We start from the raw sequence: 55357 nt of genomic DNA on the forward strand, positions 1-55357 counted from the left end.
ACGCCTTCGAGGACCTCCTCCATGTTCGCGCGGACCTGGTCGTCGATGATCTCGTCGCCCCGGGTGAGTCCGCCGTACTCCGCGGTGTGTGAAACGGAGTCCCACATGGCGCCGAGCCCGCCCTCGTACATCAGGTCGACGATGAGCTTCATCTCGTTCATGCACTCGAAGTACGCCATCTCGGGGGAGTAGCCCGCCTCGACGAGCGTCTCGTACCCCTGCTTGATCAGCGAGGCGATGCCGCCGCAGAGGACGGCCTGCTCGCCGAACAGGTCGGTCTCGGTCTCCTCGCGGAAGCTCGTCTCGACGACGCCGGCGCGGGTGCAGCCGATCGCGGCCGCGTACGCGAGCGCCTCGTCGTGGGCCTCGCCCGTGGCGTCCTGATACACCGCCAGCAGCCCCGGCGTCCCCTGGTCGTTCTCGTAGTTCCGGCGGACGATGTGGCCCGGCGACTTCGGCGCGATCATCGTCACGTCGACGTCCTCGGGCGGCTGGATCTGGTTATAGTGGATGTTGAACCCGTGCGCGAACTGGAGCGTGTCGCCGGGCTCCAGGTTCGGCTCGATCGACTCCTCGTAGACGTCCGCCTGGACCGTGTCGGGCAGGAGGACGCTCACGATGTCGGCCGCCTCGGCGGCGGCGGCCGGCGTCGCGACCTCGAGCCCGTCGCTCTCGGCGGCCGCGCGCGAGGAGCTGTCCTCGCGGAGGCCGACGACCACGTCGATCCCGCTCTCGTGGAGGTTCTGGGCGTGCGCGTGCCCCTGCGAGCCGTAGCCGAGCACGGCCACGACCGTCTGGGCGATCGCTTCGCCGTCCGCGTCTTCGTCGTAGTATACGTTGGATTCGACCGTCTGCATGTCGTTGTCGCTCATTGTGTAATGTGTGAGTGTGTGTCTGCGTCAGCTGTCGTGCGTCGTCGGTTCGCCGGCCGTTCCGGGTTTCTCTCCGGGCGCCGTCGGGACGTCGCCGCGCGCGAGCGCGGTCTGGCCCGTTCGAGCGATCTCGATGATGCCGAACTGGCGGAACGCGTCGAGCGCGTCGTCGATCCGCGCCTCGTCCCCGGTGAGCTGGACGGTGATCGTCCGCGGCCCGGCGTCGAGCGTCCGACCGTCGTACATCTCGGTGACGGCGTGGACCGCGGCCGGGTCGTCCGCCTCGATCTTCAGCAGGACGAGCTCCGCCGTCACCGCGTTGCCGGACACCTCGCCGACGGATATCACGGGTTTCAGCTTCGCCATCTGCTTTTCGATCTGGTCGATGCCGGGGTCCGTCTCCTCGACGACCATCGTGATCCGCGAGTGTCCGTCGACGGTCGTCGGCCCGACCGTGAGGCTCTCGATGTTGAACTGGCGGCGGGAGACGAGCCCGGAGACGCGCGCGAGCACGCCCGTCTCGTCCTCCACGAGCGCCGAGATGACGGCGCGCCGCGACTCGTGTTCGGCCTCGACGACGGGGTCGATCCGGATCCCTTCGAGATTTCGGCGCCCCTCCGGGTGGTCCCGCTCCTCGGGGCCCGGCTGCTCGCCCGGCGCCGGCCGGGAGTCGGGCTCCGGGACGCCGCCGGACGCGGAGCCGCCGTCGGTCGCGGGTCGGGAGTCGGGCGAATCGCCGCTCATAGCTGGTCCTCCGCGGTGGCGAACTTCCCGTTTGCGCCGCCGCTCGGCACCATCGGCAGGACGTTCTCCTCGGGGTCGACGTGGAAGTCGATCACGGCGGGGCCGTCGTAGTCGAGGGCCTCCTCGACCGCCGGCGCGACCTCGTCGTAGTCGTCGACGCGGAGGCCGAGGGCGCCGAACGCCTCCGCGAGCTTGTCGAACTCGGGCATCCACGTGTAGTCGGAGGCCATGTGACGCCCCTCGTAGAAGGCGTCCTGCCACTGCCGCACCATGCCGATGTACTCGTTGTTGAGCACGGCGATGGTGACGTCGAGGTCCTCGCGGACGGCCACGGAGAGCTCCTGCATCGTCATCAGGAAGGAGCCGTCGCCGTCGAAACAGACCACGTCGCGGTCGGACTCGCCCATGGCGTCGGCGGCGACCCGCGCGCCGACCGCGGCGGGCACGCCGTAGCCCATCGTCCCCAGACCGTGCGAGGAGACCCACGTCCGGGGCTCCGTGTACGTCCAGAACTGGGAGGCCCACATCTGGTGTTGGCCGACGCCGGTCGTCACGATGGCGTCGTCGTCGGTCGCCTCGTCGAACGCCTCGACGACGAACTGCGGTTTCAGCGGCTCGTCCTCGGGCGTCGCGTACGTGAGCGGGTACGTCTCCTTCCACTCGGCGCACCGCTCGCGCCACGCCCCGGCGTCGGGCGCCTCGCGGACCGCCGCGGTGAGCTGGTCGAGGACGCGCTCCGCGTCGCCGATCAGCGGGTGGTCCGCGTGGACGTTCTTCGAGATCTCGGCCGGGTCGATGTCGACGTGGACGACCTCGGCCTCGGGCGCGAAGGTGTCGATACCGCCGGTGAGCCGGTCGTCGAACCGGGTGCCGACCGCGATCAGGCAGTCGGTGTGGGTGATCGCCATGTTCGCGTAGCCGGTGCCGTGCATCCCGGCCCACGAGAGGCAGAGATCGTCGTCCTCGGGGAACGAGCCGATCCCGGGCATCGTCGTCGTCACCGGGATCCCGTACGTCCGCGCGAACGTCCGCGCGGCGTCGCTCGCCTCGGCCTTGATCACGCCGCCGCCGAACAGACAGAGGGGCCGCTCGGCCTCCTCGATGGCCCGAGCCGCCGACTCGACCGCGTCGGTGTCGGCGTTCGGGTCGGGGTCGGTGCCGGCCGGGGGCGTCGCCGGCCCCGGCGTCTCGTCGGTCTCGCCCTGCGTGACGTCCTTCGGGAGGTCGACGAGCGTCGGCCCCGGGCGACCGGCCCGGGACAGCTCGAACGCCTCGCCGACGGTGTCGCCGACGGTGTCGGCGCCGCTCGCGAAGTAGTTGTGCTTCGTGATCGGACGGGTGACCCCGATCGTGTCGGTCTCCTGGAACGCGTCGTTGCCGACGAACTCGGTCGGCACCTGTCCGGTCAACGCGAGCATCGAGTCGGAGTCCATGTCGGCGTCGGCGATCCCGGTGACGAGGTTTGTCGCGCCCGGGCCCGAGGTCGCCAGGCAGACCCCCGGTTCCCCGGACACGACGCCGTACGCGTCGGCGGCGTGGACGGCGCCCTGCTCGTGGGCCATCGTGACGTGGTCGATCGAGGAGCTGTACAACGCGTCGTAGACGGGCATGATCGCGCCGCCCTGGACGCCGAAGGCCGTCTCCGCGCCGGCCGCCTCGAGGGCGGCGACGACCGACTCCGCGCCGGTCGCGACCGTCCCCGCGGCGGGCGTCTCGTCGGGATCGGCGCCGGGCGCCCCGTCGTCGGCTCCCGTCGCCGGCTCCTCGGAGCCCTCCGGATCGTCCTCTCGTGGGTGTGCTGCTGTGTCGCTCATTGTCGTGGTGGTGTTCGGTGTGGCATCTCTCGCGCGTCGAGGGTCGGTCCGACCGCCGCCGCGATCGGATCGCGGTCCGTCGGCCGGCGGTCGATAGTTCGTCGAGTCGGTGAGGAAGGGGTGATGTAGGGGATTATACCCCTACGATGATCGGCGCGACGGCTCCGGCGACGTCGGCTGTCGTCGGAAGTGCGGTGTGCCGTCGCATCTCGCCCTGACCAACGGAGTCCGGGTATAAATCCCTGTCGGGGCGCCGACACGGTCGGTCGGATCGCGGCGTCGAACCGGTCCGCCGTTCCGAACCGGTTCGGGGCACGCGGACTCCCCGGAGCCCCCGTCGACTCGCGCGGCGGTCGCTCGGCGGGCTCCCCGGTCAGGGGGGCGGCCATCAGACCCGGACCTCCTCCTCGCGGTCGATGCCCGCCTCCTCGGCGAACCGCTCGACGTCGCCGGCGGTCACCTGCCGCTTGCCGGCGCCGTACTCCTTGACGCGTTTGGTGATGCGCCGGACCTCGCCGTCGCTCGGGACGAAGCCGGCCTCCTCCAGGTGCTTGCGCACGCTGTGGGTGCCGGTGTGTTTCCCGAGCACGAACTCGCGCTCGGCCCCGACCATCTCCGGGGTCATCACGCCGGTCTCGAACGTGTCGCTGTTCTCGATGACGCCGGCGGCGTGGATGCCCGACTCGTGCGCGAACGCGTTCCGTCCGGTGACGGGCTTGTTCGCGGGCACGGGGATGTCGGACGCCTCCTCGACGATCCGCGCCAGCTTGGTGATCTGGGTCGTGTCGATGCCGGTGTCGACGCCGTACACCGACTCGACGGCCATCACGACCTCCTCGTATGCGGCGTTGCCGGCGCGTTCGCCGATCCCGTTGACCGACACCTGCGCCTGCTCGGCGCCGTTCTCGAAGCCCATGATCGCGTTCGCCGCGGCCATCCCGAAGTCGTCGTGCGTGTGCACGTCGACGCGGGCGTCGGTCGCGTCGACGACGGCCTCCACGGTCTTCCCGAAGCTCGTCGGCATCGCCACGCCGCACGTGTCCGGGATGTTGATCCAGTCCGTGCCGGCGTCGCTGACCGCCTCGACGATCTCCGTCAGGTACGTCGGGTCCGTCCGGGTGGCGTCCATCGGCGAGAACATGCACTCGACGCCGGCGTCTTTCACCTTCTCGACGGCGGCGACGGCGCGTTCCTTCGCCTCCGCGCGGGTCGCGTGCATCGAGTCCTCCAGCTGGACGTCGCTGGTGGAGACGAACACGTGGACCATCTCGACGCCGGAGTCGATCGCGGGGTCGATGTCGCCGTCGACGACCCGCGCCAGCCCGCAGACGGTGGTGTCCGTCGCGGCGGCGATGTCGCTGACGGCCTCGAACTCCGCGTCCGAGTTCACCGGGAACCCCGCCTCGATGACGTGGGTGTTCATGTCGTCCAGCGTCGCCGCTATGCGGCGTTTCTCGTCGTAGCTGAACGACGTCCGTGGTGACTGTTCTCCGTCTCGTAACGTCGTGTCGAAGATCCGTACAGGACCGATTTCGATGTTAGAAGCTATCGTGCCCTGGAAGAACTCGATCCGCCGGGGTGTCCGACGAAGCCTCCGTGATGTCTGTCATCGACTGTCGACAGGACGGTCGAGAACTTAACGCTTGTGCCAATAGCAAAAACGACGCCTCGCTGACAGTGGCTCTCGTGTCGGCGTCGTCGAAAAACCGCCTGACGTGAGCGTCGTACCCATTCTTTATACTCCTTATACGCTAACCGCGAACGGCCGGGTATGTGGTTTCGGAACCGCGTTGATAAGCCCGATCGACGTTCGTTTCGTTTCGGCCGCGCCCGGACACGCCGCCGCGGCGCCGCCGGCTCAGAGACCGAGCGCGTCGGTGATCTCGCGACGCGCCGCCAGCAGCGCCTCGTCCGTTCGGTCGCGGGGGCGAGCGGCGTCGACGTCGACCACCGTCTCGACCGTCCCGGGTTGGGCGCCGAGGACGGCGACGCGGTCGGCGAGGTACGCGGCCTCCTCGACGTCGTGCGTGACCATTGCGACCGTGGTCCCCCGCGCCGCCCACACGTCGAGCAGGTGGTCCTGCTGTTCGCGTTTCGTTAGCCGATCGAGCGCCGAGAACGGCTCGTCGAGCAGTAGCACCTCCGGCTCGTAGGCCAGCCCCCGCGCCAGCGAGACGCGCTGGGCCATCCCGCCCGAGAGCTCGCCGGGCGAGCTCTCCGCGAAGCCGCCGAGTCCGACCGTCTCGATCAGCTCGTCGACTCGGTCGCGCGCGGCGGGGTCGTCGCGGTCGACGTCGGCCGGGAGCCCGAGGGCGACGTTCTCACGCACGTCGGCCCACGCGAGGAGCCGCGGCTCCTGGAACACCATCCCGACGGCGTCGCTGCCGCCCTCGCGCACGTCGACCCCGCCGACCGCGGCGTCGCCCTCGAACCGGTCCTCCAATCCGGAGAGCACGCGCAACAGCGTCGACTTCCCGCAGCCGGACGGGCCGACCACCGCGAGGAACTCCCCGTCGCCGACCGCGAGGTCGACGCCGTCGAGTGCGACAGTCTCGCCGTAGCGCTTGGTGAGCCCGCTGACGGCGAGGGTCGGTGGGTCGGTCGGCGGATCGGTCGCCGGGTCCGTCGTCGGTTCGGAGTCTCGTTCCGTCTCGGTCGTCGCGTCGCCGTCGAGACGATGCTCGTCGTCGTCCGTCTCGACGTCGCTGTCAGCGAGCACGCCCCTACCGAACGACGACACGGTTCTTCACCTCCTTGACCGCCAGGTCCGAGAGGTTCCCGAGGAAGGCGAACAGCAGGATCGAGCCGACGATGATGTCCGGGCGCGCGAGCACGCGGCCGTCGCTCAGCAGGAATCCGATCCCCTCGCTGGCCGCGATCAGCTCCGCGGCCACGACGAACATCCACGCCAGACCGACGCCGCCCCGGATCCCGACGAGCAGGCTCGGCACCGCGGCCGGGAACACGACCCGCCGGAGCGACTCGATCCGGCCGAGGTCGTACACCTCGGCGACCTCCAGCAGGTCCTCGCTCACCTCGCCGATCCCCGTCGAGAGGTTGAGGTAGACGGGGAAGAAGGCGCCGACGGCGATCAGGAGCACCTTCGCGCCCTCGCCGATCCCGAACCAGAGCAGGAACAGCGGCACCCACGCCAGCGAGGGGATGTTCTTGAGGCTCTGGAGCAGGGGGTCGAGCAGGTCGGCGGCGAGTCCGGAGAGCCCGGTGAGCGTCCCGAGGACGACCCCGACGCTCGCGCCCAGGAGGACCCCGAGGAACACGCGCTGGACCGTGATCGCGACGTGGCCCCAGAGCTCGCCCGAGGCGCTCAGCCCGTAGAGGGTCTCGACCACTCGCAGCGGCGTCGGTAGCTGGTGGGCGGCGAAGACGCCGGTCGCGACCAGCAGGTGCCAGGCGACGACGATCGCCGCGGGCACGACGAGCCCGAGCAGCCACCGGAACCGGTCGGCGTCCGGGAGAAGTCCGGCGGCGGCCTCGGCTCCCGTCCGTCCCGTCTCGCGCGTCGTCGCCATCTCACTCTCCCCCGCTCCCGGCGTCGCCGACGCTCTCGGCCGCGAACTCCGCGTCGAGCAGGTCGTCGATGCTCCCCGCGGGGTCGGCGTCGTCGGCGACGAGCCCCTCCCGCTCCAAGATCGGCGCGAGGTCGGAGAGCAGCTCGCGGTGGGCCTCTCCCGGAAGCGGCTCGGAGAGGTCGGTGCGGCGCGTGAACACGCGCTCGGCCACCGATTGGGACATCTCCGACTCGCTCGCGAGGATGCCCGCGGTCTCCGCGGGGTTCTCGATCGCCCACTCGCGGCCGCGCTCGTACGCCTCGACGACCCGCCGGGCGTCACCCGGGTGATCCGCGAGGAACCCGTCGAGGAAGTTGAGGAAGCCGTAGGTGTTGTACGCGGGCTCGCGGAAGAACAGCTCCGCGCCGTCGTGTTCCAGCTCCAGCTCGGCCATGTGCGGGTCGAGCCCGGCCCACGCGTCCACGTCGCCTCCCACAAGCGCCGACTGCCCCTCGGGGTGTTGGAGGTGGACGACCTCGACGTCGTCCTCGCTCAGGCCGGCGTCGTCGAGCGCCTGCAGCAGGAAGAAGTACGGGTCGGTACCGCGGGTGGCGGCGACGCGCTTCCCCTCGAGGTCGGCGACCGACTCGATCCCCGTCTCCGCGAACGTGACGAGCGCGGTCCACTCCGGCTCGGAGTAGACGTACGGCGTCGTGATCGGGACGCCGTTCGACCGCGCCATCAGCGCCGCGATCCCGGCGGTCGAGGCGACCTCCGCCTCTCCGCCCTGCGAGTACTCGTTCGCCTGGTTGCTGCCGAGGCTCAGCACCCACTCGATCTCGACGTCCGTCTCCGCGAACGCCGCCGACAGCCAGCCCTTCTCGCGCAATACGAGGCTGACTGGGTTGTAGTAGGCGTAGTCGACCGTCACGGTTCGTCCGTCGCTCCCGGCGCAGCCGGCGAGCAGCGAGCCGCCGACCGCCGCGCCGGTGCCGCGCAGGAACTGTCTTCGTTCCATCGTACCACCTCGTACCGGTGCCACTGATAAGGGCGTATGCTTATAGAGAATAATTATCTGCACCTATGATGTCTAATAGTAATTTATTCTGTGGCATGAGAGACGAACACAGGGACTGATCCGCCGGCTCGGAGTCTCTGACGGCGGTCCGCGCGGCTGAGTCTGTCCGCGAGCCGCGAGCCGTCCGATGCCCGACGTGTGTGATACCGGAACCGATTGCCGTCACGCGTCACGCGACCCGCGTCGTCGAGGCGACGGTCGCGCTCCGCGAGGCGCTCGTCGAGGTCGCCGGCTACGCGTCGTCGAGACCGCGAACCGCGTCGAGGAGAGCGCCGTCGTCGGCCGCGGCGTCGCCCTCGACGACCCGGTCGGCGGCCGCGAGGACAGTCCCGTTCGGGTCGGGTCGGTCGCCCTCGATTCGATCGGTGTCGCCGCCGGCGCCGTCGACGACGACGGTCGCGTCGGCCTCGCGCGCCAACGCCGTCGCGGCCTCGCGGGCCTCCGGACCGACGGGCTCGAACGGGGGCGCGGCGACGAGCGCGGCGCCCGCGTCACGGGCGGTCTCGGCGGCGGCGTCGCCCTCGGGGACTACCCCGACCGAGAGGTCGTGTCCGGCGGCCGCGAGGCGGGCGACGACCCGCGAAGCCTCCCGTCCAGTCCCGACGACGTGGAGCCGGCGCTGGTCGGCGCCGTCGCGGGCCGCGTCGCCCCCGCCGGCCGCGTCGACCGTATCGAAGGCGGTGACCGCGGGCGTCCCGGTCGCGGGGTTCCGACCGACGAACGCCTCCGCGTCGAACGCGGTCCGGAGCGCGCCCGCGGTCAGCACCTCGTCCGGCGGCCCGGCCGCGTGGACGCCGCCGTTCGCGAGGACGACGATCCGATCGCAGTACCGGGCCGCGGCGTCGAGGTCGTGGATCGCCGCGAGCGCGCCGCGCCCGTCGTCGACGAGGTCGCGGACGAGTTCGAGGGTGCGCACGGCGTGGTTCGCGTCGAGGCTCGCCGTCGGCTCGTCGAGCAGCAGCGCCGGGGTCCCCTGCGCCAGCGCCCGCGCGAGCAGGACGCGCTGGCGCTCCCCGCCCGAGACCTCCCTGATCGAGCGGTCGGCGAAGCGCGCGACGCCCGCCGCGTCCATCGCCTCCCGCACCGCCCGGTCGTCGTCGGCGCCGTGGCCGTCGAACCGACCGAGGTGGGGGGTCCGGCCCATCTCCACCACGTGGCGGACCCGGAAGTCGAACGCGAGGCTCGTCTCCTGCGGGACGCTGGCGACGCGGCGGCCGGCCTCGCGCGCTGAGAGGTCGTCGGCGCGGGCGCCGTCGAGTCGCACCGTCCCCGAATCCGGCGCGAGCGTCCCCTTGATCGCCCGGATCACCGTCGTCTTCCCCGCGCCGTTCGGGCCGACGAGGCCGACGAGCTCGCCGCGGTCGAGCCGCAGATCGACCCCGGAGACGACCGGCACGTCGCCGAACGACGCCGTCAGGTCGCCGACCTCGACGAGCGGATCGGCGTCGGAGCTGGCGCCATTGGCGTCGGGACCGGCGGCATTGGCGTCGGTGGCCGGAGAGCCGCCGACCGCGTCGCCCCCGCTCTCGTCTCCGTCCGCGGCCGATTCCGCCCTCACAGCTCGTGCACCTCCCGGTTCGAGAGCAGGTAGACGAAGACCGGCGCGCCGACCGCGGCGGTGACGATACCGACCGGCAGCTCCGTGCTCCCCGCGCGGGCGACCGTGTCGGCGGCGACGAGGAACGATCCCCCCGCGAGCGCCGCGGTCGGCAGCAGGACCCGGTGGTCGGGGCCGACGACCAGTCGGAGGATGTGGGGGACGATCAGCCCGACGAAGCCGATGATCCCCGCGAAAGCGACGCCCGCGGCCGTGATCAGCGCGGAGGCGCCCAGCAGGATCCGCTTGGTGCGTTCGACCGCGATCCCGAGCCCCCGGGCCTCCTCCTCGCCCAGCAGGAGGACGTTGAGGTCGCGGGCGTACACGAGGAGGAGGACGAACAGCGGCGGCACCACGACCGCCGTCACGGCGACCTCGCTCCACGAGGCGCCGGAGAGGTGACCCATCAGCCACGCGACGACCCGGCGGAGCGACTCGCCGGCCTGCAGCTGGAGGTACGAGATGACCGCTCCGAGGAACGTCTGGACCGCGACGCCCGCGAGCAGGAGCGTCGCCACGGGGGTCCGCCCGTGTCGAGTCGCGATCGCGTACACGCCGAAAGCGGCCGCGAGCGCGCCTGCGAAGGCGAAGAGGCTGACGCCGGCGCCGTGCGAGAGCCCCAGGCCCACCGCGCCGATCAGCGGGAGCGTGACGGTCGCCGACAGCGCCGCGGGGAAGACGATGAAGGCGACGGCGCCGACGGCCGCGCCCGAGGAGACGCCGATGATCGACGGGTCGGCCATCGGGTTCCGGAAGAACCCCTGCATGACCGTCCCGGCCGCCGCGAGCGCGAAGCCGACCAGCGCGGCCATCAGGATGCGGGGGAGCCGGACGCCGACGACGATCTGCGCGTGGACGTCGTCGACCGGGAACGCGAACGGCGAGGCGTACGTGAGCCCGAGGCCGGGCAGCATCAGCGCCCCGGTCCCGTCCGAGCTCGCCTCGATCCCGGCCGGCACGGTAACCGCGTTCAGCACGGCCTTCACGACCTCCGCGGGCGGGATCCGGACGGGGCCGATCGCGGCGCTCACCACGGCCACGGCGACGAGCACGACCGCTAACCCCGCCGACCAGACCGACGCTCGCGTCCATGTACTCATTCGTTCTCCAACACAACTTGTAGTAGGTAAATACTTATTGGACGAGCCGCGTCGTCAATCCGATGCGAACCAGGTACGTCATCGCGATGGCCCTGCTCGTGACGACCGCCCTCGTGGGCGGCGTCGCGGGCGCGGCCGCGGGCGCACAGCCGACGACGACCGCGTCGCCGACCGACGAACCGGCGCTCGACGGTGTCGCTCACGGACCGATCGTCCACCAGACGGGCGACGCGTGCGGGTACCCGCTGGAGATCACGGACGCGACGGGGACGACGATCACGCTCGACGAGGCGCCCGAGCGGATCACGACCACCAACCCGTCGGCCGCCCAGACGCTCTGGGAGCTCGGCGAGCGGGACCGCGTCGTCGGCGTGACCCAGTACGCCGCGTACCTCGACGGGGCGAGCGAGCGGGAGAACGTCTCCGCGGAGGGGCTCGGCGTCAGCGTCGAGCGCGTCGTGGCGACCGAGCCGGACCTCGTGCTCGCGCCGAACGCGTCGGCGGGCCAGGTCGAGGCGCTCCGCGAGCAGGGCCTCACCGTCTACCACTTCTCCGAGGCGACCTCCATCGAGGACATCGCGGAGAAGACCGAGACCGTCGGCCGCCTCGTCGGGAACTGCGAGGCCGCCGCCGAGACGAACGCGGAGATGAACGCGGCCGTCGCGGACGCCGAGAATCGGACGGCCGACCTCGACCGGCCCGACGCGCTCTACCCGCTCGGCAGCGGCTTCGTCGCCGCGAACAACACCTTCATCAACTCGATCATGGAGGCCGGCGGCGTGAACAACGTCGCGGCCGCGGAGGGCGACGGCTACCCGCAGCTCTCGAACGAGGTGATCCTCCAGACCGACCCCGATCTGATCTTGGTGACCACCCCCGACGCGGCCATCTTGGAGGAGGAGCCGTACGCCAGCACCACCGCCGGTACCGAGGGCAACTACGTCGTGATGAACGTGAACTACCTCAATCAGCCGGCGCCGCGCAGCGTGATCGAGTCGACGACCACGCTCTCGACCGCCGTCGCGGAGCTCCAGACCGAGGACGGCGGCGCCACCGACGGCGAGGACGGGAGCGACGGTGAGGACGGGACCGACGACGACGCCACGGACGACGGCGAGAGCGGAACCGACGGCGACGGCGGATCGACCGAGGACGGCGGTGACGGCGGCGACGCGAGCACCGGCGACGAGGCGCCCGGCTTCGGCGTCGTCGCCGCGCTGGTCGCCGCGATCGCGGCGGCGCTGATCGCGCGGCGGCCGTAGACGGCCCCCGGGCGGCGACGCTACTGGTTCGCCGATCGGGCGTCCAGCGCGACGGGGATCGACCGGGCGGCGACGTCGCCCGCGAACGCCTCGCCGTCCGCCTCCAACTGCTCGAAGGTGTCGTAGTGGATCGGGACCACCAGGTCCGGGTCCATCCGCTCGGCCAGGTCCGCGCTCGCGTGTCGGTCCGAGACGATGCCGCCGCCGCCGATGTTCGCGAGGAATATCGAGACGTCGAGCTCGGCGAACGCGTCGAGCGCGTCCGAGTCCCCCGGCCAGAAGACGGTGCGGTCGCCGAGGCCGAGGAGGAAGCCGCAGCCGAATCCGGGCGGGTGCGTCACCGACCCGTCGGGGCCCGCGTTCGGTCCGTCGGGGTCGTTGCGGGCGGCGACGGACCACACGGTCGCCTCGCCGGCGGGCGTGTCGACGTCGACGCGCGCCTCGTCGTCGACGCGCACCACGTCGTAGTCCTCGGCGAGCGAGTCGACCGACTCCACGTCGCGGTCGATTCCCGCGGGGTCGACCGCGTCGTAGATCACGAGCGTCGCGTCCTCGCTCGCGACCGACCGGATCCCGTCGGTGTCGTAGTGGTGGTCGTGGGTGACGACGACGAGGTCGCCGTCGCGCGCCCAGTAGTCGTCGAGGACGCCGTACCGTCCCGGGTCGGTGTAGGCGACGGGGCCCTCGTCCGGCGCGAGCCGCGCCGTCGCGTAGCCGAGCCACTCCACCGCGAAGTCGTCGTAGCGAACTGTCATGGCTCCCGTTCCGGTCCCGGGCGCCTTCAGGGTGGCTATGACCGCTCGACCGCGTCGACGCGGATCAGGTCCCACGCGTCGTCGAGGTCGGTCGCGGCGGCTTCGGTATCCGAGTCCCGGTCGGGCGCGAACGCCGGACCGAGCACGTGTTCGGGGACGATCGGCATGGGGATCGGGACGTAGCCCGCGGCCCGCATCGGCGCGAAGCCGCTGGCGCTCTCGACGACCGCGCCGTCGGCGCCGCGCCGCACCCGGAACCGCTTGTCGTCGGGATGGCGGCTGTACGCGTACGGGAACGCCTGCGCCGGCGGCTCCCGGAGGCTCTCGACGCCCGCGAGCACCGCGACGACCCGCCCGTCGACCTCGCAGACCAGCCGCGGGACGACCGGGCGACCCGCGTCGTCGACGGCGGCGGGATCGATCCCCGGCCCCGCGGGCACCGGCCCGACGGGGGTGTCGGTCTCGCGCCACGCGAACGTCGGCTCCCCGAGCCCCTCGAACCGGACGCAGGCGTACCCCCCGCCGGCGACGGGGATCCGGTCCGGCCCGGCGTGGAACTCCCGGCGCCCGTCGCGCTCGGCGACGAGCAGCGGGGGGTCGGCGAGCAGCGACCGCACTCGCTCGGCGGTCGAGTCGTCGTCCACGACGAAGTAGGCGCGGCGGTCGCGAGAGAGCGCGTGCGCGAGCCGCGAGGCGATCACCGTCGCGGTCGCGTCGTCCGGCGTGAGCGGCTCGACCGCGAGGGCCGTCGCGTCGCCTCGGGTCGCCACCGCCGGGGGCTCGGCCCGCGTCTCCGGCTGCGCGACCTCGTACCCGTCGTCGGCGAGCCGGGTCGCGGCCGCCTCCGTCAGCCGCCGTCGCGTCGCGTCCCCGAGCGGGCCTGGCATACGAGGGGGTACGGGCCCGAGCGTGAAGGGGTTTCGCGTGGGCGTCGCGGTCGGTCCACCCGGTGGACGCCGGTCCCGACGCCTCACGCCTCGTCGCCCGCGAGCCGCGCGACCCGCTCCAGCGTGTCGGCGTCCGCCACCGACTTGTCCTCGCGGACGCCGACGAACCGGGGGAACCGAAGCGCGTAGCCGGACGAGTACGTCGGCGACGTCTGGATCTCCTCGTAGCCGACCTCCAGGACGACCGCGGGCCGGATCGAGAGCTCGGTCCCGTCCTCGCTCACGACGTGGGGCTCCAGCCGCTCGGTGAGGTCGGCGAGCGCCTCGTCGGTGAGCCCGGTCGCGACCTTGCCGACGGTCGCGAACTCGTCGCCCCCGCCCGTTCCCCCGTCCGCCGCGTCAGCTCCCGCCCGCACGCCGAGCAGGAACGTGCCGAACAGCTCCGCGCGTCGCCCCTCCCCCCACTCCGCACCGACGACGACCGCGTCGAGCGTCTCCACGTCGGGCTTGCGCTTCAGCCACTCCCGCCCGCGGTCGCCAGGGGTGTAGGGCGCGTCCGGGTCCTTCAGCATGACCCCCTCGTGGCCCGCGTCGAGCGCGGCCGCCTCCGCCGCCTCGACGGCCTCGACGTCGCTCGCCAGGTCGAGGGTCGCGGCCGCGTCCGGAGCGGCGTCGACGAGGCGGTCGTGGCGGACCCGGAGCGGCTCGTCGTGGAGGTCCGCGCCGTCGGCGTGGAGGCAGTCGAAGGCGTGGAGCCGGAGCGACACCTCCTCGCGCATGCGGTCGACGTCGTGTTTCCGGGGGAACCGCCGCAACACCTCCTGGAACGGGAGCGGGTCGCCGCCCTCGTCGACCGCGACGACCTCGCCGTCGAGGATGACCGGGACGTCGACGCGGTCCGCGACGCGCTCGGCGATCTCCGGGAGCGCGTCGGTCACGTCGTCCATGTTCCGGGAGTAGAGCCGCGGACCGAGCGCCTCGCGGTCGGTTCCGCCGTCCACTTCGGGGTCGTCGGCCTCGCTCTCGTCGTCGGCCTCGCCCCCGTCGCCGGGCACGTAGTGGACCTGCACGCGCGCCCCGTCGAACTTGGTCTCGACGGCGACCTCGCCGAACGCCTCGACCGCGTCGGTCGCGGTCCCGGCCTGCGCGAGCATCGCCTGCACGGGACGCCCCACGACGAGCCCCTCCGCGCGGAGGCCGGCGAGCCCCTCGTCGCGCGCGAGGGCCGCGACGCGGCCGTAGTCGTTCGTCACCTGCAGCGCCCGCTCGACGGCGGCGACCGCCTCGTCGCCGGCGCAGAGGGTCGGCTCCGCGTCGTCGCTCTCGGCGGGGCCCGCGTCCGGCTCCGACTCCTCGCCGTCGCCAGCGTCCCCGACCGACTCCGAGAGGAACGTCTCGGCGACCGCGTCGCGGACGGTCCCCTCGCCGACGCCGATCCGCATCTCGCCGAGCACCAGGCGCGCGAGGAACTTCGCCTCGGCCGGATCACACCGATTGAAGAGGCCGAACAGCGCGTCGAGCTTGCGCGACTCGCTGCCGTCGCCCGACGCGGCCGCCAGCTCGCGCAGCGCCCCGTCGACCTCGGCGACCGTGAGCGCGTCGCGGCCCTCTCCGAAGGCGGCGAGGCCGCGTTGGCCGCCGAAGTCGAAGCCGGCGGCGACCGCGCCGATCTCGCCCGCCTCCGCGAGCCGGTCCTCGACGTCGGCGGCCGTCACGTTCGGGCCCGCGGCGCGGGCGATCGCCTCCGGGCACAGCGCCGGGCCGATATCGAGGGTCCGCGTGTCGTGCGCCGGGAAGACGCGCCCGAGCAGGAAGCGGGTGACCGTCGGGAGGTCGTCGCCGGCGCGGAGGGCCGGCTCCGCGTCGTCGCTCGCGTCGGCCGCGTTCCCTCCTCCGCCGGCCGCCGCGAGCAGGTCGGCGACCGCGAGCGTCGTCCCGATGTCGCCCGGCTCGGCCGCCAGCCGCTCGGCGCGCGCGGCGAACGTGGCGAACTCCATAGGGTGGGTCGGAAATCGGCGGGCAAAAGCGCCCCGATACGTCCCACGTGCTCCCGCTCTCCGCCCCGACCCCACGTCGTGCCGACCGTCCCCACGCCGCCGATCGGCCGTAGCCCTTTTTACGAGGCCGACACGTCGACCGTCCCATGAGCACGGATTCCGCCCTCGCAGACGGCGTCCGCGAGGCGCTCGCCGTCGACCCGGACGAGTTCGCCGCGCGCGCCGAAGAGGAGGCGGAGATCGTCAAACAGGAGCTCCGCGACGGGTCCTTCGACAACCACCAGTCGATCGTCGGCTTCGAGTACGAGTTCTACGCGGTCGCCGACGGGCGCTGGAGCGAGGAGTCGCGGGCCGGCGAGTACGCCCTGATGCGCGTCCCGCGCCGGCTCCTGGAGCTGATGGGGTTCGAGAAGGAGCTCGGGCTCCACAACGCGGAGATGTCGACGAGCCCGCAGCCCCTCTCCGACCACGGGCTCCGGGCGCAGCTCGCGGAGGTTCGCGCGCGGCTGGAGGCCGCGGAGAACACCGCGGGCGTCGAGGGGATGCGGCTCGTCTCCGACGGGATCTGGACCATCCCCCCGACCGGCGAGACGGCCCGGGGGTACCTCACCGACTGCGTCGACGTCGACGGCGTCACCGTCGCGGTCAACATGAGCGACTCGGTCCGGTACCACGCGATGGCGAACGCGGGCGCGGACGACCGGTGGGGGACGGTCGTCGAGGCGCCGGGGGTGTCGCTCGCGGCGGACACCGTGATGCCGGAGAGCCTCATCACCTCGATCCAGCCGCACTACCAGGTCGCACACGCGGAGACGCTCCCGCGGCACTTCCGCTACGCGCTCCGGATCGCGGGGCCCCTCCTCGCGCTCGGCGTCAACTCGCCGTTCTTCCCGCCGGAGCTGTACGACGAGGGCTGGGACGGCCAGCGCGTCCTCGCCGAGGGCGCCGCCGAGAACCGGATCCACGTGTTCGAGTCGGTGCTCAACGAGCGCACCGAGGACGACAAGGTGCGGTTCCCGCGCGACGTCCACGACGTCGAGACCGCGGTCGACCGGATCGCCGGCGACGAGACGCTCGTCCCGATGCCGGAGCCCGAGGGGACCGACCGCTTCGACGACGCGTTCGCGACCTTCCGGACGAAGCACGGCAGCTACTGGCGGTGGGTCCGCCCGGTCTTCGAGGGGGCGAGCCGGTCGAGCGCGAACGCCCGGATCGAGTTCCGCCCGATCGCGGCCCAGCCCACCGTCCGCGACTCCATCGCCTTTCAGGCGGCGTTCGCCGGGCTGATGGAGGCGCTCCCGCAGCGCGAACACCCGGTCATCCGGCTCGACTGGGAGACCGCCCGCGACAACTTCTACGCCGCCGTCGCCGACGGGCTCGGCGCCGACGTCGAGTGGATCGGCCGCGACGGCGAGACCACGACGGACACCGACGCGATATACGAGGACCTCCTCGATCACGCCGAGGCCGGCCTGCGGACCGCCGGCTGTCCCGAGGAGGAGGCGGCCTCGTGGCTCGCGCCGCTCCGGTGGCGCGTCGCGAACCGGACCACGCCGGCGAGCTGGAAGCGCGACCGGGTCCGCGCGCGCCTCGACGCCGGCGACGACTTCGAGACCGCGGTCCACGACACCCAGCGGGAGTACATCGACCGACAGTCCGAGACGCTCGTCGAGGGCGGCTTCTCGGCCTGGAAAGACAGCGGTGACGCGGAGTAGCACTTATAAAAACGGACGGCCGAAGACCGCACCAACCGATCCGGCGCGCCCCGGCCAGCGGTCCGGAGGGCCGCGAACCGACGGCGCGAGGTCGCCGGCGCTCCGCGCCGGCTGCCAGAGAATCTTCGATTCTCGCTGGAGTCAGTCGCCCGGAGCGACGCGGAGGGCGACTGACAGGGCGAGAGCGAAGCTCTCGCTTGCAGCCGGACGTAGTCCGGCGACGAGGCTGGGGAGGCGTGAGGTTGCGGTGCTGTGCGGTCGGGTGGGACACAAAGGGGCAGCCACGAGGAGCGCGGAGGCGACGCAAGCAGCGTGGCGCTACGCGCCACGGGCAGCCGGCGGCGAAGCCGCCGGCGACACCGCAGGGAGCGAGTGGAACGAGCGACTGAGGAGCGCAGCGAGCGTGCGCGCTCCTCGTGGCTGGGGCTTTGGAGGTGTTCACCCCCGATCCCGAGTCAATCTCATTTAAACGAACGTCTGTGTCACCGATCGAGGATAGCCCACGCTCACGGAGCAAAAACGCGTATGAATGGCGGACAGGCGGGGTGGCCCGGCGTTCCGGCGCGGGGTATCCCGGTTGCCTTCTCCGCCCCGCGACCCGACGAGCGACGGGCGTTCGGCGATGGGCTGCTCGCTTCCGCGCCTGACCCGATATCGCCGACGAACCGCGACGGACCGCTCCTGCGAGCGGGCGCCACGGACCGCTGTCCCCGGCGGACGAGGCTTCCACGTTGGCTCTCGGGGCCCGCGCCGGTCTGACCGGACGCGCCCGCTGTTCGGTCCCCGCTAAAGACTACCTCACGGGTGACGAGCGGGGCCTAACCGCCCGACCTAGTCCGTTTGACGATACTCGGGTCCGGCATAAGGGCCTTTCGTTCGGCGGCGCCCTCCCTACGACAGCAGCGCTCGGGCGTACACCGCGGCGGAGACGGGGAGCGGGACCGACACGGCGACGACGGCGGGCGCGTGCCACTGCAGCCAGCGGTAGTCGCCGAACATCGTCGTCGGCTCGACGGCGAGCGCCCACGTCCCCGCGCTGAGCGTGGTCACGACGCCGAGGATCACCGCGACGCCCGCGAGCGTCCCCGGGTCGAGGTTCCCTTCCTCGACCGAGGCGACGACGACGGCGGTCAGCAGCGCGAACAGCGCGATCCCGCCGGCGCCGAGGGTGCCGGCGGCGTAGTAGCCGGCGAGCTGCGTCGCGTACCCCGACACGAGCGCGTACGGGGCCGCGAGCACGACCACGGTGACGACGCCGGCGGCGATCCCCGTCCGGCGAGAGACGTCGCGGAGATTCATGCCCGTCGGTCGGTCGGGGACCGCGGTAAAAGGACCGGATCGGCGCCGGCGGCACCGCCGACCGCCCGGCTCCACCGTCCATCTTCCGCCCCTCTCCCGTCCCGTCCGTCCCCGAGCCCCGTACCGTTTTGAGTCGCCGGCGCGGAGTGGGGGTATGAGCCTCGACGTCGACCCGCCGGAGCCGCCCGAGCTCGCCGCCGTGGACCCGAACGAGTACGAGGACGCGGAGGTCGCCGGCGGCGAGTACCGCCGCGACGACCTGGAGGCGCTCCTCCAAGAGGGGGCGTGGGAGGACGCCTTCGAGGAGTGGGCCGCCGGGAGCGACATGGACGAGGCGGACTGGGAGATCGCCGTCGACCTCGGGCTCGTCTCCCGCTTCGACTTCTTCTGGGACGACTTCGCCGACCGCGTCGGCTACCACGCCCCCGGGCTGCCCGAGGACTGGAAGGAGCGCGACCTCCACCCCGACCTCGACTCGTGGGGGACCGTTTCCGCGATCAACGCCGGGCTCACCGAGCTCGGCCAGATCGTCTGCGAGACGCTCAAAGAGGAGTACATCGACTGGGAGGCCGACTTCGAGGCGCCCGACGACCTGCCCGACTTCGAGGAGTAGCGCCCCGCTCGCCAGCGGCGCCCGCCGTCCCGCCCCGCTCGACTAGTGCCCCCAGAGCGCCCCGTCGGGGGCGTACCGCGCGTCCATGATCCGGTCCCACTGCGCGTCCGAGAGGGCGAGGTCGGTCGCGGCGACGTTCTCCGCGAGCTGGTCGGTCGTCCGCGCGCCGACGATGGGGACGCAGGTGAACTCGTCCCACTCGGTGAGCCACGCGAGCGCGACCTGCGCCGGGGTGGCGTCGAGCTCGGCGGCGACCTCGCGGACCGCGTCCAGCACCTTCCAGCCGCGCTCGGAGAGGTAGAACCGCTCGAACCGGTCGTCGAAGCTGGCGCGCGACCCGTCCGGCGCGATCACCTGCTCGGGGTCGTCCGGGTCGGCGCGCTCGTACTTGCCGGTGAGGAACCCGCCCGCCAGCGGGGAGTACGGGCAGACGGCGATGTCCTGGTCGATACAGACGTCGAGGTACTCGCTCACGTCCTCGTAGTAGCCGGCGTGGTGGAGCGGCTGGACCACGTCGAACCGGGCGTAGTCGTTGGCGTCGGCGGTCCACAGCGCCTTCGTCAGCTGCCACGCCGCCATCGTCGACGCGCCGAGGTAGTGCACTTTCCCCTCGGAGACGAGCTCGTCGAGGACGCGCATCGTCTCTTCGATGGGCGTCTCTTCGTCCCAGCGGTGGATGTAGTAGATATCGAGGTAGTCGGTGTCGAGCCGGTCGAGCGTCCCCTCGACCTGCGCGCGGATGTGCTTGCGCCCGAGCCCCGAGTCGTTGGGGCCGGGCTCGCCGCGCCCGTCGAACGGGAAGTACACCTTCGAGGCGATCACGTAGTCCTCGCGGTCGCGCTCCGCGAGCCACTCGCCGACGTACTCCTCGCTCGTGCCGTTCGGACTCCCGTAGACGTTCGCGGTGTCGATGAAGTTGATACCGTGCTCTTCGACCGCGTCGAGCAGTTCGTGGGCCTCCTCGCGCCCCGTCTCGACCACGCCGTTCGTCTCCCGCCCGAAGCGCCACGTCCCGAAGCAGAGCTCCGAGACGCTCAGTCCGGTGTCGCCGAGCCGTCGGTAGTCCATATCCCGCTCCACTCGCCGTCGAGTCATAAAGCGTGGCGACGGCGGCAGCCCCGGGGGCGGGCGCGAGGCTCGCGCCGCGGTCAGTCGAACGGGTACCGCGCCGTCGACCCGCACTCGCGGCAGCGCACGACGACGCGGCCGGGGCGGAGCCGGACGCGCCCCGTCTTGCCGGGGCGGAGGTACACGTCGCAGTCGTCGCAAGTCCGTCGGGAGAAGCCGGCCGGGAGCCCGCAGCGGTTCCGCTCCGCGATCCGTCGCGCTCGCCTCGGCGCACCGGACCCGCACGCTTTTTTATCGGTCCACGCGAACTGCGTGGTATGAAGGAATCACTGATGGATGTCGTCTGCTGCCCGCTCGACAAGGCCGACCTCGAACTCGACGTCGACGACCGGGACGACGAGGAGATCCTCGCCGGCACGCTCACCTGCACCGAGTGCGGCGAGACGTACCCCATCGAGGACGGGATCCCGAACCTCCTGCCGCCGGACATGCGCGAGGAGGCGGCCGCATAGTCCGCAATCGTACTACATCTTTTTTTAGTGCGAGTTCGTCGACTCGTCCGTGCCGACACTCGCCGTCGAACTGAACGGGGACGCCGTCCACTCGATCCGGGCACCGGACCGGTTCGCGACGACCGGTCACTTCTCGATCGCCCTCGAGAATCTCGGCCGATCGACGCACGTCCACCTGCATTTCGACGACGAACTCGACCGAGCGCTCTCGATCGGCGAGACGAACCACTACGTCGACGACGAGGCGACCAGACGGGTCCACGTCACCGCCGACGAGGTCGACGAGCCGACCGTCGGGAAGCTGAAGATCGTCACCGGCTACGGCTCGAACACCCGGTACGTCGACGTCAGACTCGACCCGCCGCCGGACTCCGGGCCGGACGAGATCGTCATCGACGAGACGCTCACGAAGCCGCCGGAGCGGCCGCCGGACCCCCCGCCCCGGCAGCGCGCCGCGAACGCGGTCGTCGGCCTCGTGAAGCGCGGCGGCGTGCCGGGGGCCGTCCTCGGCCTCCTCGCCGTCGCCGCCGGCGTCGCGATCGCGATCGCGGTCGACAGCGCGATCGTCTCGGTCGCGGTCGGCGTCGTCCTGACGGTGTCCATCGCGGCCGTGCTGCTCGCGGTCGCGTGACCGTCGGCGGTGCGACGCGCGGATCCGGTCCGTCGCCCCGACCCGGGGACGGTCCGCCGCTCCGGATCCGCGCGCTTTTAAGCGTCCCACCGGAACGAACGCGCATGAGCTTCGAGAAGGAAGACGAGGTCGTGCTCCACGACAAACACAGCGAGTACGACGGCGAGACGGGCACGATCACGCAGGTGATGGAGACGATGTTCGGCGACGCGACCTACACGGTCAGCTTCGAGGACGGCCAGGAGACGGGCGTCCCCGAGGACGCGCTCGACGCCGTCGAGAGCGAGGAGTAACCGACCCCTTTTCCGACCCGCAATGCCCAAAGTCCCCTTCCACTACGTCGACCTCCGGGCGTTCTCGTACGCCACCGAAGACGAGAAGCGGGTCGAAGACGCCCTCCGCAGGTTCCTCCCGGAGGACGCCGAGCTCGACCGCGTCGAGAACGTCGGCCACCACGGCGACCGGATCGTCGTGCTCTCGGCCCGGATCGAGAACGCGGACGGGATGCGCCACGTGCTCGACGCGCTCGCCGACCTCGACGACGTCGACCGCGTGATCGACGAGCTCGACCAGCGCGTCGACGACAACTGCGCGCTGTTCCTCCGCGTCGACAAGCAGGCCGCGTTCCGCGGCGAGGTCCGGCTCGGCCCCGGAATCACCGTTCGCGCGAAGGTGGAGGCGTACCCGGCGAAGAAGGAGGCCGCGGTCGAGAACGCCCGCGAGACCCTGTCGCGGCTGGCAGACGACGACGCCTAGGTAACGGCTGTCGCGATTGTCGCGTCTCACCGTCGACGCCCGGGCGGCCGTCCCGTGATCGGGCGCCCGGTCCGCACCCGCGGAGTGCCTTTTTATACGGTCCCGCCGTCGTCGAATTCATGAGCGATCCCTTCGTCGTGGTCGGCGCCGACGCGGCCGGGCTGAGCGCGGCCAGCAAGTTCCGCCGCGAGGCGCCCGACCGCGAAGTCGTCGTCTTCGAGAAAGGCCGATGGATCTCGTACGCCTACTGCGGGACGCCGTACTTCATCGAGGGCCGCATCGAGCGCATGTCGGACCTCCTCTCGCTGTCCCCGAGCGAGGTCGACGAGCGCGGGATCGACCTCCGACGCGGCCACGAGGTCGTCGCGGTGGACCCGGCCGGGAAGACCGTCACCGTCGAACCCGCTGACGGCGACGCCTTCGAGCAGTCGTACGGCGACCTCCTCGTCGCGACCGGCGGGCGCGCGTCGACCGGGCCGTTCGACGTGCGCGGGGTCGACGGCGCCTTTACCCTCCACAACATGGACGCCGCGGCCGCGATCGACGCGTACATCGCTGAGCCCGACGCGTACGACCCAGACCGCGCCGACGTGAGCGCGGTCGACCGCGAGCGCGTCGAGCGCAACGCCGCGATGCCGGCCCCCGAGACGGCGGCGATCGTCGGGGGCGGCTACGTCGGCGTCGAGATGGCCGAGGCGCTCTCCGGCCGCGATCTCGACGTCCACGTCTTCCAGCGCTCCGACCACCTGATCCCGCCGTTCGGGGAGGCGGTCGGCGAGCGCGTCGAGGCGGAGCTGGTCGACGAGGGCGTGACCGTCCACACGGGGAGCCCGGTCAAGGGCCTCGTCGGCGACGACCGGATCGAGGCCGTGGCGTTCGACGGGGAGACGTTCCCCGTCGACATGGCGGTCGTCGGCGTCGGGATCCGGCCGAACACGGAGCTGTTGGAGGGGACCGGCGTCGAGCTCGGCGAGGGCGGCGCGATCTCGACCGACGAGCACGGCCGGACGAGCCTCCCCGACGTGTACGCCGCCGGCGACTGCGCGACCGCGAGGCACGCCGTGACGGGCGAGCCGGCGTGGATCCCGCTCGGCCTCACCGCGAACCGCGCCGGGCGGGCGATCGGCGCCACCGTCGCGGGCGACCCCTCGCCGGTGGGCGACGTCGCGGGCACCGCGGTCGTGAAGGCGTTCGACATGGAGGCCGGTCGCGTCGGCCTCGTCGAGGCGGAAGCGGCCCGCGAGGCCGGCTTCGATCCGGTCCGCGAGACAGTCACCGCCGGCTCGCGGTCGGGCTACTACCCGGGCGCGGCGCCGACCGACGTGACCCTCGTCGCCGACCGCGACACCGGGCGGCTGATCGGCGGGAGCATCGTCGGCCCCGACCGCGCCGCGATCCGGATCGACACGCTCGCGACCGCGCTGGAGGCCGACATGACCGTCCCCGAGGTCGAGCGGCTCGACCTGGCGTACGCGCCCCCGTTCAGCCCGGTGTGGGACCCGGTCCTCGTCGCGGCGAAGGTGCTCAACGGGAAGCTCGACGGGGAGTAAGGTCCGACTCGGTCGCCTGCGCCCGCGTTCGCGTCAGTCGCTCGCGCCCGCTTCCCCGTCTCCGTTCGCGGCGGCGGCGGACCCGTCCGTGCCGGCCGACTCGTCCGTTTCCCCGTCGGTGCCGCCGATACCGGCGACGACCCGGCCGATCGCGTAGCCGGCGAGGCCGACTGCAACCGCGGCCGCGAGGGCGACCCCGAGCGGCTCGGCGATGGCGACAGCGAAGGGGAGCGGGTCGGCGAGGGGGATCGCGTACGGCGTCGGTCCGATCGTCCGCAGGAGGGCGGCCGCGAGGGGGCCGTACGCGAGCAGGACCGCGGGGAGCGCGCCGGCGCCGACCGCGGCGTACGCGGTCGTTCCGACGGCGGTCAGCGCCGCGAGGACCGCCGCGACCGGCGCGACGACGCCGGCGGGAGTCAGGCCCCCGACCTCGCCGGCGAGCGCGACCGCGTCGAAGGCGACGTACGAGACCGCGAAGCCGACCGCGCTCCAGACGGCCGCGCGCTCGAATCCGGTCTCTCCGACCGCGACGCGGGCGAGCCGTCCGGGGTCGTCGTCGGCCGTCATTCCGGCCGGGTCGCGCCGCGACCCTCGCGGTCGGGCGTCAGGTTGCCGTGCTCGTCTATCTCGCCCGCGACGATCCGCGTCGACGAGATCCGCTCGCCGTCCTCGGCCGGGACGTGGTCGACGACGACCAGTTCGAGCGGGTCGTGCCCGTGCTCGCGGCGGATCTCGTTGATCCGCTCGCCGCCCGCCCTCGTCTCGGGGGAGACGATGAGGGCGTCGAACTCCGGCTCGACGGCGATACCGGTCGGCTCGGTGAGCTCGCGGACCGCGAACTCGCGGTCGTACTCCTCGGCCCGGGGCGCCAGCTCGGCCTCTGGGTCGCGCTTGCGGCGGTCGTACGGGCGGACGTAGCGCTCGACGTGTCGGGTCTTCGGCGCGAGCTCGTCGGACGTGAGGCCGACGGTGACGTCCCCCAGCTCGAACGCCCGTTCGAACAGCTTCCGGTGGCCGTCGTGAACGGGGTCGAACGTGCCACCAAGCGCGACGTTCATGCCCGTCGGTTGCGCGGGCGGAACTTAAAGTGTCCCGAACTCGGAACCGTCGCGGCGTCCTCTTCGCCGTTCGGTGCCCGCCGCGTCGTCGCTATCGGCTCGCGGCGTCGTCCTCGTCGTTCGCCGCGGTGTCGTCCGCCTCGTGTCCCCCGGCGTCCCCGTCCGCGTCGTGTCCCTCCCCGCTCTCGTCGCCACCGACGGAGATCTGTACGGGCTCCAGGTCGCCGTCCGGCGACTCGCCGCCGAGGCGTCGGTCGAGGTTGAAGACGGCGTTCAGCTCGCGCTGGACGTCGCCGACGACGCCCCGGACCAGCTCGCTGGGCGCGATCGCCTCGTACTCGTAGGGGTTGTTGCCGGCGCCGCTGGCCTCGCGCTTGTCTCGCTCGACCTTCTCCTCGTCGTGGAGCTCCGCGAGCGCCTCGCGGACCGTGCTCGGGTAGAGGCCGGTGCCGTCGGCGACCTCGTCGCTCGTGCTCCGCGGGTTGTCCCGCAGGTAGACGTAGATCCGAGCCCGGGTCTCGGTGTCGAGCAGCCACGCCAGCAGGTCGACGACGTTGTCGTCGAACCCCTTGACCGCCTTGTCGGCCCCCTCGCCGAGCCGCTCTCTCGTCTTGCGGAGCTCCTCGCGGGTCCGCTCTGTCGGCGACTCGTCTCCTCCCTCTCCCGCCCCGAGGGCGGCGCCGCCGTCGGGATCCGCGGCGGGGTCGTCGTCGAACTCGTCACTCGTCATACTTGTGAGTGGTGTCCGCGCGCCCAAAAGGGTTTCTCGTCGCTTTCGTTCCGACGGAAGTCGCGGCGATCGACGATCCGGCACCGTCGCCGCCCGGCCCGCCTCACGTCGACAGGACCAGGTCCTCGCACAGCGCGTCGAGCCCGGACTCCTCGCGGAGCCGCCGCTGGCGCTCGGTGCCGCTCTCGGCGTCGTACACACCGCGGATCCCGTCGATCCCGAGCCGGTCGCACTCACTGTCGACGACCTCGCCGAGGGAGACCGTCTCCTCGCCGCTCCGGGCCACGAACGAGGCGTCGTGCCCGCGGCGGATCGCGCGCCACTTGTTCTCGTCTAACAGCTCGCGGCGGAGCGCCGGCGCGGGCTCGCCGTCGTCGTAGCGCTCCGCGTAGTCGACGACGAGCGCGTGCACGTACTCGACCAGCGCGAGGGTGACATCTGGGTCGCGCTGGGCGTCGGGCGCGCGCACCTCGACGGTGCCGTGGCCGGTGTGCGGGCGCACGTCGAACCAGAGCTCGCCGCGGTCGGCGATCGAGTCCGTCTCGACCATCCGGCGCTCGTAGCGCTGGAAGGCGTCGAAGTCGTCGAACGCGGAGGGGATCCCGGTGTTCGGGAGGTTCTCGAAGATCTTCGCGCGGGCCGACGCGAGCCCCGTGTCGAAGCCGTTCCAGAACGGGGAGTTCGCCGACAACGCGAGCAGCACGGGGCAGTGCCAGCGGAGGCGGTTGGCGATCCACACCGCCTTGTCCGCGTCGTCGACGCCGACGTGGACGTGGAGGCCGGCCGTGGTGTTGCGGTGTTGGGGGTACCGTATCCGGTCGAGCTGCGCCTTGTAGCGCGGCTTCTCGACGTGGTCCAGCTCGCGCCACTTCGCCGCCGGGTGGAGCCCCGCGGCGGCGATCCGGTAGCCGTCGGCCGCGGCGTGGTCGACGAGCGCCTCCCGGACCGCCGACAGGGCGTCCTCGGCGTCCGCGGGGTCCTCGATCAGCTGGGTCTGCGCCTCGATGGTGCATTTAAACAGTTCGTGGTCGAACCCGTCGGGCACCGCGCTCGGCGGGTCGCGGCCGTACACGAGGTCGTCGGTTCCGGACGTCGGGCGACCGTCGGCATCCGCGATGTAGAACTCCTCCTCGATGCCGAGCGTCCCCATCCGAGCGAACGCGTCCCGCGAACCGAGATCCATTACCGCTCCGTTTCGCCCCCGCGCTCTTATATCGAATGGAACCCGAAACGGAGCGCCGGTGTCGGGGCCGAGTCCGTGCGATGACACGGTCGCCGGCGTCGACGCTCGGCGACGAAGCGGCCGGAGAACCGAACGGTCTGAAGACGAGTCGGCGGTTCGCGGCTACCCGACCGACGCGCTAGGCGTCGCCCTCGTTCACCCGAGGACGTAGCGGAGCGCCGGGAACTTCTCCGTCAGCGCCTCGCCGCCGACCTCGATCCGCTCGATGTAGGCGTCCAGCCCGAGGACGCGACCCGCGCCGAAGGCGGCGACCGTGAGGAACACGACCGCGTACACCAGCGTCGAGTCGAACAGCGCGAGGGCGTCGCCGCTCCACCCGCCGAGGTAGAACAGCGCCATCTGCATCGCGCCGCCGAGCGCGGCCAGCCGGACGAACGCGCCTAGGATGAGCGCCGTCCCGATGAGCAGCTGCGCCGCCGGGACGAACACGTTCGCGAACTCGACGAACCACGGCGTCGAGCCCATCGCGGCGTACAGGCCGCTGACCGGACTCGCCGCGTCGGGCGCGTGAACGAGGTAGCCGCTGGCGTCGAACGGCTCGCCGGTCGCTTTCCCGAGCCCGGCGAACAGGATCATCCCGCCGATCGTCGCTCGGAGCATCACGATGAACAGCGCCGACAGCGAGTGCGCCTTCCCCAGTAGCGTGACGCCGCCGATCTCCCCGCCGAACTCGTTTGTGGTTTTGGTTGACATAGCGTCTCTCCTCACTTGCGAGTACGCCGGTATGGAAGATAAACTACGAAGCGAGTTCCCTCTCGCGTGGAGGCATTCGGGGAGACCCCCCGTTCGAAGGGGTGTTTAAATACGCGTGCGACGCTCGCTCATCGCTCCCGTCGGTCGCGCGGACCCGTTACCACGCCTCTCCGCTCGCGAGGTCGACCTCGGCGTCGCCCTTCTCGGACGGGCAGACGTCCGCGAGCACGCAGTCGGCGCAGTCCGGGTTGATCGCGGTGCAGGTGGCGCGCCCGTGGTCGATCATGAGGTGCGTGAACTGCTGCCAGTCGCTCTCGGGGACGACGTCGAGGAGGTCCCGCTCGATCGCCTCGGGGCGCTCCTCCTCGGTGATACCGAGCCGCCGGGTGAGCCGCTGGACGTGGGTGTCGACCACGATCCCCTCGACGACGTCGTGGCCGTGCTGGAGGACGACGTTGGCGGTCTTCCGTCCCACCCCGGCCAGGTCGGTCAGCTCGGACATCGTGTCGGGCACCTCGCCGTCGTGCTTCTCGGCGATGTCCGCGCACGCCGAGCGGATGTACTTCGCCTTGTTGTTGTAGTAGGTGATCGAGTTGATCGCCTCGGCCATCTCCTCCTGCGGCGCGTTCGCGTACTCCTCGGGCGTCTCGTACGTCTCGAAGAGGTCGGCGCACACAGCGTTCACGCGCTCGTCGGTGCACTGCGCGGAGAGGATCACGGCGATGAGCAGCTCCAGCCGGTTCGAGTAGTTCAGCGAGATGGTCGAGTCCGGGTACTCCTCGTACAGCCGGTCGAGGACCTCCTCGACCTGCTCCGCCCGCGGCTCCAGTGGCGTGCCCATGGGGATCCCTCCGGCCGGCCGACATTGAACGATCCGGAAGCGGCGCGGGCGGCCTCGGCGGCGCGGGCGGGCTCGGCGGCGCGACCGCGGCGGAGCGACCCCACCGGCCAACCGCGGCGAACCGGCAGATTCACGTCGTCGCCTCGACACCTCGAACCGTGTCCCGGTCCCGCGATCGACGGCGACGTCGCCCGGCGTACAGCCGCCGGCCGCAGGAGTTCTACTGGCTGTGGATCGCGGCGACCGCGACGTACGGCGTCGGCGACGTCGTCTCGACGATCGCCTTCCTGGAGTACGTCCCGACGATCGACGAGGCGAACCCGGTCGTCGTCTTCGCGCTCGACTCCTTCGGGCTCTCCGGACTCGTGGCCCTGAAGATCGCCGTCTACCTCGTGATGCTGTGGATCAGCGTCTCGGGCGCCCGCGACGGCGACGCGCTCCTCTACTACTTCCCGCCCGTCCTCCTGACGCTCGTCGGCACGTACCTCACCGCGAGCAACGTCCGGCTCCTGTGGCTGGCCTGAGCCGTCCCGCTGCTTCGACCGACCCGTGCCGTCCCGGTCGCGGACCGCACCCGTCCCGCCCCGACCACCGCCGGTGCGGCCCGAACGTGTTCGCGACACCGCACATAGGGGTCGCGGGGAATCCAACGCGTATGACCGAACTCGACGTGCGAGACCTCCCGCCGAGCGAGCGACACGGCCGGATACACGGCGCCTTCGAGGAGCTGGCACCGGGTGAGACGCTGACGGTCGTCAACGACCACGATCCGAAACCGCTGTACCACGAGATGGCGGTCGAGAGGCCCGCGTTCGACGCCGACGGCTACGAGTCGGAGCGGGAGGGCCCCTCTCGGTTCGTCGCCGAGTTCCCGAAGGCGGCCGACCGGGACGCTCCCGGGGCCGACCGGGCTCGCATCGCCGACCTCGACGGCGAGCCGCACGCGGACGCGTTCCCCGGGCGGGAGCCGAAGACGATCCGGCTGTCGCTGGAGGCGGGCGAGCGCGTGCCTGGACACGAGCATCCCGACCGGACCGTGCTGTTCCACGTGCTGGAGGGCGCCGTCGACGTCGCCCTCGACGGCGACCTCCACCGAGTCGAGGCCGGGGAGATCCTCCGGTTCGGGGGGGAGTCCACGGTCGAACCGACCGCGCGCGAGGAGAGCGTCGCGCTGGTGGCGTTGGCGCCGCGGCCCGCGGAGTGAGGGTCGGGCGAGCAGTTTCCCGCCGCCGTTTTATTCACCGCCCGCGAACGGCCGGCATGGAGACGACCCGTCAGCGCATCGCCGAGACGCTCCGCGAAGGCCCGGCGACCGCGAGCGACCTCGGCGAGTCGCTGTCGCTGCCGACGCCGGTCGTGTACGAGCACCTCGACCACGTCTCGCGGTCGGTCGACGACGACGACGCCGACGAGCGGTTCCTCGTCGCGCCGCCCGAGTGCCGCGACTGCGGCTTCGACGGCTTCGACGACCCGGTCAACGAGCCGTCGCGGTGCCCGGAGTGCAAGAGCGAACGGATCGGAGAGCCGGCGTTCGTGATTCGGTAGCCCGACCGGGAACCGGCGGTCCCGCGGTCGACCCCCGTGGGAGGGCCGAAGCGCACGACGACGGAAGGGACCGGTCCCGGCGCGAACCCGGCCGCCAACGAAACGGCGAGCGCTCAACGGGCGACCGCGGTCCCGAACCTATCCGCCGTTTCCGCCGCCGTTCCCGTTTCCGTTGCCGTTCCCGTTTCCGCCGCCGTTCCCGTTTCCGTTGCCGTTCCCGTTTCCGCCGCCGTTCCCGTTTCCGTTGCCGTTCCCGTTTCCGCCGCCGTTCCCACCGCTGTTCCCGTTCCCGTTTCCGCCGCCGTTCCCGTTGCCCGGCGGATCGCCACCGGGTGGCCCGCGCCGTTCGGTTTCCTCGGGCTCGTAGACGTACATCGCGTCGTTCGGGTAGCTTCGGTTCCCGCCCCGCCAGCCGTCCTCACAGAGGAGGACGCGGCCGTCGCGCATCGCGTAGACGTTGTCGACGTTGCGCAGCGAATCGTCGACGTCTTTCATCGCCTCCTCGCTGGTGAAGTCGGGCCCGACGACGACCGGTTCGAGCGTCGAGACGTCGTATCGCGGCCCGAGCTCGGCGCGGTAGACGACGCCGCCGTCGACGCGGTCGAGCGCGATGTCGCCGCCGTCGTTGGTCGGACCGGCCAGGTCGTCGTTGAACTCGGAGATGCCGAAGTAGACGTAGTCGGCCGGCTCGGCGTCGTCGACGCTGTCGACGCCCTCCGCCTTGTTGAACTCGATGGAGGCGCCCATCTCCTTGGCCGCGGCCCGCGTCTCGATGAACGGCACCCGCCTGAGCTCCTCGTTGACGCCGTCCGGACCCCGTTCCGCGTACTGCTCGGCCCACTCCACGATCTGCTCGTCCGAGACGTAATCTTCGTTGCCGTTCGCGATGACTTCGAGATCCGCCTGCTTGAGGACCGCCTCGGTGACCTCGTCGCCCTCGCTCCAATCGGCGTGGCTCTCGAGGTAGTCGACTTGGGTGACGCCGTCGTACTCGGCGATCCACGACTCGACCTCCCGGTTCGAGGCGTGTCCCATCGGCAGCCACTCGACGTCGAGGGGGACTTCGGCCGGCGACTTCCCGGACGCGGCCTCGTCGTTGGTGATCTTCGGCGCGTAGAGCGTCCCGGCGACGTCCATCGGATCGCAGTAACTCGAGATCGGTCGGTCGGCGACGAACTTGTAGATGCCCTTGCTGTCGCCGTCGGAGCAGCCGTAGACCGTCCGCTCGTCTGGGAGGAAATCGGGGGCCTCCCACGCGGCCCGACCCATCACGTAGTACTTGACGGGTTCGAGCTCTCCCGGGGCGGCCGTCGGGTTCCGGACGTCGACGTGATAGCCGTAGCGGTACGGGTTGGGGTAGACGTCCCCGATCGGTTCGATCGGGTTCCCGTCGCCGGACTCGACCGGCTCGGCGCCGAGGTGGTAGGCGAGGTGTTCGACGCCGGTCATGTTCCAGTAGCCCTGGACGTACCAGCCGTCGACCTCGTCGTAGTCGTTGACCGCCGGCTGGATCTCCGAGGGGTTCGGCCGGTTCCAGAAGTAGGCCGCCCCGCGCAGTCCTTCGCCGTCGCCGGCCTCGACGATATCGCCGATCGTTCCCGTGAGGTTCGCTCGGGGGTGGGCGTAGTTCTCCTCGGAGGACAGCGGCGTGTTCCACGGGCTGAGGTCGCCGTAGCAGTTGATACGGGTCCCGCCGATCTCTCGGAACGCGTCCGTGTTGACCGCGTTGATCGCGTTCTCGGCGTCGGCCTCCCACTCGCCGTCCTCGGTCTGTGACAGCGGGGTCCGCATGACGTTCCCGGGACTGTTCTCGTCGTTCGTGAAGAGGAATCCCTCCGTCCCGTCGTCGTCCGTCGCGACGAAGTGGTTGGCGTCCGGGTTGTACCCCGAGTCGCCGTAGGTCGTGCCCGCGAAGTTCTCGGTCGTGACGTCCCGTCCGTCGGGGGTCTGGGTGATCCCCCAGCGCTCGGTGCCGCCGTTGATCGCGTCCCCCTCTCGGATCAGGTACTCGAAGTCGCCGGCGGCGGCGAAGACGCCGTCCTGCTGTTCCTCGACCGGGGCCGGGGACTCGCTGAAGTCGTCGTTCTCCCCATCGAACGAGAACTGGAACCCCTCGTAGTAGCCGACTCCGGCCCTGTCGTACGGTGCCGGGTTGTCGCGGCTCGGGTGCTGGACGCTGATCAGCAGCGAGCCGTCCTCGAAGACGAACGGTCCGGTCATCTCCGCGCCGAAGGCCGTCGTCGAGAACCGCTTGAGGTCACCGACGACGCTCGGTGCGCCCGAGGTCTGCGTGTCCTCGTCGTCCGTCGAGTCAGCGGGGCTGTACCCCCGGTAGCTATCCTCCGCTCCGCTCGCGGCGCCCGAGACCCCCGCGCCGACCAGGGCGGCGACGGAGGCTTTCATCAGACGCCGTTTGGATTGGTTAACCATCCACATGGGGGCGCGCATCCCAGCGTAAAACCCGTTTATAATAGGTTAACACCCCTGATTAGAGCGGTTACCGTCGCTATATAGCCGACGGAAGCGGAACGGACCGATCCACCGCGGTCGTGACCCGTCGGGTCCGCTCGCGTCGGCCGCCGTACCGCTACCCGTTCAGCCGAGAGGAAACAACCGCGGCGCTGGCCCCGCCTCCCGACGGTCCGTACGTCCCGCCGAAAACGAACTGCGTTCGTCCCGCTCAGAGATCGGTCTCCGCGTCCTCCATCTCCGAGACGTTCCGCCGGATGTTGTCCGCCCGCTTCCGGACTCGCGATGCGTATCGCTCTATCTTTCCGGGCTGGACGCCCATGAACGAGCCGACCCACTGACGGTCCGCGTACGGCTGGGTGAGGAGGTACGCCGCGAGCGTGTCTCGGCCGGCTTGGATGATGATCGGCGGGACGCCCCGATCGCCGGTACCGGCCTCCTCGAACCCGTTGACGTCGAAGTAGATGTCGGCGTAGAGTTCGGCGGTCTCGGCGTCGCCGAACTCGATCCCGTCGTGACGCGGCGCTTCGAACCGGTAGCGTCCGCCGTCCAGTTCGACGACGCGGACGTCCATGACGTACTCCCGGTACGTCCCGATCGACGTCTCGCCGATCCGCTCTGTCGAGGCCATGCCCGCCACTCGTCGCGGCCGATCATAAACCTCGGTAATAGCGGTCTATAGCCGTCTATAGCCGTAACGAGGCCTGCGGACGGACACGGAGCCGTCCGAAACGCGGGCGATTCGCGCGCGACGGGGTTACAGCTCGTCCAGCAGCGTCGCCGCCGCGGCCGCCGAGGAGCCCGGGCCGCGGGCGGTGATCAGGTCGCCGTCGACCGTGACGCTGGTGTCGGCGTCCAGCTCGGCGTCCCAGTCGGCGCCGGCGAGGACGACCTCGTCTTCGACCCAGTACGGGAGCTTCCGGCCGTCCGGCATCACGTCGTGGTCGTCCACGATGCCGTCCTCCCAGTCGTTCGGGAAGCCGGTGACGGAGCGGCCCTCCACGAGCGGCGTCCCGTCGGCCTCGCGGGTGAACGCCAGGATCCCGACCGCGTGACAGACGACGAGCGCGACGCCATCGTCGCCGCCGACCGCGTCCAGCAGCAGCTGGCGCGCGTGCCGGTCCTGGTTCACGTCCCAGACGGTGCCGTGGCCGCCCGGGAAGACGACCGCGTCGTATCCCGCGGCCTCGACCGTCGCGATCGGCTCCGGATCGTTGAGCCCCGGATGCTCCTCGTCGACCTCGCGGAGCTCCGCGACCCGCTCCTCCCCGCCCGCCGCCTCCGGATCGAGCGACCGCTCGTCGACGACCGGCGGCGACCCCGACGGCGTCGCGACCGTCACGTCGACGCCCTCCGCTTCGAGGGTCGTCAGCGGTTCGATGCACTCCTCGGCCCAGTACCCTTCCTCGCTCACGACGAACAGCGCGCTACTCATGTGTACTCCTCATTCACGACCGCGACATAAAAGGCGCCCGCGCCCGGCAGCGACGACGGGCGGACGCGGGGTTTATCAGTTGCCTCGTCAGGACTGTGGCGCACGTCTCCGAGCAGGCCGTCGGATCGGCGCCCGTTCGTCGACGAGACGGCTCTGTCGAAATCCGTCGCTAATGACAGGTGTCAGCGGCTGTGCTGCGTACAGAGCGCGTGTCTCGTATGAAGAGGGGGCAGATTGCGAACAGCCAATCGGTCGATAAAGGCGAAGAGTGGACCGTTGACTATAGACAAACCCTGTCAATAAAACACTAGGACTATGTATTCAACCAGTAGAACGCTACTGTGACCAATCTCAGATTAGCCTTTGCTGCAGGAATTCTTACAGCTCTTAGTGTGGGAGCCACGTTATTTATACACATCCCGTTTGTGGAATCTGAAGTCGCACGCGTAGTCCTAAACGGTCTTTTCGTAGGAGGTACCGTCTATATCGGTCTCAAAATTCTCGAACGAACTATGGATGCACAGTAATTCACACGTCCAATTCCTATTTGCGGAAGGGATTCACCTATCTGATTATATACACGTTCTGGATGGCGGTTCGGTCAGGTAGAGTATGAACTTCATCAAGTAGTCGTGCTGAACTCACTCTCTGAATCTCGCACGCCGATTCTATCAGTTCTTAAGTATTTCAACAGAGCCAATCTTATCATTATGAGGGTCGACTCTCATCACACCACCTCTTAGCGAATCGTGTTCGTTACCTGGAAATCCTACAATAGATAGCTGTATTCAGCCTGTAGCAGTTCTATTCTCGGCTGAGGAGGGTATTTTGTAGTCGAATAAGGGATTCGCGTGCAGGCCGCTACGCAGGTAGTCCGCAGCTAGGCGAGTGAGTACGCGATAAGTGTGTGATACGGTATCTTTTTGGTTGCTAAAGCGGGACTCTACGTTGCTGGCATTCCATATTCGTACACATACGAGCGGGGGGAGTGTGCGGAAACTGGAATGAGACACCACGGAATGCCAGCACTTTCAGAAGCGGCTCTGTTGAAATCCTCTGTATGCAGCAGGTCCGTCGTGTCCGTTGATAGAGAGTTCGACGGGGCTCGACTGACGGAGTGATTAAAACCGAACAGCTCCCTAGTCGTCGCCCTGCGCGTCGACGATCACGACCTCGCCGTCCTCGACGGTGACGTTGATCAGCGTCTTCACGTTGTAGTCGGTGTCGTCGAGCTCGTTGTCGCCGGCCTTCTTGATCACGGCGACGACGTCGACGACGTCCGCGCCGACCTCGTTCGTCAGCGCGTCGAGGATCGCCTTCATCGTGCCGCCCGTCGAGAGCACGTCGTCGAGCACGAGCACGCGGTCGCCCTCCTCCACGTCGTTGATATACATCTCCGACTCGGAGTAGCCCGTCTCCTGGAACAGCGGGACCTCGCCGTCGAGCCCGTACTGGCGCTTGCGGATGACGACCAGCGGGATGTCGGTCATCAGCGAGAGCGCGGTGGAGATGTGGATCCCCATCGCCGCGGGGGTGACGATCTTGTCGACGTTCTCCAGCTCCGCCTTCCGGATGATCCGGATGACGATCTCCCGGAGCAGCTCCGGTTCGAGCATTGGGACGCCGTCGCTGATCGGGTGGACGAAGTACTGGTACTCGCCTTTCTCGATGATCGGCGCGTCGAGGAGCGACTGCCGCAACTGGTCCATGTCGCCGGTACTCGGGCGGATTAATAAAGCGTGGCGATCCCCCGGTTCCGTGGACCTCGGTGTCACGGGTCGCAGCGGTGTCGACCGCGTCGACCCCGACCGTCTCCTCGGCGTTCTCGGCCGGCAGTTACTCGAACTCCGGCTCGCGCTTCTCGAGGAACGCGCGCATGCCCTCGCGCTGGTCGTGCGTGCCGAACAGCCCGGCCCACGCCCGACGTTCGAGGGCGAGCCCGCCCTTCTGGGTCCCGTCGTGGACCGCGTTGAGCGCCTCCTTCGCGGCGCGGGTCGCGAACGCGGGCTTCGCGGCCAGCTCACCCGCCAGCTCGTCGATCCGGTCGTCGAACGCGTCGTCCGCGACGACCTCGCCGACGAAGCCGACCTCGGCCGCCTCCGCGGCGTCGATCCGCTCGCCCAGGAAGACGAGCCGCTTGGCCGTCTCGTCGCCGACGAGCCGCGAGAGCCGCTGGGTGCCGCCCCACCCCGGAATGATGCCGAGGTCGATCTCGGTCTGACCGAGCACGGCGCTCTCGGCGGCGACCCGGAGGTCGCAGGCGAGCGCCAGCTCGCAGCCGCCGCCGAACGCGTAGCCGTCGATCGCCGCGACCGTCGGCGCCGGGAACGACTCGATCGCGTCGGCGACGCCGTGGCCGAGTTCGGCGTACGCCTGCGCCTCCGGCGTCGACAGCTCGACCATGTAGGAGATGTCCGCGCCCGCGACGAACGCCTCGTCGCCCGCGCCGGCCAGCACCAGCGCGCGAGCGCCGTCCGCCTCGGCCTCGTCGAGCGCCTCCCCGATCGCTTCGAGCGTGTCGACGGTGAGGGCGTTGAGCTGGTCCGGGCGGTCGACGGTGAGCGTCGCGACGCCGTCCGCGTCGACGTCGAGCGTGATGGTGTCCCACGTCATACCGGTCACTCAGGGGCCGGCGTGAAAGTCGTTCGGCAGACGCGCTCTCGACGGCAGAGGGGACGCCGCCGCGTCAGATCTGCTCGCGGCTGTCGATCTCGCTGTAGATGAACCACGCGGCCGTGTACGCGCCGATGAACAGCAGGTAGCCGACCACGAGACCGACGAGCTGGCGCGAGCCGAGCCCGCCGGGCAGCGTCCGCGAGAGGATCCCCAGCGCCACGGCGAACACGACCAGCGAGAACAGGCCCGAGAGGGCGTACACGCCGAGGTCGGAGGTGAGACGTTCGCGCACGCTCCCATCAACGGCGTCGCCTTATATACTCCCGTCGGTCGCGGCGAGGCGTCGACCGCGCGGCGCCCGTCCCGGCCGCGGCCGACCGGCCGCCCGTCGTGTTGCGCGGATTGCAACCCCTATATGCCCCCGGCCACACGTGCGAGTATGAACGGGAACCGGTTCGGTCGGCTCTTCCAGGTGACGACGTACGGCGAGAGCCACGGCGACGCGATGGGCGTGACGGTCTCGGGCGTCCCCGCGGGGGTCGAGCTCGACGAGGAGGCGATCCAGGCGCAGCTCGACCGGCGCAAGCCGGGCCAGTCGATGATCACGACCTCCCGGGGCGAGCCCGACGAGGTCGTCGTCAACTCCGGCGTCCAGGACGGCTACACCACCGGGACGCCCATCGGCATGGTGATCCAGAACAAGGACGCGCGCTCCGGGAAGTACGAGCCGTACGTCACGGCGCCGCGCCCCTCGCACGGCGACTACACCTACTCCGCGAAGTTCGGCACGCGCAACTGGGGCGGCGGCGGGCGCTCCTCCGCGCGCGAGACGGTGAACTGGGTCGCCGCGGGCGCGGTCGCGGAGCAGGTGCTCGACGCCTCCGAACACGACGTCGAGATCAAAGCGCACGTCAACCAGATCGGCGACGTCGAGGCCGAGCCCGTGAGCTTCGAGCAGTTGCTCGAGCACAGCGAGGAGAACGACGTGCGCTGCGCCGACCCCGAGGCCGCCGCCGAGATGCAGGAGCTGATCGAGGGGTATCAAGAGCGCGGCGACTCCATCGGCGGCTCTATCTACTTCGAGTGCCGCGGCGTCCCCGGCGGACTCGGCGCCCCGCGGTTCGACAGCTTCCCCGCCCGGCTCGGGCAGGCGATGTTCTCCATCCCGGCGACGACCGGCGTCGAGTACGGCCTCGGGACGGACGCGACCCTCGTCTCCGGCAGCGACCGCAACGAGGACTGGACGTTCGACGACGGCGAGTCGTTCGACCACGTCGAGAGCGAGGAGGGCGACCCCGTCCCCGTCGGCAACGACCACGGCGGGCTCCAGGGGGGGATCACGACCGGCGAGCCGATCTACGGCGAGGCGACGTGGCACGCGCCCACCTCGATCCCGAAGAAGCAGCGCTCGGCCGACTGGGAGACGGGCGAGGAGAAAGAGGTGCAGGTCGTGGGGCGTCACGACCCCGTCCTCCCGCCGCGGGCCGTCCCCGTCGTCGAGGCGATGCTGTACTGCACCGTCCTCGACTTCATGCTGCTCGCCGGCCGGATCAACCCCGACCGCGTCGACGGCAACCCGGGGCAGTACGACACCGACTACCACCCGAGCAGTCCGGACAACGAGTAGCGAGCGAGCGTCCGCCGGTCCGCCGCGTCACTCACCCGGCGACCACTCGCAGGCGTTCCCCGCGGTGAGGTCCTCCTCGTCGATGTGCGCCGAGAGGCAGGCGTAGTTGCAGAAATAGGCGGGCGACCCGCAGTCGTCGTCGCAGTCGCGCACGCAGATCGGGTCGTGCTCGAAGATGCGCGAGCCGCAGTAGGCGCACGTCTCGTCGGCCGTCGGCGTCGACACGGTGGCGGACATGGTCGGGTCCTGCCACTCGCGGCTCGAAAAGCTGTCGCGGGTCGGCGCGGCTCACACCACGACGACCGCGTCGACGACGACGAGGAGCACGAACCCGACGAGAAACGCCCCGGTGGCGGCGTCGGCGTGGCCGTGACCGTGCGAGGAGGGGATCAGCTCCCGGAAGACGACCGCGAGCATCGCGCCCGCGGCGAAGCCGGCGGAGACCGGGAAGAGACCGGCCGCGAGCCCGACGAGCGAGAAGCCGAACACCGAGGCGACGACCTGCGGGACCACCCCCGAGAGGGTGGTGTACCAGAGCACCCGCGGGCTCGACATCCCGGTGTCCGCCATCGGCACCGCGAACGCGAACCCGTCGGGGACGTTCTGGAGGCCGATCACGACCGCGAGCAGCAGCGCGACCTCCTCTAACCCGGAGGCGAAGGCGACGCCGATCGCCAACCCCTCGGGGGCGTTGTGGAGGGTGATCGCTCCCCCGATCAGCACGGCTTTCCGGAGCGTCACCTCGCGCGCGGCGGCGACCGCAGACGGAGAGCCGTCGGCGTCGACCTCGACGCCCGGCTCGTCCGCCGTCGGGCCGTCACCCGTCTGGATGGCGGCGTCGTCGCCGGTCGCGCCGCCCTCGGGGAGCCACTCGCGGTACTGCGCGTGGAGGTGCGGGATCGCGTAGTTCCCGCCGAGCAGCACGCCCCCGCCGAGCAGGACCCCCGACATCACCGCCCGGAGCGTCCCCTCCTCCATGCCGGGGACGATCAGTCCGAAGACGCTGGCGGCGACCATCAGCCCGGCGGCGAGGCCGAGCGCGGCGTCGTACACCCGGTGGGTCACCCCCGCCCGGAAGAACACCGGCAGCGCGCCGAGCCCCGTCGCCAGCCCCGCGATCCCGGTGACGGCCACGACGTTCGGCAGCGTCGTCATGGCGCGTGCTTCCGCGGCCGCCTATATAAACGCCGTCGATGTGGGAGCGGCCGTCGACCGCCTCACCGCGTGACGACTCCGCGGAGGTCGCCGCCGTACGCGACGACGGCGACCGCGAGCGTCGCGACCGCGCCGACCGGGAGCACGGTGAAGACGCTCGACGTGGTCCCGACGCCGAACCGCGTCGCGAGCCCGACGGAGACCCACAGGCTCGCGGTCGCCGCTAAGACGAGCAGGCCGCCGGTGACGCGTCGGTCCTCCCGCCCGAGCGCCACGCCGGCCACGGCGCTCGCCGCCGACAGCAGGTGGAACCCGATCGCGAGCGGCCACGCGCGGATCGACGCCGGGAGCGCCGCGAACGGCCGCGACTGGTCGAGGAAGTACGCCCACACGGGGTACCCGCCGACCCCGGAGCCGGACGCCGCCGCGTTGAGGAACCCCCACAGGCTCACTACCGTGAGATCGCCGCCGGCCGAGATGACGGCCATCGGGACCGCGAGCAGCGCGAGGACGAGGGCCCAGCCGATTCGCGCGACGGGACCGCGCTCGCTCGCGACGGCCCCGCCCGACCGCTCGCCGTCGGCTCGCTCGGCGCCGGCCCCGTGCGGCGGTCGCTCTACCATGCCGATCGCTCGGAGGCGGACCCGTAAGAATCGACCGGGATCGGCTCCCCCGGGCCGGACGGGCCCGCGCGACGCGCAACGCTCTTTGTGTCGGGGGTCGCTCGTTTCGGCATGCGAGTCACCGTCGTCGGCAGCGGTTACGTCGGTACCACCCTCGCGGCCTGCCTTGCAGACGCGGGTCACGACGTCACGGCGATCGATATCGACCCGGACGTCGTCGACGCCCTGAACGACGGCCGCGCGGCGATCCACGAACCGGGGCTCGACGACCTCCTGGCCGAGCACGCGGGCGACCGGCTCCGGGCGACGACCGAGTACGACGGCGTCCCCGACGCCGACGTGACGTTCCTCGCGATCGGTACCCCCTCGCGCGAGGACGGTAGCATCGACCTCGGTCCCCTCACCGCGGCCGCGGGGATGACCGGCGAGGCGCTGGCGGACGTAGGAGGAGACTCCGCCGCGGCGGGCGACCCCGAGGACCGCCACCTCGTCGTCGTCAAGAGCACGATCACGCCGCCGGGCGTCCGCGAGGTCCGCGAGGCGCTCCTGGCGGGCGCCGGCGACGCGGCCGGCCGCGTCGAGCTCGCGACCAACCCCGAGTTCCTCCGCGAGGGGTCCGCAGTCGACGACTTCCAACACCCGGACAAGCTCGTCTTCGGCGCCGACTCCGACTGGGCGACCGATCGGCTGGAGGCCCTCTACGAGCCCCTGCTCGACGCGACCGACGGCGACGTGCCGGTGATCCGGACCGACCCCGAGACCGCCGTGATGATCAAGTACGCCAACAACGCCTTTTTAGCGTCGAAAATCTCGCTGGCGAACGACCTGGGGAACGTCTGCAAGCGGTTCGGGATCGACGCCTACGAGGTGATGGACGCGGTCGGGCTCGACGACCGCATCGGGGCGCGGTTCCTGCGCTCGGGGGTGGGCTGGGGCGGAAGTTGTTTTCCCAAAGATGTTGATGCAATTAGGGCAGCAGCCCGCGAAGCCGGCTACGAGCCGCCGATGCTCGACGCCGCGGTCGCGGTGAACGACGGCCAGCCGGAGCGCATGCTCGAACTGCTGGACTCGCACGTCGACGTCGCGGGCGAGCGCGTCGCCGTGCTCGGGCTCGCATTTAAACCGGGCACCGACGACACCCGGAACTCCCGGGCGATCCCGATCGTCGAGGGGCTGCGGGCGCGCGGCGCCGAGGTCGTCGGCTACGACCCGGTCGCGACCGACGCCATGCGCGAGCGCTTCCCCGACCTCGCGTACGCCGACTCCGCGGTCGCCGCGCTGGAGGGGGCGAGCGCCGCGCTCGTCGTCACCGACTGGGACGAGTTCGCGGCGCTCGACGACGCCTTCGACGCCATGGCCGAGCCCGTCGTGATCGACGGGCGGCGGATAATCGAGCGGTGCGACGGCCTGACGTACGAGGGGCTCACCTGGTAGCGGCGGCGACTACCGCGTTCGATAACCCGAGGGACGCCGGTCGTCCGGACGTCGTTGCGCTCGGGACCGTCAGTCGGCACTGACATGTAATTCGATAAATAACTGTGTGACTAGAATATAAACGATACTACATTATTAATAGTGTTGAATGCCAACCGGCGATCTGGGATGAGCACCGACGAACCCAGCCACGACGCGGAACAGCACGGTCACGAGCACCACGAGGTCGAGGGGCCGGGGTATCCGACGCCGGCCGCGATGCGGACCGAGAGCAGTCGGGAAAAGACGGCGTACGTGATGGCGCCACGGGTGGGTATGGAGAACGAGGGGCCGGACATGATCGGCGTCGTCGACCTCGACCCCGCGTCGGACACCTACAGCGAGCTGATCGACGCGGTCGAGATGCCAAACAAGGGCGACGAGCTCCACCACTTCGGCTGGAACGCCTGCTCCTCGTCGTGTCACGCCGAGGGGCTCTCTCGGCAGTACCTGGTCGTTCCGGGCCAGCGCTCCTCGCGCATTCACGTCATCGACGCCGAGGACCCGCGCAACCCCGAGATGGTGAGGGTCATCGAACCGGAGGAGGTGTTCGAACACGACCTGTCCGCCCCGCACACGGTCCACTGCGTCCCCGGCGGGAAGGTCGTCATCAGCATGCTCGGCGACGCGAACGGCGAGCTCCCCGGCGGGTTCCTCCAGCTGGACCAGGAGGACTTCAGCATCGACGGCCGCTGGGAGGCCGACCTCGGCGAGATGGAGATGAACTACGACTACTGGTATCAGCCCCGCCACGACGTCATGATCTCCAGCGAGTGGGCCGCGCCGAACACCTACTACCCGGGGTTCGACCTCGAGGACGTCGAGGCGGGCGACTACGGCGACAGCATCCACATCTGGTCGTGGGAGGACCGCGAGCACGTACAGACGCTCGAGTTCGGCGAGCAGGGGCGGATTCCGCTCGAAGTCCGGATGAGCCACAACCCGGAGGAGACGCAGGGGTACGTCGGCGCGGCGCTCTCCTCGAACATCATCCGCTTCTACGAGACGACCGACGGCACGTGGGACTGGGACGTCGTCATCGACGAGGAGCCGCGCGAACACGAGGACTGGGACATGCCGGTGCCGCCGCTCATCACGGACATCCTGCTGTCGCTGGACGACCAGTACCTGTTCTTCTCGAACTGGCTCCACGGCGACGTCCGGATGTACGACGTGAGCGACGCCGGCAACCCGCGACTGGTCGATCGGGTGTGGGCCGGCGGTCTCTTCGGCGACCGGCAGACGGTGCAGGCCGAGGAGATCCGCGGCGCGCCGCAGATGCTCCAGCTCTCCCGGGACGGCGAGCGGCTCTACTGGACGACGTCGCTGTTCTCGTCGTGGGACAACCAGTTCTTCCCGGACATCGCCGAGGAGGGGTCGCTCATGCTCAAGGCGGACGTCTATCCCGACGAGGGACGGCTGGAACTGGACGAGGAGTTCCTCGTCGACTTCGGCGACGCGCCCGGCGGCCCGGCGCGCGCCCACGAGATCCGCTGGCCGGGCGGCGACTGCACGAGCGACGTCTGGCAGTGATCGGTCGTGACTGACGCGACGACCCACGCCGTCGAACTCGTCCGCCCGGACGGGGGGACGGAGACGATCCGCGTCGCGGAGGGCGAGACGATCGTCGACGCGGCGGAGCGGGTCGACGTGGGCCTCCCGTACGGCTGCCTGTACGGCGCGTGCGGCACCTGCACGGCGGAGCTGCTCGACGGCGAGGTGCGTCACGGACGGTCGCCGCGAGCGCTGAAGCCGTCCGCCCTCGACGCCGGCTACGTCCTCCCCTGCGTCGCCGCGCCCGAGTCCGACTGTCGACTCCGCGTCGGCCACGAGATCCAGGCCGAGGTCGTCGGGACGCCCTGGAAGTGAGGCCCGCTCCGGCGACGGACGCGGACGGTCAATTTATATACGCCGACCGAAACGTGAGGCCATGGCGGCCCTCCACGCCCTCCGTCCGGCAGTCGGTGGTATCGTTCGCAACCCGGTCCTCCTGCTCGTCACGGCGCTGTACGGGCTCGCGCAGGCCCCGAACCTCCTCGTTCCGCCGACGCGACCGATCCTGTCGGCGGGCGTCTCGCTCGCGACCTTCGCCGCGTTCGTTCTCGTGCTCCCGTTCGTCCAGGGCGGGCTGCTCGGCGTGGCGAGCGAGGCCGTCGCGGGACGGACCGGCCTCGGGACGCTGGTCGCCGAGGGGAAGGCGAACTACGTGTCGCTGCTGCTCGGCTACTTCGTCCTGCTCGCGATCAACCTCGTCTTCGGGTTCGTCGCGTTCGTGGGCGGACTGATCGCCGTGATCGGCGGCCACGCGTCGATGCCCGCGGACGCGCCGGGCGTCGGCGTCGACCCGACGCTGCTCGCGCTCCTCGCGGTCGTCGGAGGCGGGTTCCTCCTCGCGTACCTCCTCGTCACCTTCGCCGTCCAGTTCTACGCCCACGCGGTCGTCCTCGACGACGCGGAGCTCGTCGACGGGTTCCGGCGCAGCGTGGGGCTCGTCCGGTCGAACCTCCTGAGCGTCGCCGGCTACACGCTGATTCTCCTCGTCGGGAGCGTCGATCTCGGGACGCTGGCCGCGGCGGCCTCGGTCGTCCTCGGTCCCCAGTCCGCGGGGATGCCCGGCACGCCGTTCGCCGACTTGGCGGGGGTCGAGCCGACCCTGCCCGTGATCGCCGCGGCCGGCGTCGGCTACCTCCTGCTGACGAGCGCGTTCGCCGCGTTCTACGCGACCTACTCGGTCGCGTTCTACGAGGCGGTCAGCCCCGGCGCCGCGCCGGCGTGAGTCCGACCCCGCCGCGCGGCGGCTCGACGACCGCCAGCGATAATCCCGTGGCGCACGTGGGATCGGTATGAACACGCAGGACGGCGGCCACCACGACGCGGCGGTGGACGCGCTCGCGGTCCGCGAGTACGAGCGCGCCGGCGACCGATACACGCGCGGCGGGCGGCGCGTGCTCGCCGACCCGCGCGAGGACCTCGACCCGTTCGCGCCGGACGAGAAGGGGTGGATCGGCCAGGGGCTCCAACAGCTGCTCGCCGCGACCGTCGCGTACCGGGTCGCGGGCGTCGACGGCCGCGCCACCCAGCGAGCGGTCGAGGGGATCGCCGCGACGCGCGACTTCCAGCGCGTCCTCGACGCGCCCGGGCAGACGGCCTGCCTCGGGGAGTTCGTCGCCGACTTCCGCGTCGCCGGCGGACTCGACGGCGCCGCGGAGGCCTACGACGACGCCGCGGAGCGGTACGCGACCGCCGGCGACGCGATCGACTCGCCGCAGGCGCTCGCGACGACCCCGCTGTTCGGCGCCGCGGCGGCGACGATCAAGCAGGTCGCCCGCGGGCAGGCGAACGGCGAGATCGCGATCCAGTGGGAGGACCTCCACGGGTCGGACCCCGCCAGGGCGGGCGACTTCCTCGCGCACCGCGCCCGGATCAAAAAGCAGCGCTTCGCCGGCCTCGTCGAGAAGGCGGTCGCGGACGGCCACCTCGCGGCGCCGCGGGGCACGACCGAGTACGGCAACGAGACGCACCGGTGTCCGAGCTGCGGATCGAACGACGTCAACTGGGCCGGCACCGACGTGCTCTGTATGCGGTGTTCGACGCCGACCGAGCAGATTTAAGCCGGCGGCAGTCTTACGCGGCCGTCGCATACGATGTCGCCCTCCATCGCCGACCTCCTCCGTCCCCTCCGCGCGCTCGCCCCGTCGAACCGGCTCGACCGAGACCAGCGGCTCCGCCTCCGGATGGCGATCGCGACCGGACTGGTGATCGCGCTCCCGTTCGCGTTCGTCTACGCGTTCGTCTTCCTGATCAACGCGGTCGGGCTCCCCCTGTTGGAGTGGGCGAACGAGCGCCCGTACACGGGCGAGTTCTACGTCGACCCCGTCCTCCTGACGGTCGTCGTCCTCGTCGGACTCGCGGTCCAGTACCGGTACGGCCCGCGGACCGTCCTCCGCTCCGTCGGCGGGCGGCGGGTGTCGCCCGACGAGTACCCGGAGCTCCACGCCGCCGTCACGCGGCTGGCCGCGCAGGCGGACGTCCCGAAGCCGGACGTGGCGGTCGCGCGGACCGAGCTGCCGAACGCCTTCGCGGTCGGGACGCCCGGGAACGGCACTGTCGTCGTCACGACCGCGCTGTTGGAGGCGCTCGACGACGACGAGCGCGACGCCGTGGTGGCCCACGAGCTCGCGCACCTCGCGAACCGCGACGCCAGTCTGATGACCGTCGCGTGGGTGCTCCCGACCGTCACCTACTACCTCGCCGTGCTCGCCTTCTACGTCCTCTACGGCCTGTTCCGATTCCTCAGCGTCGGCGGCGGCGGGTCGGGCGGGAACCGCGACGGCCGGGCGCTCGCGGTCGGGATCGTCGTGATCACGGTGAGCGCGGTCCTCACGCTCACCGTCTCGGCGATGTTCTGGTTCGGGAGCGTCCTCATTCACCGGGTGCTCTCGCGGTACCGCGAGTACGCGGCCGACGGCGCGGCCGCCGAGATCACGGGGTCGCCGGCGGCGCTCGCGAGCGCGCTGGAGACGCTCGACGAATCGATGCCGGCGGTGCCCGAACGCGACCTCCGCGAGTTCGACGGCGGCGCCGAGTCGCTGTACGTCGCGCCGCTGGAGAGCCGCGCGTTCGGCGACGAGGAGCTGGTGAGCACCGACGTGTTCCCGGAGACCCATCCCCCGACCCGCGAGCGGGTCCGGCGGCTCCGCGAGCGCGCGGGTGAGGCCGCGTGACGGGGCGTGGCTCCCCCGGACACCCCTCACGGCGCCGGTTCCTCGCGACCGCCGGCGTCGGTCTCGCGGGCGCGCTCGCCGGCTGCGGCTACCGCCCCGGCGGCGGCGACCTCGCGTGGGAGTCGTCGCTCGGGGGCGGCGGGATGTTCGGCGCCGGCGACCGGTGGTTCCGCCCCGCGGGCGACCGGCTGTTCGTCGTCCGGAACCAGTCGGGACGGACGTTCGACTTCGAGGAGGACGCGTGGCGCGACTACGAGAACGCCGAGGTGACCGGCCTCGACCCGGCCGGCGACGCCCGGCTCGAGGCGGAGACCGACCGACAGGCGACGGGCGTCCCGGCCGTCACCGAGACGTCGGTGTTCGTCCCCGTCGAGGGCGGCCGCGTCACCGCGATCGACCGCGAGCGCGCCGCGCTCGACCTCGACGACCCGACGGTCGACACCGCCGACAGCGGCGGCGACGAGGCCGACGAGCCAGACCCCGTCCGCTGGCGGACCGACGCGATCGCCGAGAGCGCCGACGGCGGGACCGGCGACGACGACGGTGCGACCGATGACGACGACGGTGCGACCGATGACGACGACGGTGCGACCGGCGACGCGCCCGCGGTGACCGTCGACGCCGTCCGCGCGGGCGGGCGTCTCGCGGTCGCCGTCACGCGTGACGACGCGGTGGTCCTCGACGCCGGCTCCGGCGATCGCGCCTTCGCGGTGGCAGAGGCGTGGCCCGACGCGGGCGACGGGTCGCCGCGCTCGCTCTCCCCCGACCGCGTCGCGGTCGACGGGGACGCCGTTTGGGTCGCCCTCGACGAGGGCGACTCGGAGGGCGCCCGGATCGCCCGGTTCGACGCGGCCGGCGAGCGGTCGGCGACCCGGTCGCTCGAGGCCGGCGTCGACTGGCTCACCGTCGTCGACGACGCCGTCGTGGTCGCCGCCGACGGCGGGCCGTCGGTGCGCGGGTTCGACCGCGACCTCGACCCGCGGTTCGCGTTGGACGTGCCGGCGCCGAACGAGCGCCCGCCCGTCGGCGGGGCGAGCGGGGACGACGGCGAAACGAGCGGGGACGACGGCGCCGGGCGGCGCGTGTACCTCCACCGCGGCGAGGTCGTCCGGGCGCTCGACGTCGCTGCCGGCGAGGTCGCGTGGGAGCACGCCGGCCTCCCGGCCTCCCGCCCGACGGCCGTCGACGATCGCGGAATCTACGGCGTCGGCGAGGAATCGGGCGGAGACGGGGTCGAGTCGAGACCCGCGATCGTCGCGGTCGGCGCCGACGGGGACGGTCGCTGGTCAGCCCCCCTCCCCGAGGGCGTCCGCGTTGAGGAGCTGTTCGCGGTCGGGGGGCGGTTGATCGTCGTCGACGACGCGGATCTGTACGGGTTCCGGGCCGCACCGGGCGAGCGCTGGTCGCTGCTCGGGTGAGGTGGGCGGCGAAACCGGAACCGAGCCCGGCGGCGGCCCCGTCGGCGCGCCCGCGAGGGTGACGGTCTACTCCGCGATGAGGCTCTCGCCGTCGAAGTCGGCGTCGGCGTCGACGTCCATCAGGTCCAGAATCGTCGGCGCGACGTCGAAGAGGTTCGAGCCCGCGACGTCGACGTCGGGGTCAGTCGTGTACAGAAGCGAGTTCTCGAACTTGTGCATCCCGTTGCGCGGCCCCTCGGTGAAGACGGCCTCTTTCCCGCCGAAGCCGGACTTCAGGTCGAAGCCGTCCGCCGGGATGACGACGAGGTCCGGCGCGATCTCGTCGTGGGCGCCGTCGAAGGCGTCCTCGCCGTTCACGATCCGCTTGCACACCTGCCGGCCGTCGGGGCCGGTGAGCCCCTCCAGGTCGGCGCGGAGCTCATCGCGGACCGCCTCGTACTCCGACTCGGGGACGACGCCCTCGGGTTCGCGGCCCTCGAGATTGAGGTAGAAGCGCCCGGGGATGAGCGAGTACGCGCGCGCCTCGTCGTCGATGTCTTCGAGCGAGTCGTGGTCGTCATCGTCGTACGAGAGCCACCCCTCGCCGGCGAGGAACTCGTTGCAGTTCACCTCCCACTCCAGCTCGGTGAAGCCGTGGTCGGAGGCGACGATCAGCGTCGTGTCGTCGTCGAGCGAGTCGCGGATCTCGCCGATGTAGCCGTCGAGCGTGCGGTAGAAGTCGAGGAAGTCGTCGCCGTACGTCCCGTCGTTCGCGTAGTCGCCGAACAGGAAGTGATTGACCCGGTCGGTGCTCATGAACACGCCGAAAAACAGGTCCCAGTCGTCCTGATCGAGGTAGTGGGTGAACACGTCCTGTCGAGCGTCGAGGGTGGCGTGAGCGTTCTCGATGAACTCGCTCTTGTCCTCGTCGTGGCCGAGCTTCGCGTTCACGTCGATGCGGTAGTCCCGGTCTCCGAGCACCCGCTCGACCGCGTCGTCGCTCGCCGCCGCGTCGAGCCCGGGCGAGAGGAAGCCGGAGACCTGTCGCTGGATCCGCGTCGACGGCGGGAAGGTGACCGGGACGTTGAGCACGGTCGCGTCCCGGCCCGCGTCGGTGACGCGGTCCCACAGCCGCGTCGCCTTCACGTGTCGCCCCATCGGGACGTACGTCTCGTAGGAGTCGACCTCGCGGTCTTGGAAGCCGTACACGCCCGTCTCGCCGGGGTTCACGCCGGTCGTGAGGCTCGGCCAGCACGCGCTCGACTCGGGCGGTACGATGCTCTCCAAGCGCCCGGCCGATCCCGTCTCGGCGATGTCGGTCAGGTTCTCGAACACGTCGGGGTGCTCCTGAACGAGGTCGTACGGTACGCCGTCGATGCCGAGGAAGACGACGCGCTCGTCGTCGTCGCCGCGCAGCCGGTCGAACAGTCCCATGACCCGGTAGTCCGGTTCCGCCGACATATCCCTTGTGCTACGCCGAGCGGGACCCGATCGCCGGGAGCGACGGCGCGGTTCGGATTCAGAAGGCCTATTTCGCTTCGCACTGACACTCAGCCCGTATGAGCGATGACTTCCCGGCGAGCGTCGACGTCGATTACACCGACGGCGAGGGCGAGGATCCGGCGGACTACCCGTCGTTGCAACACAAGTTGGAGAAGGCGATCGAGGTCACGCGGCGGGGGCTCGAGCAGTACGAGAACCCGGCGGTGATGTGGACCGGCGGGAAGGACTCGACGCTGACGCTGTACTTCATCAATCAGGTGGCCGAGGAGTACGGCTACGAGAAGCCGACCGCCGTCTTCATCGACCACTTCCAGCATTTCGACTCGATCACCGACTTCGTCGAGCGCTGGGCCGACGAGTGGGAGATCGACCTAGTGTACGCCCGCAACGAGGACGTCGGCGCCTACGTTGACGACCACGGGCTCGAACCCGGCGACGACATCCCCGTCGACGCCCTCTCCGAGCACAACCAGCACCACATCCGCGAGATCCTCGAGTACGAGGAGGAGTCGTTCCCGTTCCTGTTGGACACGTACGTGGGTAACCACCTGCTGAAGACGGTCGCGCTCAACGACGCGCTCGAGGAGTACGACATCGACGGCGTCATCTCGGGCGTGCGGTGGGACGAACAGGAGGCGCGCGCGGACGAGACGTTCTTCTCGCCGCGCCACGACCCGGAGCTGTTCCCGCCGCACGACCGCATCCAACCCATCCTCCAGTTCGCCGAGGCTGACGTCTGGGAGGCGTTCTGGAACTACGTCGTCCCCGACACGGTCGAGGCGTTCCCCGACGAGGGGTACGTCCCCGACTCGGCCGAGGACCTCCCCGAGGGCGTCACCCAGGAAGACGTCCCCATCTCGCCGAAGTACTTCGCGGGCTTCCGCTCGCTCGGCAGCGAAGTGTCCACGGACAAGACGACCGAGGAACCGGCGTGGCTCCAAGACCTCGAGGGGACGACCGAGCGCGCCGGCCGCGCTCAGGACAAAGAGGACCTGATGGAGCGGCTCCGCGACCTCGGCTACATGTAACGCTCGGCGGGACCTCTCGTTCCGACGCCGACGGTCGAATCGTTCGACGAACCCGCCCGTTTCCGGCCGGCGACCCACGCGGCCGCCGTCGGCGACGCGAACCACACCGCTTTTGCTTTAGGCCTGCCTAAATACGCCGACGGTCACTGATACCCACTCCTGTTCCGAGCCGGCGTCGGGTTCCGACACGCACGGGGTCCCCGACATCGGATCAAGAGGCACACGAGTCCCCGACGTCTCGCCGCGCGCAAACCTCGAAACGTCGATACTCGCGGAGATCCGGAACCGCGGTCGGAGGGAATGCGAGCGACGTGACCGTCGACGTCTTTCGAGAGGACCACCCACATGTCACACACCGAATCCGACACCGACGAGACCGAGCGCACGACCATTCGAACGGGCCGCGACTTCGAACAGGAGTACCGGCTCGACGCGAGCGAGGCGGGCGAGTTCCTGATCGAGCTGGGCGAACAGCTCCGCGACGGGGACGAACTGACGATCAGCACCGACGAGTGGGAGCTCCCGTTCTCGTTCGGCGAGCCGGTCGAACTCGAGATCGACCTCGAGGGCGTCGGCGAGCCCGAACTCGAGATCGAGCTGGAACTCCCGGGCCGAACGGACGAGAAAGCACCGAACGTCGAGTGAGACGGCCCGCCGTCGTTTTGGCGGCGTTTCGGCGGCGCTCTCGCTCGTTCAGGTCGCGCTGGGCTAGCCCCTCACCGGCGCACGTCCGTGGCACACCCGGCGGTCCGCGTTCAGCGGTCCGCGTTCAATTGCTCGCGCTCAGCGGTCCGCGAGCTGAATCCCCCGCGCGACGACGTACATCAGCGTGATCCCGGTGCCGACGGCGATCACGAACTGCGAGACGACGGTGAGGAATCCGACGAGCAGGGAGCTCCCGCCGACCAGCAGGGAGATCAGGAACAACACCAGGGCCGCACCGCCGAAGAGGGCGATGAGGCCCGCGAGGGGGAACGCCTCCGCTCGGATCTCCCGGACGTCCAACTCTCCCGATTCGGGGTCGATAAACGGAGGTGACGACATAGCGGGGAATGGACGCCGACGCCCATAACGTGGGCGGGCGCTCTGAGGGTCCCTCTCCCGGCGTGCGAGGCCCCGGTTCCCCGGATCGGACCAGAAACGTCTTTTCGCCCGGCGGTGAAACCGCGGTATGTTCGGGACGAGCGGCGTCCGTGGACGCGTCGGCGACGAGATCACCGCGAGCCTCGCGCTCGACGTCGGCCGCGCGCTCGCGACGGACGGCGCGGAAACCGTCGTTCTCGGTCGGGACGCGCGCGCGAGCGGGCGAACGCTGAGCCGCGCCCTCTCCGCCGGAATCACCGAGTGCGGCGGCGACGTCGTCGACGTCGGCGTCCAGTCGACGCCGACCGTCGCCCGCGCGGTCGTCGCCGAGGGCGCGGACGCCGGCGTCGTCGTCACCGCCTCGCACAACCCGGCGCCCGACAACGGGATCAAGCTCTGGAGCGCGGACGGCAGCGCGTTCGACGAGGACGCGAACGCCCGGATCGCGGAGATCGTCGAGGCGGAGGCGTTCGAGTTCGCGGCGTGGGACAACCTCGGGTCCCACCGCCGGCTGGAGGGCGCCCGGGACCGCCACGAGCGCGCCCTCCGGGAGTCGGTCGCGCTCCCGGACGACCTCGCCGTCGTCGTCGACCTCGGGAACGGCGTCGGGCGCGTCACCGCCGACGCGCTCCACGCGGCCGGCTGCGACGTGGAGACGCTCAACGCCCAGCGAGACGGTCGGTTCCCGGGGCGGCCGAGCGAGCCGACCGCCGAGAACTGCGCGACGGCCTGCGCGGTCGTCGAGGCGACCGACGCGGACCTCGGGGTCGTCCACGACGGCGACGCCGACCGGCTGATGGCGATCGACGAGCGCGGACGATTCGTCTCGGGGGACGCGCTGCTCGCGCTGTTCGCCCGGCGTGAGGCCGAGGCGGGCGACCGCGTGGCGGTGCCGGTCGACACGAGCCTCTTCGTCGCCGACGCGCTCGCCGAGGTCGGCGCCGAGGTGACGTACACGCCCGTCGGCGACGCGTACGTGGCCGCCGAGACGCGGAAGCCGGACGTCGCGTTCGGCGGCGAACCCAGCGGCGCGTGGATCTGGCCCGACCGGACGCGCTGTCCCGACGGCCCGCTCGCCGCCTGCACGCTGGCCGCGCTGGTCGGCGCGGCGGGGTCGCTGGCCGGACTCGTCGACGACCTCCCGTCGTACCCGATCCGGCGGGACTCGATCCGACTCGACGAGAAGCGAGCCGTGGTCGACCGCGTCGCCGACCTCGCCCGCGAGGAGTTCGACGACGTGTCCGCGCTCGACGGGATACGAGTGGAGACGGAGGCGGGCTGGTTCCTCGTGCGAGCGAGCGGGACCGAGCCGCTGGTTCGGATCACCGCCGAGGCGCGGGACGAGAGCGACGCCGACGAGCTGTTCGCGACCGCCCGCGGGCTCGTGGACCGAGCGAGCGACGCGGACTGACCGCGATCTCCCGGCAATCCTCCCGCCGTCCCCGCGGAATCATATACGAGACGCACGTGTGTGGGAGCGTATGACAACCCTGCCGTCCGAGACCGTCGGTGACGCGTACACGGAATCGACCGCGTGGGAGCTGCTCGGCGACCTCGCAGACCTCGGCGATCGGATGCCCGGCCACGAGGGCGAGGCCGCGGGGGCGTCGCTCGTGGCCGACGCGTTCGAGGACGCGGGGCTCGACGAGGTCTCGACGACGCCGTTCCCGATCCCCGGCTGGTGGCGCGGGGAGGCCTCCCTTACCGTCGATCGCGGCGGCCGATCGACGACGTTCGACGGGAGCCACGAGCTCGTCGAGCTTCCGGGCACGCCGTCGGGGACGGTCACCGGGAGTATCGTCGACATGGGTCACGGCCTCCCGGAGGACTTCGAGGGCGTCGACCTCTCGGGATGCATCGCGATGGCGTCGAGCCTCACCCCCGACGACTACGACCGGTGGGTCCACCGGAGCGAGAAGTACGACTACGCGGCCGAGTCGGGCGCGGAGGGGTTCCTGTTCTACAACCACATCGAGGGGGCGCTCCCGCCGACCGGCGACGTCGGCCACACGAACGGGCCGGGGCCGATCCCGGCCGTCGGGCTGAGCAAGGAGCTCGGCGACCGGCTCGTGCGCCACTGCGACGACGCCGAGGCGGACCGCGGCGTCGAGGCGACGCTCTCGGTCGAGGCGCGGAACGAGCCGGCCACCTCCGCGAACGTCGAGGCCGTCGTCGGCCCCGACACCGACGAGGAGGTGTTGTACACCGCGCACGTCGACGCCCACGACGTGGGTGTCGGCGCGAACGACAACGGGTTCGGGTCGGCGCTCGTCGTCGGCGTGGGCCGGGCGCTCGCGTCGATCGAAGACGAGCTCGAGACGCGCGTCCGGCTCCTCGTCTTCGGGGCCGAGGAGACCGGGCTCTACGGCTCGTACTACTGGTCGCACACCCACGACCTCGACCGCGTGAAATGCGTCGTTAACATGGACGGCGCGGGCTACTCGCGGGACCTCGAGATCTACCCCCACGGCGCGCCGGAGATCGGCGAGGCGTTCGCGGAGGTGAGCGACGAGTTCGGCGTGCCGATCGCGGTCGAGGACGGGCTCCGCCCGCACAGCGACCACTGGCCGTTCGCCCAGCGCGGCGTCGCCGCGGCGCAGGGCCGCTCGACCGCCGAGGACAGCGGCCGGGGGTGGGGCCACACGCACGGCGACACCCTCGACAAGCTCGACGTCCGGGACTTACGCGATCTGACGGTGCTGTCCGCGGCGGGGGTCGCGAAGCTGGCCGAGGCGGACCGCGAGGTCGCGGGCCGCGACCCCGAGTCGGTGAAAGAGGAGACGATAGCGGAGGGCCACGACGTCGGGATGAAGGCGACGGACTCCTGGCCGTGGGGCGACGACCGACCGTGGCCGTGGGCCGACGAGCTGCAGTGACCGGGCGGATCGCCCGCCACGAGGGACTCCGGATCCCCGTCGGCGACGAGACCGTCGCGGCGACCCGCTACGAGCCCGTCGACAAGCCCGGTCCGTCGCCGGCGCTCCTCAACTACGTGCCGTACCCGCAACAGGACAGCATCACGTACGGCGGGTACGACCCGCTCAACCGGTACCTCGCCGCCCGGGGCTACGAGGTTATCGCGGCCGACATGGTCGGCACGGGCGGGTCGACGGGGTTCATCGACGAACCGTTCACGCGCCGGGAGGGCGAAGAGCCGGCCGCGATCGTCGACTGGCTGGCCGACCGCCCGTGGACGACCGGGAAGGTCGGGATGTTCGGGAAGTCCTACGGCGGGATCACCGCGCTCGACGCCGCCGCGCAGCGCCCGGACGCGCTCGAGGCGATCGTCCCGATCCACACCCCGTTCGAGGGGGTCAGGAACGCGTACACCTACGGCGGCCTCTTCGAGCTGCTCACCATCGGGATGGACTGGCTCACGCTGATGCAGGCGCTCGACGCGAAACCGCCCTCGGATCCGTCCGGCGACCCGGCGTCGCTCGACGCGTGGCTGGAACGGCTCGGTCAACTCGACGACCGCGACCCGTGGCTGTTCCAGTTCCTCGACGCCGGCCCCGACGGGGAGTACTGGGCGGACAAAGCGATACCGGTCGAGCGGATCGACGTGCCCGTCCTCGCCGTCGACGGCTGGCGCGACCCCTACACCGAAGACACGCTCCGGTACGTCGACCGGATCGACGCGCCGACCCGCGTCCTGCTCGGCCCGTGGCGCCACCGGATGCCCCACCGCGGCCGCGAGTCGGCCGTCGACTTCCGCCGGCAGGTGGCCGACTGGTTCGACCGGTTCCTGCGCGACGAGGACACCGGCGTCCTCGATCACCCGCCCTACCGGGTCTGGACCGAGCGGGAGGGCGGCGGGACTCGCGCGGGGTCTGGCGCGGGCTCGACGCGTGGCCGACCCTCGGCGACGGGGGCGCGGACCGGATGGCGTTCGCGCTCACGCCGGACGGGCTCGCGGTCGACGGCGCCGACGTTCCCGACGGCGCCGACGTCCTCGACGGGGACGACGAATTCGACGGGTCGACCGCGACGGCTCGCGAGTTCTCGGAAGCGGCCGCGTTCGCCTGTGAGCCGGACCCGACCGTCGGGCTCGCCTCCGTCGACCCGTACGGCGCGGCGACCGCGCCGCCGCTCACGAACGACGACGACGCGCGGACGCTCGCCTTCGACACCGACCCGCTCGACCGGCCCGTGGAGCTCACCGGGACGGGCGAGGTCGAACTCCGGATCGAATCTCCCGTCCCGGACCCGACGGTCGTCGTGCGACTGGTCGACGTCGACCCCGCCGGTCGGGGTCGGACGGTCGCGCACGGGGCGGTCCGCGGCGCCTTCCGCGACGGGCTGGACTCTCGAGACCCGCTGCCGACGGACGAGGAGACGGACCTCGCTGTCGCGCT

Annotated in this window: 55 protein-coding genes, 1 other RNA gene and 2 pseudogenes (2 of these 58 cut by a window edge); 25 read left to right on the top strand and 33 right to left on the bottom strand. The window is 71.0% G+C overall.

Annotated features, from left to right (window positions below; all coding sequences use genetic code 11):
* From ilvC to btuC, 9 genes are all read right to left on the bottom strand, one after another.
* Positions 1 to 872: the 5' portion of a ketol-acid reductoisomerase gene (gene ilvC, locus DJ82_RS10640; RefSeq protein ID WP_094522246.1), read on the bottom strand. It extends 184 nt beyond the left edge of the window; only the first 872 of its 1056 coding nucleotides appear in the window; it begins with the start codon at positions 870 to 872; the stop codon falls past the left edge of the window.
* A gap of 27 nt (positions 873 to 899) precedes the next feature.
* Positions 900 to 1616, bottom strand: a complete 717-nt coding sequence (gene ilvN / locus DJ82_RS10645; protein WP_094581763.1) for an acetolactate synthase small subunit — start codon at positions 1614 to 1616, stop codon at positions 900 to 902.
* Positions 1613 to 3430, bottom strand: a complete 1818-nt coding sequence (ilvB, locus tag DJ82_RS10650) for a biosynthetic-type acetolactate synthase large subunit (protein WP_094522244.1) — start codon at positions 3428 to 3430, stop codon at positions 1613 to 1615. The genes ilvN and ilvB overlap by 4 nt, the downstream gene beginning before the upstream one ends.
* A 388-nt stretch (positions 3431 to 3818) precedes the next feature.
* Positions 3819 to 4979, bottom strand: coding sequence for a LeuA family protein (locus DJ82_RS10655; protein ID WP_198948056.1), 1161 nt, complete (start codon positions 4977 to 4979; stop codon positions 3819 to 3821).
* A 309-nt stretch (positions 4980 to 5288) separates the two neighbouring features.
* Entirely contained in the window at positions 5289 to 6170 is an 882-nt protein-coding gene (locus tag DJ82_RS10660; protein WP_241881500.1) for an ABC transporter ATP-binding protein, read from the bottom strand.
* Positions 6154 to 6960 (bottom strand): ABC transporter permease, encoded by an 807-nt coding sequence (locus DJ82_RS10665; protein ID WP_094522241.1) that lies wholly within the window; start codon positions 6958 to 6960, stop codon positions 6154 to 6156. The genes DJ82_RS10660 and DJ82_RS10665 overlap by 17 nt, the downstream gene beginning before the upstream one ends.
* Position 6961: 1 nt before the next feature.
* Positions 6962 to 7957: a substrate-binding domain-containing protein gene (locus DJ82_RS10670; protein ID WP_094581766.1), complete on the bottom strand. Its 996-nt coding sequence runs from the start codon at positions 7955 to 7957 to the stop codon at positions 6962 to 6964.
* Positions 7958 to 8249: 292 nt separating this feature from the next.
* The gene (locus DJ82_RS10675; protein WP_094581767.1) at positions 8250 to 9575 is read right to left on the bottom strand and encodes an ATP-binding cassette domain-containing protein; all 1326 of its coding nucleotides are present in this window, start codon (positions 9573 to 9575) and stop codon (positions 8250 to 8252) included.
* Positions 9572 to 10714, bottom strand: coding sequence for a vitamin B12 ABC transporter permease BtuC (gene btuC, locus DJ82_RS10680; protein ID WP_094581768.1), 1143 nt, complete (start codon positions 10712 to 10714; stop codon positions 9572 to 9574). Before btuC ends, DJ82_RS10675 begins: the two co-directional genes overlap by 4 nt.
* A gap of 62 nt (positions 10715 to 10776) precedes the next feature.
* Between btuC and DJ82_RS10685 the strand changes: the two genes are divergently transcribed.
* The gene (locus DJ82_RS10685) at positions 10777 to 11976 is read left to right on the top strand and encodes a PGF-CTERM-anchored ABC transporter substrate-binding protein (RefSeq protein WP_094581769.1); all 1200 of its coding nucleotides are present in this window, start codon (positions 10777 to 10779) and stop codon (positions 11974 to 11976) included.
* A gap of 20 nt (positions 11977 to 11996) precedes the next feature.
* Here the strand turns inward: DJ82_RS10685 and DJ82_RS10690 are convergent, their stop codons facing one another.
* From DJ82_RS10690 to DJ82_RS10700, 3 genes are all read right to left on the bottom strand, one after another.
* Positions 11997 to 12731 carry an MBL fold metallo-hydrolase gene (locus tag DJ82_RS10690; RefSeq protein WP_094522236.1) on the bottom strand — a complete coding sequence of 245 codons (735 nt, stop codon included), beginning with the start codon at positions 12729 to 12731 and terminating at the stop codon, positions 11997 to 11999.
* Positions 12732 to 12766: 35 nt separating this feature from the next.
* Positions 12767 to 13618, bottom strand: coding sequence for a hypothetical protein (locus tag DJ82_RS10695; RefSeq protein WP_094557082.1), 852 nt, complete (start codon positions 13616 to 13618; stop codon positions 12767 to 12769).
* 83 nt (positions 13619 to 13701) lie between these two features.
* Complete coding sequence (locus DJ82_RS10700) at positions 13702 to 15615, bottom strand: ATP-dependent DNA ligase (protein ID WP_094581770.1); 1914 nt, start codon at positions 15613 to 15615, stop codon at positions 13702 to 13704.
* Positions 15616 to 15761: 146 nt separating this feature from the next.
* On the opposite strand from DJ82_RS10700, the gene DJ82_RS10705 reads away from it, so the two are divergent.
* Complete coding sequence (locus DJ82_RS10705; protein WP_094524245.1) at positions 15762 to 17330, top strand: hypothetical protein; 1569 nt, start codon at positions 15762 to 15764, stop codon at positions 17328 to 17330.
* 530 nt (positions 17331 to 17860) lie between these two features.
* Here the strand turns inward: DJ82_RS10705 and ffs are convergent.
* Both ffs and DJ82_RS10715 read right to left on the bottom strand, forming a co-directional pair.
* Positions 17861 to 18172: signal recognition particle sRNA (ffs, locus tag DJ82_RS10710), an RNA gene on the bottom strand.
* Positions 18173 to 18221: 49 nt separating this feature from the next.
* Entirely contained in the window at positions 18222 to 18629 is a 408-nt protein-coding gene (locus tag DJ82_RS10715) for a hypothetical protein (RefSeq protein WP_094581771.1), read from the bottom strand.
* A gap of 154 nt (positions 18630 to 18783) precedes the next feature.
* On the opposite strand from DJ82_RS10715, the gene DJ82_RS10720 reads away from it, so the two are divergent.
* A complete protein-coding gene (locus tag DJ82_RS10720; RefSeq protein ID WP_094524243.1) occupies positions 18784 to 19242 on the top strand; it encodes a hypothetical protein in 459 nt (152 codons plus the stop codon).
* Between the two features lie 42 nt (positions 19243 to 19284).
* On the opposite strand, the gene DJ82_RS10725 is transcribed toward DJ82_RS10720, so the two are convergent.
* On the bottom strand, positions 19285 to 20310 hold the full coding sequence (locus tag DJ82_RS10725; RefSeq protein ID WP_094524242.1) for an aldo/keto reductase: 1026 nt from the start codon (positions 20308 to 20310) through the stop codon (positions 19285 to 19287).
* Between the two features lie 80 nt (positions 20311 to 20390).
* A pseudogene (locus DJ82_RS10730) lies at positions 20391 to 20573 on the bottom strand (ribonuclease P protein component 4); the annotation flags it as partial.
* Between the two features lie 54 nt (positions 20574 to 20627).
* On the opposite strand from DJ82_RS10730, the gene DJ82_RS10735 reads away from it, so the two are divergent.
* The 5 genes from DJ82_RS10735 to DJ82_RS10755 all read left to right on the top strand — a co-directional run bounded on the left by DJ82_RS10735 (position 20628) and on the right by DJ82_RS10755 (position 23759).
* The gene (locus tag DJ82_RS10735; RefSeq protein WP_198948054.1) at positions 20628 to 20822 is read left to right on the top strand and encodes a methytransferase partner Trm112; all 195 of its coding nucleotides are present in this window, start codon (positions 20628 to 20630) and stop codon (positions 20820 to 20822) included.
* Between the two features lie 49 nt (positions 20823 to 20871).
* A complete protein-coding gene (locus tag DJ82_RS10740; protein ID WP_094581772.1) occupies positions 20872 to 21453 on the top strand; it encodes a hypothetical protein in 582 nt (193 codons plus the stop codon).
* 104 nt (positions 21454 to 21557) lie between these two features.
* On the top strand, positions 21558 to 21746 hold the full coding sequence (locus DJ82_RS10745) for a hypothetical protein (RefSeq protein ID WP_004050211.1): 189 nt from the start codon (positions 21558 to 21560) through the stop codon (positions 21744 to 21746).
* A gap of 22 nt (positions 21747 to 21768) precedes the next feature.
* Complete coding sequence (locus tag DJ82_RS10750; protein ID WP_094523374.1) at positions 21769 to 22209, top strand: RNA-binding protein; 441 nt, start codon at positions 21769 to 21771, stop codon at positions 22207 to 22209.
* Between the two features lie 119 nt (positions 22210 to 22328).
* Positions 22329 to 23759, top strand: a complete 1431-nt coding sequence (locus DJ82_RS10755) for an FAD-dependent oxidoreductase (protein ID WP_094581773.1) — start codon at positions 22329 to 22331, stop codon at positions 23757 to 23759.
* A gap of 33 nt (positions 23760 to 23792) precedes the next feature.
* On the opposite strand, the gene DJ82_RS10760 is transcribed toward DJ82_RS10755, so the two are convergent.
* From DJ82_RS10760 to nth, 6 genes are all read right to left on the bottom strand, one after another.
* Positions 23793 to 24326 (bottom strand): hypothetical protein, encoded by a 534-nt coding sequence (locus DJ82_RS10760; RefSeq protein ID WP_094523378.1) that lies wholly within the window; start codon positions 24324 to 24326, stop codon positions 23793 to 23795.
* Entirely contained in the window at positions 24323 to 24817 is a 495-nt protein-coding gene (locus tag DJ82_RS10765; protein ID WP_094581774.1) for a phosphopantetheine adenylyltransferase, read from the bottom strand. Before DJ82_RS10765 ends, DJ82_RS10760 begins: the two co-directional genes overlap by 4 nt.
* A gap of 91 nt (positions 24818 to 24908) precedes the next feature.
* Positions 24909 to 25547: a winged helix-turn-helix domain-containing protein gene (locus DJ82_RS10770; protein WP_094581775.1), complete on the bottom strand. Its 639-nt coding sequence runs from the start codon at positions 25545 to 25547 to the stop codon at positions 24909 to 24911.
* Between the two features lie 103 nt (positions 25548 to 25650).
* The gene (locus DJ82_RS10775) at positions 25651 to 26730 is read right to left on the bottom strand and encodes a glutamate--cysteine ligase (protein ID WP_094558566.1); all 1080 of its coding nucleotides are present in this window, start codon (positions 26728 to 26730) and stop codon (positions 25651 to 25653) included.
* Positions 26731 to 26925: 195 nt separating this feature from the next.
* Positions 26926 to 27483, bottom strand: coding sequence for a DoxX family protein (locus DJ82_RS10780; protein WP_094581776.1), 558 nt, complete (start codon positions 27481 to 27483; stop codon positions 26926 to 26928).
* Between the two features lie 157 nt (positions 27484 to 27640).
* A complete protein-coding gene (gene nth / locus DJ82_RS10785; RefSeq protein WP_094523388.1) occupies positions 27641 to 28324 on the bottom strand; it encodes an endonuclease III in 684 nt (227 codons plus the stop codon).
* A gap of 158 nt (positions 28325 to 28482) precedes the next feature.
* Here nth and DJ82_RS10790 point away from each other — a divergent pair, with 158 nt between their 5' ends.
* From DJ82_RS10790 to DJ82_RS10800, 3 genes are all read left to right on the top strand, one after another.
* Entirely contained in the window at positions 28483 to 28848 is a 366-nt protein-coding gene (locus DJ82_RS10790) for a hypothetical protein (protein WP_094523390.1), read from the top strand.
* 131 nt (positions 28849 to 28979) lie between these two features.
* Complete coding sequence (locus tag DJ82_RS10795) at positions 28980 to 29528, top strand: DUF2249 domain-containing protein (RefSeq protein ID WP_094581777.1); 549 nt, start codon at positions 28980 to 28982, stop codon at positions 29526 to 29528.
* A 56-nt stretch (positions 29529 to 29584) separates the two neighbouring features.
* Positions 29585 to 29869 carry a transcriptional regulator gene (locus DJ82_RS10800; protein ID WP_094581778.1) on the top strand — a complete coding sequence of 95 codons (285 nt, stop codon included), beginning with the start codon at positions 29585 to 29587 and terminating at the stop codon, positions 29867 to 29869.
* Positions 29870 to 30007: 138 nt separating this feature from the next.
* Here DJ82_RS10800 and DJ82_RS10805 read toward each other — a convergent pair whose 3' ends face one another.
* The 6 genes from DJ82_RS10805 to DJ82_RS10830 all read right to left on the bottom strand — a co-directional run bounded on the left by DJ82_RS10805 (position 30008) and on the right by DJ82_RS10830 (position 36681).
* Positions 30008 to 32299 carry an alkaline phosphatase PhoX gene (locus DJ82_RS10805; RefSeq protein ID WP_094581779.1) on the bottom strand — a complete coding sequence of 764 codons (2292 nt, stop codon included), beginning with the start codon at positions 32297 to 32299 and terminating at the stop codon, positions 30008 to 30010.
* A gap of 250 nt (positions 32300 to 32549) precedes the next feature.
* Entirely contained in the window at positions 32550 to 32969 is a 420-nt protein-coding gene (locus DJ82_RS10810) for a hypothetical protein (RefSeq protein ID WP_094528278.1), read from the bottom strand.
* A 126-nt stretch (positions 32970 to 33095) separates the two neighbouring features.
* The gene (locus tag DJ82_RS10815; protein WP_094581780.1) at positions 33096 to 33773 is read right to left on the bottom strand and encodes a DJ-1/PfpI family protein; all 678 of its coding nucleotides are present in this window, start codon (positions 33771 to 33773) and stop codon (positions 33096 to 33098) included.
* Between the two features lie 1139 nt (positions 33774 to 34912).
* Positions 34913 to 35482, bottom strand: coding sequence for a hypoxanthine/guanine phosphoribosyltransferase (gene hpt, locus DJ82_RS10820; RefSeq protein ID WP_094523402.1), 570 nt, complete (start codon positions 35480 to 35482; stop codon positions 34913 to 34915).
* Between the two features lie 127 nt (positions 35483 to 35609).
* Entirely contained in the window at positions 35610 to 36386 is a 777-nt protein-coding gene (locus DJ82_RS10825) for an enoyl-CoA hydratase/isomerase family protein (protein ID WP_094528280.1), read from the bottom strand.
* Positions 36387 to 36459: 73 nt separating this feature from the next.
* Positions 36460 to 36681, bottom strand: coding sequence for a hypothetical protein (locus DJ82_RS10830; RefSeq protein ID WP_094523406.1), 222 nt, complete (start codon positions 36679 to 36681; stop codon positions 36460 to 36462).
* A 147-nt stretch (positions 36682 to 36828) separates the two neighbouring features.
* On the opposite strand from DJ82_RS10830, the gene aroC reads away from it, so the two are divergent.
* On the top strand, positions 36829 to 38016 hold the full coding sequence (gene aroC, locus DJ82_RS10835; RefSeq protein WP_094581781.1) for a chorismate synthase: 1188 nt from the start codon (positions 36829 to 36831) through the stop codon (positions 38014 to 38016).
* 27 nt (positions 38017 to 38043) lie between these two features.
* On the opposite strand, the gene DJ82_RS10840 is transcribed toward aroC, so the two are convergent.
* From DJ82_RS10840 to DJ82_RS10850, 3 genes are all read right to left on the bottom strand, one after another.
* Positions 38044 to 38253 (bottom strand): hypothetical protein, encoded by a 210-nt coding sequence (locus DJ82_RS10840; RefSeq protein ID WP_094523410.1) that lies wholly within the window; start codon positions 38251 to 38253, stop codon positions 38044 to 38046.
* A 51-nt stretch (positions 38254 to 38304) separates the two neighbouring features.
* Entirely contained in the window at positions 38305 to 39171 is an 867-nt protein-coding gene (locus tag DJ82_RS10845) for a ZIP family metal transporter (protein WP_094523412.1), read from the bottom strand.
* A 62-nt stretch (positions 39172 to 39233) separates the two neighbouring features.
* Positions 39234 to 39794 carry a TIGR04206 family protein gene (locus tag DJ82_RS10850; protein ID WP_094523414.1) on the bottom strand — a complete coding sequence of 187 codons (561 nt, stop codon included), beginning with the start codon at positions 39792 to 39794 and terminating at the stop codon, positions 39234 to 39236.
* Positions 39795 to 39905: 111 nt separating this feature from the next.
* Here DJ82_RS10850 and aglM point away from each other — a divergent pair, with 111 nt between their 5' ends.
* The 7 genes from aglM (at position 39906) to DJ82_RS14815 (ending at position 47409) form a co-directional block, all read left to right on the top strand.
* Complete coding sequence (gene aglM / locus DJ82_RS10855; RefSeq protein ID WP_094581782.1) at positions 39906 to 41228, top strand: UDP-glucose 6-dehydrogenase AglM; 1323 nt, start codon at positions 39906 to 39908, stop codon at positions 41226 to 41228.
* A 168-nt stretch (positions 41229 to 41396) separates the two neighbouring features.
* Entirely contained in the window at positions 41397 to 42800 is a 1404-nt protein-coding gene (locus tag DJ82_RS10860) for a selenium-binding protein SBP56-related protein (protein ID WP_094581783.1), read from the top strand.
* Positions 42801 to 42806: 6 nt separating this feature from the next.
* Positions 42807 to 43136 (top strand): 2Fe-2S iron-sulfur cluster-binding protein, encoded by a 330-nt coding sequence (locus tag DJ82_RS10865; RefSeq protein ID WP_094528285.1) that lies wholly within the window; start codon positions 42807 to 42809, stop codon positions 43134 to 43136.
* A 61-nt stretch (positions 43137 to 43197) separates the two neighbouring features.
* On the top strand, positions 43198 to 44043 hold the full coding sequence (locus tag DJ82_RS10870) for a hypothetical protein (protein WP_094581784.1): 846 nt from the start codon (positions 43198 to 43200) through the stop codon (positions 44041 to 44043).
* Positions 44044 to 44110: 67 nt separating this feature from the next.
* Complete coding sequence (locus tag DJ82_RS10875) at positions 44111 to 44878, top strand: hypothetical protein (protein ID WP_094581785.1); 768 nt, start codon at positions 44111 to 44113, stop codon at positions 44876 to 44878.
* A gap of 33 nt (positions 44879 to 44911) precedes the next feature.
* Positions 44912 to 45991, top strand: a complete 1080-nt coding sequence (locus DJ82_RS10880) for a M48 family metalloprotease (protein ID WP_094581786.1) — start codon at positions 44912 to 44914, stop codon at positions 45989 to 45991.
* Positions 45988 to 47409 (top strand): hypothetical protein, encoded by a 1422-nt coding sequence (locus DJ82_RS14815; RefSeq protein WP_094581787.1) that lies wholly within the window; start codon positions 45988 to 45990, stop codon positions 47407 to 47409. Before DJ82_RS10880 ends, DJ82_RS14815 begins: the two co-directional genes overlap by 4 nt.
* A gap of 66 nt (positions 47410 to 47475) precedes the next feature.
* On the opposite strand, the gene DJ82_RS10890 is transcribed toward DJ82_RS14815, so the two are convergent.
* Positions 47476 to 48822 carry an alkaline phosphatase family protein gene (locus DJ82_RS10890; protein ID WP_094558575.1) on the bottom strand — a complete coding sequence of 449 codons (1347 nt, stop codon included), beginning with the start codon at positions 48820 to 48822 and terminating at the stop codon, positions 47476 to 47478.
* A 125-nt stretch (positions 48823 to 48947) separates the two neighbouring features.
* On the opposite strand from DJ82_RS10890, the gene DJ82_RS10895 reads away from it, so the two are divergent.
* A complete protein-coding gene (locus tag DJ82_RS10895) occupies positions 48948 to 49919 on the top strand; it encodes a phosphoadenosine phosphosulfate reductase family protein (RefSeq protein ID WP_094581788.1) in 972 nt (323 codons plus the stop codon).
* 345 nt (positions 49920 to 50264) lie between these two features.
* The gene (locus DJ82_RS10900) at positions 50265 to 50564 is read left to right on the top strand and encodes an amphi-Trp domain-containing protein (RefSeq protein WP_094581789.1); all 300 of its coding nucleotides are present in this window, start codon (positions 50265 to 50267) and stop codon (positions 50562 to 50564) included.
* Positions 50565 to 50702: 138 nt separating this feature from the next.
* Here DJ82_RS10900 and DJ82_RS10905 read toward each other — a convergent pair whose 3' ends face one another.
* Entirely contained in the window at positions 50703 to 50963 is a 261-nt protein-coding gene (locus DJ82_RS10905; protein ID WP_094523991.1) for a hypothetical protein, read from the bottom strand.
* Positions 50964 to 51090: 127 nt separating this feature from the next.
* On the opposite strand from DJ82_RS10905, the gene glmM reads away from it, so the two are divergent.
* From glmM to DJ82_RS10925, 4 genes and pseudogenes are all read left to right on the top strand, one after another.
* Positions 51091 to 52413, top strand: coding sequence for a phosphoglucosamine mutase (gene glmM, locus DJ82_RS10910; protein WP_094581790.1), 1323 nt, complete (start codon positions 51091 to 51093; stop codon positions 52411 to 52413).
* 70 nt (positions 52414 to 52483) lie between these two features.
* Positions 52484 to 53878 carry a M28 family metallopeptidase gene (locus DJ82_RS10915; protein ID WP_094581791.1) on the top strand — a complete coding sequence of 465 codons (1395 nt, stop codon included), beginning with the start codon at positions 52484 to 52486 and terminating at the stop codon, positions 53876 to 53878.
* Positions 53875 to 54786 (top strand): annotated as a pseudogene (locus DJ82_RS15735) (CocE/NonD family hydrolase); the annotation flags it as partial. The gene DJ82_RS10915 and the pseudogene DJ82_RS15735, both read left to right, overlap by 4 nt.
* 98 nt (positions 54787 to 54884) lie before the next feature.
* Positions 54885 to 55357 carry the 5' portion of a CocE/NonD family hydrolase gene (locus tag DJ82_RS10925; protein ID WP_094581792.1) on the top strand. 571 nt of this gene lie beyond the right edge of the window, so 473 of the gene's 1044 nt are visible here — the first part of the coding sequence; its start codon is at positions 54885 to 54887; the stop codon falls past the right edge of the window.

The sequence above is a fragment of the Halorubrum sp. Ib24 genome, from assembly GCF_002252745.1.
Classification (GTDB): domain Archaea; phylum Halobacteriota; class Halobacteria; order Halobacteriales; family Haloferacaceae; genus Halorubrum.

What these genes read in the sequence shown, in the direction of transcription:
- DJ82_RS10725 (WP_094524242.1), bottom strand. Translation starts at nt 20,310, where the DNA reads ATGGACTACCGACGGCTCGGCGACACCGGACTGAGCGTCTCGGAGCTC.
- DJ82_RS10665 (WP_094522241.1), bottom strand. Translation starts at nt 6,960, where the DNA reads ATGGCGACGACGCGCGAGACGGGACGGACGGGAGCCGAGGCCGCCGCC.
- DJ82_RS10860 (WP_094581783.1), top strand. Translation starts at nt 41,397, where the DNA reads ATGAGCACCGACGAACCCAGCCACGACGCGGAACAGCACGGTCACGAG.
- DJ82_RS10890 (WP_094558575.1), bottom strand. Translation starts at nt 48,822, where the DNA reads ATGGGACTGTTCGACCGGCTGCGCGGCGACGACGACGAGCGCGTCGTC.
- DJ82_RS10685 (WP_094581769.1), top strand. Translation starts at nt 10,777, where the DNA reads ATGCGAACCAGGTACGTCATCGCGATGGCCCTGCTCGTGACGACCGCC.
- DJ82_RS10825 (WP_094528280.1), bottom strand. Translation starts at nt 36,386, where the DNA reads ATGACGTGGGACACCATCACGCTCGACGTCGACGCGGACGGCGTCGCG.
- DJ82_RS10735 (WP_198948054.1), top strand. Translation starts at nt 20,628, where the DNA reads ATGAAGGAATCACTGATGGATGTCGTCTGCTGCCCGCTCGACAAGGCC.
- DJ82_RS10760 (WP_094523378.1), bottom strand. Translation starts at nt 24,326, where the DNA reads ATGACGGCCGACGACGACCCCGGACGGCTCGCCCGCGTCGCGGTCGGA.
- DJ82_RS10815 (WP_094581780.1), bottom strand. Translation starts at nt 33,773, where the DNA reads ATGAGTAGCGCGCTGTTCGTCGTGAGCGAGGAAGGGTACTGGGCCGAG.
- DJ82_RS10690 (WP_094522236.1), bottom strand. Translation starts at nt 12,731, where the DNA reads ATGACAGTTCGCTACGACGACTTCGCGGTGGAGTGGCTCGGCTACGCG.
- DJ82_RS10845 (WP_094523412.1), bottom strand. Translation starts at nt 39,171, where the DNA reads ATGACGACGCTGCCGAACGTCGTGGCCGTCACCGGGATCGCGGGGCTG.
- DJ82_RS10775 (WP_094558566.1), bottom strand. Translation starts at nt 26,730, where the DNA reads ATGGATCTCGGTTCGCGGGACGCGTTCGCTCGGATGGGGACGCTCGGC.
- DJ82_RS10745 (WP_004050211.1), top strand. Translation starts at nt 21,558, where the DNA reads ATGAGCTTCGAGAAGGAAGACGAGGTCGTGCTCCACGACAAACACAGC.
- DJ82_RS10780 (WP_094581776.1), bottom strand. Translation starts at nt 27,483, where the DNA reads ATGTCAACCAAAACCACAAACGAGTTCGGCGGGGAGATCGGCGGCGTC.
- DJ82_RS10695 (WP_094557082.1), bottom strand. Translation starts at nt 13,618, where the DNA reads ATGCCAGGCCCGCTCGGGGACGCGACGCGACGGCGGCTGACGGAGGCG.
- DJ82_RS10715 (WP_094581771.1), bottom strand. Translation starts at nt 18,629, where the DNA reads ATGAATCTCCGCGACGTCTCTCGCCGGACGGGGATCGCCGCCGGCGTC.
- DJ82_RS10795 (WP_094581777.1), top strand. Translation starts at nt 28,980, where the DNA reads ATGACCGAACTCGACGTGCGAGACCTCCCGCCGAGCGAGCGACACGGC.
- DJ82_RS10805 (WP_094581779.1), bottom strand. Translation starts at nt 32,299, where the DNA reads ATGGTTAACCAATCCAAACGGCGTCTGATGAAAGCCTCCGTCGCCGCC.
- DJ82_RS10900 (WP_094581789.1), top strand. Translation starts at nt 50,265, where the DNA reads ATGTCACACACCGAATCCGACACCGACGAGACCGAGCGCACGACCATT.
- DJ82_RS10850 (WP_094523414.1), bottom strand. Translation starts at nt 39,794, where the DNA reads ATGGTAGAGCGACCGCCGCACGGGGCCGGCGCCGAGCGAGCCGACGGC.
- ilvB (WP_094522244.1), bottom strand. Translation starts at nt 3,430, where the DNA reads ATGAGCGACACAGCAGCACACCCACGAGAGGACGATCCGGAGGGCTCC.
- DJ82_RS10800 (WP_094581778.1), top strand. Translation starts at nt 29,585, where the DNA reads ATGGAGACGACCCGTCAGCGCATCGCCGAGACGCTCCGCGAAGGCCCG.
- DJ82_RS10700 (WP_094581770.1), bottom strand. Translation starts at nt 15,615, where the DNA reads ATGGAGTTCGCCACGTTCGCCGCGCGCGCCGAGCGGCTGGCGGCCGAG.
- DJ82_RS10720 (WP_094524243.1), top strand. Translation starts at nt 18,784, where the DNA reads ATGAGCCTCGACGTCGACCCGCCGGAGCCGCCCGAGCTCGCCGCCGTG.
- ilvN (WP_094581763.1), bottom strand. Translation starts at nt 1,616, where the DNA reads ATGAGCGGCGATTCGCCCGACTCCCGACCCGCGACCGACGGCGGCTCC.
- DJ82_RS10915 (WP_094581791.1), top strand. Translation starts at nt 52,484, where the DNA reads ATGACAACCCTGCCGTCCGAGACCGTCGGTGACGCGTACACGGAATCG.
- DJ82_RS10750 (WP_094523374.1), top strand. Translation starts at nt 21,769, where the DNA reads ATGCCCAAAGTCCCCTTCCACTACGTCGACCTCCGGGCGTTCTCGTAC.
- btuC (WP_094581768.1), bottom strand. Translation starts at nt 10,714, where the DNA reads ATGAGTACATGGACGCGAGCGTCGGTCTGGTCGGCGGGGTTAGCGGTC.
- DJ82_RS10840 (WP_094523410.1), bottom strand. Translation starts at nt 38,253, where the DNA reads ATGTCCGCCACCGTGTCGACGCCGACGGCCGACGAGACGTGCGCCTAC.
- nth (WP_094523388.1), bottom strand. Translation starts at nt 28,324, where the DNA reads ATGGGCACGCCACTGGAGCCGCGGGCGGAGCAGGTCGAGGAGGTCCTC.
- DJ82_RS10705 (WP_094524245.1), top strand. Translation starts at nt 15,762, where the DNA reads ATGAGCACGGATTCCGCCCTCGCAGACGGCGTCCGCGAGGCGCTCGCC.
- DJ82_RS10770 (WP_094581775.1), bottom strand. Translation starts at nt 25,547, where the DNA reads ATGACGAGTGACGAGTTCGACGACGACCCCGCCGCGGATCCCGACGGC.
- glmM (WP_094581790.1), top strand. Translation starts at nt 51,091, where the DNA reads ATGTTCGGGACGAGCGGCGTCCGTGGACGCGTCGGCGACGAGATCACC.
- DJ82_RS10810 (WP_094528278.1), bottom strand. Translation starts at nt 32,969, where the DNA reads ATGGCCTCGACAGAGCGGATCGGCGAGACGTCGATCGGGACGTACCGG.
- DJ82_RS10895 (WP_094581788.1), top strand. Translation starts at nt 48,948, where the DNA reads ATGAGCGATGACTTCCCGGCGAGCGTCGACGTCGATTACACCGACGGC.
- hpt (WP_094523402.1), bottom strand. Translation starts at nt 35,482, where the DNA reads ATGGACCAGTTGCGGCAGTCGCTCCTCGACGCGCCGATCATCGAGAAA.
- DJ82_RS10880 (WP_094581786.1), top strand. Translation starts at nt 44,912, where the DNA reads ATGTCGCCCTCCATCGCCGACCTCCTCCGTCCCCTCCGCGCGCTCGCC.
- DJ82_RS10755 (WP_094581773.1), top strand. Translation starts at nt 22,329, where the DNA reads ATGAGCGATCCCTTCGTCGTGGTCGGCGCCGACGCGGCCGGGCTGAGC.
- DJ82_RS10875 (WP_094581785.1), top strand. Translation starts at nt 44,111, where the DNA reads ATGAACACGCAGGACGGCGGCCACCACGACGCGGCGGTGGACGCGCTC.
- DJ82_RS10905 (WP_094523991.1), bottom strand. Translation starts at nt 50,963, where the DNA reads ATGTCGTCACCTCCGTTTATCGACCCCGAATCGGGAGAGTTGGACGTC.
- DJ82_RS10870 (WP_094581784.1), top strand. Translation starts at nt 43,198, where the DNA reads ATGGCGGCCCTCCACGCCCTCCGTCCGGCAGTCGGTGGTATCGTTCGC.
- aroC (WP_094581781.1), top strand. Translation starts at nt 36,829, where the DNA reads ATGAACGGGAACCGGTTCGGTCGGCTCTTCCAGGTGACGACGTACGGC.
- DJ82_RS10670 (WP_094581766.1), bottom strand. Translation starts at nt 7,957, where the DNA reads ATGGAACGAAGACAGTTCCTGCGCGGCACCGGCGCGGCGGTCGGCGGC.
- aglM (WP_094581782.1), top strand. Translation starts at nt 39,906, where the DNA reads ATGCGAGTCACCGTCGTCGGCAGCGGTTACGTCGGTACCACCCTCGCG.
- DJ82_RS10765 (WP_094581774.1), bottom strand. Translation starts at nt 24,817, where the DNA reads ATGAACGTCGCGCTTGGTGGCACGTTCGACCCCGTTCACGACGGCCAC.